The following is a 57,671-nucleotide window of genomic DNA, read 5'->3' on the forward strand; positions in this document are numbered from 1 at the left end:
TACCGTAAAATAACCTTTTTGAAAAAGGTTATTTTTTTCTACAGAGATTGGCCTTTTAAGCTTAATACAATTCTTAATTTCATTTTGGATTTCATAATCAATATTGTTTTTAGTAAAGTAGTCTAGAACTTTATTGTTATTAGAGGAACAATTTAAACGAATAAACATATCTGCTTTAGAGTTACTAGCTTCTATAATATCTTTATAATTATCGGGATACTGTTGCTTTAGAATATTGCTAAGCCATTCAGGCATATCAAATTTTTTATAGTTATTATATTCCTTAGTTAAACTTTCGATATTTCTAAGAATTTTTCTAAGTACACCATTAACTAGTTTTTTTGCCCAAATTATTTTTAAGTTTTTACAAGCAGAGACAGTTTCATTTATACTTGCATAATGAGGTTGGTTAATTTCAAAAATTTGTAAAACTCCTAACATTATTAATATTTTAACTTTTTGTTTAGTCTTATCAGAAATGTATATATTAAGAATTTTTTCTAAAGAAAAATAATTTCTAAAAAACTCATAGCAAAGAAGTTTGATAAAAGATTTATCTTGATCAGAAATTTGCAAATTTGCTAGCTTGTGCTCAATAGTTAGAAGAGAGTATTTCTTATCTAGAATATCTAAAATAACTTTAGCTACTATAGCTCGAGTATTCATTATGACTTAATATGTTTTGCTAAGAGCTTAATAAGTTTTGGTTGAACTTTTTTATTACCTGCAATTATTAATCCAGAACTAATATTATTTGTACCATAAATATCTGTAACGATGGCACCAGCTTCTTTCATAATAATATATCCAGCCGCTAAGTCCCAGATTTTTACATTGCCACAAGCCCATAAGCCATCGATATATCCCGCTGCTAGATATGCCATATCCATGGCAATACTGCCGGAGTATCTATATCCTGAAATTACTTGTTGTAATTTTATTATTTCAGCGACATAGCTATCATTAAATATTCTACGGGAGTATTTAAGTGATGCTGAAATAAGAGTGTCTTTTAAATCTTGATTTTGTGCTACGCGAATTTTTTTATCATTTAAAAGAGCACCTTGTCCTTTATAAGCACAAAACATTAAATCTAAGAAAGGATTATAGATAACACCAAGGACTATATCATCATCTTTTTTTACACCAATTGATATACAACAATGTGGTAAACCATGAACAAAATTATTAGTACCATCAATTGGATCTATAATCCAAGTGAAACGACTATCTTTATTACCAAACTTACCATTTTCCTCAGTTATAAAGTAATCATTAAAGCCAGCTTTTTTGATATTATCAATGATAAAATTTTCTACTGCTAGATCAACATTTGATACTATAGAGTTATCAGGTTTTTTTGATACTTTTATAGTACTAGGATCATTTTGCGCTTGTAGGATTATTTTTCCAGCTTTTCTTGCAATGGTGGTTACAACATTTAGAATAGGTTTCATGGTAGGAATTTTTTATATAATAATTATTTTTTTATATGATACATTATTTAGTATCAAAATAGGATAGCTTTAGTTAAATAAGATGTTAGATTATGCTAGTTATTCCATAAGTGATAGCTATACCACCAAAGAATAGCCATGCAAATAGTATTAGAGCTAATACTAGAGGCTTTATCCCTGCTTGGATAAACTTAGATACATGAGTTTCTAACCCTAGAGCTGTCATTGCCATAGCTAATAGAAACTGGTCAGCTACTCTAATACTGCTTACAGTAGCTACAGGTAGAAGATCTAAAGAGTTAAATCCAGCCACAATAATAAATCCTATAGCAAACCATGGGATTATTTTTTTGATAGATCCTTTTTCTGGTTTAGTTCCAATTTTTCCAGTAGCAGTAGCTGCAGATTTGGCTAACCATATTCCTATGATAATTAGCATTGGAGCTAACATCATTACGCGAATCATTTTTACAGTTACAGCAACCTCTTCAGCATGAGCACTAACACCACTACCAGCAGCTACAACTTGAGCAACTTCATGAATAGAACCGCCAGCAAATATGCCATATTGTGAATCACTCATATGACCTAACAGCCCAGCTTTCATAAGAATAGGGTATAGAAACATTGCAGCGGTACCAAATAATACAACTGTACCTACGGCCATAGCTGCTTTATATGGTTCAGACTTTAAAGTACCTTCGGTAGCTAGTACAGCTGCTGCTCCACATACAGCACTACCAGCAGCTACTAAGATAGAACTATCTCTATCTAAGCCAAAAACCCTAGTACCTAAAATTATGCCAATAATTAATGTAGAAACTAGCATTATTATAGAGACAGATAGTCCTGCTAAGCCAACTGATGCTATAAGTTGGAAGGTTAAGTTAAATCCATAAAAAATAATTGCAAAACGAAGTATTTTTTTGGCACTAAAGACAATACCTTCTTTCCATTGATGAATTATTTTAGCCACTGGAGTATGTGTTAAAGCCATACCTAAAATAATACCTATAATAAGAGGGCTGATTCCAAGGTTTGCTACAGTAGGAATTTTAGCAATAAAATATGCTATACCAGCAAGGACTGCTACTAAAAGCACACCAAATATCATATTTTGTGTAAGGTAATTTTTCATAATGTTTATTTATAATTGTTGATAATTTTGTCTAACTATACATTATATTTATAGAGTTTTATAACTAAAATAATTTATATATCTTATTGAAAAAACTAATAATTGATTAGATGGCTTTTTGTTGTTCTTTAGAGAATATAACTGCTAATATTACTAATATAAAAGATAATATATAGAAAGCTACTACAGCGTGCATTACACTTGTTAGACCAAAGTATTTATTGATAAATGCGCCTGTAGTTGTTGAAAGAGCTGTTCCTGTTGTACCAAAAAGTAGTATAGTTGTAATTAAAGTTGGTGGAGCATTTTCTATTTGGAAAGTTCCATAAGCTAACAATCCAGCATAAATATAACAGTTGAATAATCCAAATACTATTGCAGATTTTAATACTATATCCATGTTAGGTATATAAAGAATGCATGATAAAGCAATTAATCCAACAAGCATAAATGTTGGTAGAATATATTTTAAAGGAACGACTCTTGTTATAAGAGGACTTATAAATAAACCAATACATTGTGCCATCCAAAAGTATGATAAAGGTTTATTAGCATCTATAGTTCCCCAGCCTAGCATTTCTTGGAAGTAAGTTTGAGCATAACTAGTCATAGTTAGTTGAGCTAATAAGAATAAAAATGCCGCAAAAGCTATACAATATAGGCTAAAATTCCATGTGGAGAAGCTGAGGTTTGATTTGGCTTCTTGGTTTGATTTATGTCTATTTAATATAGAGAAATCAGCAAATACTGAAAGTATAAGTATAATAATAGCAGTAAATTGTAGGATCAAATATATGGTGTACCATTGGAAGCTTTGTGTAATTAGATATGCTGCAAAAATAGGTGTTAAAGCTCCACCAAAGCTAAAGAAAAAGTCAGTGAATATTACATTCATAGCTCTTACTTTATGATCATTATATATACGAACTATCATATAGCTACCAATAGCCATAAATAGTCCACCAGTAATGCCTACACTAGTTAAAAGTATTTTTAGCGTAAACATTGATGGGATTATACTTGTGATTAATGATGATATAACGCCAATAGCAACAGCGGCTATTAATAATAGCTTTATAGAAAATTTAGTCATCAAAAAACCAATTATTAATATTGCAAACCACATTGCTACATTAATAAATGTAAATGCGAAGCCTATATTATTATTGTGAAAATATTCTGATAGTGGCTGCATTACTGAGCCTGTTACTAATACAACGTTAGCAGTATAAAAGTAACAAAGATAGCAGATTATGGTTATTAATAGCTTATTTTTAAAAGTTGTTGTATTATTTTCTGTGTTTTCCATTACGATTTTAAATGCGGATGATATCAAAACATTATTTTTGCATATGCAATTATTTTTAGCAAGATACTTATCTGCTATTTTATTATAGAAAAGTTTTTACTATTTTAAATAAGGTCATATTTCATGGATTTTGCAAAAGTAGTTTGGGAAGAAAATACACCTAAATCATATTTTTTTGGAGATTTTTATTTTTCTAGTGAATCAGGAGTAGAAGAGAGTAGATATAATTTTTTAGATCACAATCTTTTGGAATCTAAATTTAGTTCTTTAAATCCTAATCAAAAATTTTGTATTTGTGAGACTGGTTTTGGAAGTGGTCTTAATTTTATTTTGACAATGAATCTTTGGCAGAAAGTTGCACCAGTAAATACATATCTAGAATTTGTTTCATTTGAAAAATATCCTATGACATTAAACGATATTTCAAGAGTATTGAAAAGCTTTAATAATTTAGAAGGTTGTCAAGAGTTATTAAATCAATATACTCTTGAAGAAGGTCTTAATATTTTTAATTTCAAGGGAATAACTTTAAAACTTATAATAGATGATATTAATAATATTGATAAATATACTTTCTCTAAAGTAGACTCTTGGTTTCTTGACGGTTTTGCACCTGCCAAAAATATTTCAATGTGGACAGATAGTTTTTTTGAAAAAATGCATTTATACTCTAATTTCAAATCATCATTTGCAACTTTTACAGCTAGTTCTTATGTAAGAAAGCAACTGCAGAAAAATGGGTTTGAAATTAAAAAAGATAAGGGATTTGGTAAAAAGAGAGAAATGATGTATGGATATCTTAAATCTTAATCTCTGGAATATGTTTTACTGCATCAAAGCTACTAAAACTATATTTGGCAATATTGTTTATATAAAATGGATCATTTTTAATAAATTCTTTAATCTCATCTATATTTCCTAAAGCTAATATGACTCCTCCAGTTTTAGGTATCTTTGGTCCTGAGGCTAGAAATATGCCTTTATTGTAACCAATATCTAAAAAATCTCTATGAGATGGTCTAATTTTTGCTACTTCACTTTCTTCTACTAAATATTGTAAATCAATAATATGGATATGCATGTTGTTCTCCTGGGTATAAAAAAAGCCACATAGGTGGCTTTTTATAAATAATAGCTGTAATTAATGAATATTTAGATTTTTTTGAAAATTACAGAACCATTTGTACCACCAAATCCAAATGAATTATTTAGTACATAATCAATTTTCATTTTCTTAGCAGCATTAGCTGCATAATCTAAATTACAACCATCATCTAAGTTTTGTAGGTTGATAGTAGGAGGAGCTACTTGATCCTTTATCGCTAGTACACTAAATATAGACTCAATTGCACCAGCAGCACCAAGTAAATGTCCAGTCATAGACTTTGTAGAGCTCATTACAAGATCTTTTCTATATTGACCTATCATTTTCTCTACTACTTGGCTTTCTTGAACATCTCCTAAAGGAGTTGAAGTACCATGAGCATTAACATAGTCAATAGCATCAGGATTATTTTCAAGTCCAGCATCAGCAAGAGCATTCTGTATACATCTTTCTTGTCCAGCAGCATATGGCATAGTCATATGATAACCATCAGCGGACATACCAAAACCTACAACTTCAGCATATATTTTAGCGCCACGAGCTTTAGCTTTTTCATATTCTTCTAGTACTACAACACCAGCACCATCACCTAAAACGAATCCATCTCTATCTCTATCCCAAGGACGAGATGCGCCTTGAGGATCGTCGTTTCTAGTAGATAATGCTCTAGCAGCTGCGAAACCACCCATTCCAATAGCATTACTAGCTTTTTCAGAACCACCAGCAAGCATAGCATCAGCATCACCACTAGCAATTAATCTAGCTGCCATACCGATATTATGTGTGCCTGTAGTACAAGCTGTAACGATTGGTACATTAGGGCCTCTTAAACCATGGTTTATAGAGATAATTCCAGAAAGCATATTTATAATAGACGAAGGTATACAAAAAGGAGAGATCTTAGATGGTCCTTTTTTATCTATAGTTGCTTTAGTAGCTTCTAAAGTTTCTATACCGCCTATTCCAGAACTAACACAAACTCCAAACTTATAAGAGTCTTCTTCAGATACTTTGTCTATGCCAGCATCTTTTAGAGCTTCATTAGCCGCTGCGATACCATAATAGCAGAAAGGATCTACTCTTTTAGCATCTTTTTTTCCTACAAATGTATCTACATCAAAACCTTTAATTCTTGCTGCAAACCTAACTTTGAACTCGCTAATATCTGGAGCTGGAGTATCAAAACCAGTAATAGTTTCTACACCACTTTTACCAGCTAGAATATTCGCCCAAGTTGTAGAAACATCATTTCCTAAAGGTGTCACCATCCCAAGTCCAGTAACAACTACTCTACGATTAGATTTCATAATTTAAATTAACCTGTTTATACTTTTAGAAAAAAGCACGGAATTTTACATTAAAACTCGTACTGACTTTGAGATTAATTTTGATTAGTTTACTTTTGAATCGATATAGTCGTAAACATCTTTAACAGTTCTGATTTTCTCTGCGTCTTCATCAGGGATCTCAGTATCAAATTCTTCTTCTAGAGCCATAACTAATTCAACTGTATCTAGAGAGTCTGCACCTAAATCATCAATGAAAGACGCTTCTGGTTTAAGATCTTCTTCTTTTACACCTAGTTGCTCAACAATGATAGAGTTTACTTTAGCATATACTTCATTTGCGCTCATGTTTTTTTCCTTCTTATTTTTGTTTTAAAAATTAAAATCTTACATTTATTTCTTATAATATTATTTTTTATTCATTTTTGCAATAATTTTCCAAAAATTAAGCCATATACATGCCACCATTGACATGAAGTGTTTGTCCTGTAATATATCTTGCATCTTCCGAAGCTAAGAAAGCGACAGTAGCAGCTATATCTTTAGGAGCTCCCATTTGACCCGATGGTATTTTTGTTGCAATAAATGATTTCTGCTCATCTGTCAGCTTATCAGTCATATCTGTTGCTATAAATCCAGGAGCCACAACGTTAACAGTTATATTTCTACTAGCAACTTCATAAGCTAGTGATTTTGAAAAACCAATTACTCCAGCTTTAGCTGCACAATAGTTTGTTTGGCCTGGGTTACCTGCAGAGGCGACAACAGACCCTATAGAGATAATTCTTCCCCATCTTTTTTTCATCATTCCGCGTATACATTCTTTTGTCATACGAAAGATAGAGCTAAGATTGGTATTTATAACAGCATTCCACTCATCTTCAGACATTCTCATCATTAAATTATCACGAGTAATGCCAGCATTATTTACTAATATATCTATAGCTAGATTTTCTTCTTTTATTTGAGCAAAAAAATCTTTAATACTATCTGCGTCAGAAATATTTAAAACCATGCCCTTAGCATTGTAACCTTGATCAGACATGGATTTTTCAAATTTTTCAGCGGACGCTTGAGTTGTAGCTGTTCCTATAACTGTAGCACCTTTACTTGCTAGAGTGTTTGCAACTTCAAAACCAATTCCTCGACTAGCGCCTGTTACTAATACAATTTTTTCATTTAAAGACATTTATATCTCCTATTTAAATGTTTTCTAAACTTTCTACTGTGTTTGTATCTTTAATAGTTAATGACTTATCTATTCTCTTTATAAGCCCACATAGTACCTTATTAGGTCCACATTCAATAACTTCATTAACTCCAAGTTTAACAAGCTCTTCTATAGACTGTGTCCATAATACTGGTTTATACAATTGTTTAATTACAGCTGCCTTTATTTCTGATGGATTATTATGAGATTTTGCATCAAAATTTTGTACAACTGCAGTTGATGGTTCTTTGAACTCAACCTTATTTAATTCTGCTTCAAACTTATCAGCAGCATCTTTCATTAAAGAGCAATGAGATGGGACGCTGACAGCTAAAATTTGAGCGCGTTTAGCACCTTTTTCTTTAGCTATTGTATTTGCTTTTTCTACTGCTACTTTTTCTCCTGAGATAACTACTTGACCAGTTGAATTAAAGTTAGCAGCCTCTACTATTCCAGCATCAGAAGCTTCTTGACATGCTTGAACTACATCTTCATTTGAAAGACCTAATATAGCACTCATAGCACAATCTTTATCAGTTACAGCACTTTGCATTAATTTGCCTCGTGTAGATACAAGCTGTAGAGCATCTTTATATGAAATGCATCCAGCTGCGAGAAGGGCTGTATACTCACCCAAACTATGACCTGCAAAGTATTCTATGTTAAGATCAGGTTTAGATTCTTTTAAAACTCTAAAGATAGCATAACTTGTAGCTAGTAGAGCAGGTTGTGTAAATTCAGTTTTATTTAAAGTGCTTTCATCATTTTGGATGATATTCCAAAGATCGTAGCCAAGATGTTCTTTTGCTTCATCAATAGTCTTTTTGAAGGTTTCAAAATTTTCATAGTAGTCCTGAAGCATTCCTAACTTCTGTGAACCTTGACCTGGAAAAACTATAGCTATTTTTGACATAGTAAAATCTCCTTGTTAAATAAAAATAATTGTATGCTAGATTATATTTTTGCGATAAACCCACCCCAGACAAATCCAGCACCGAATGCTTCGGAAATTATCGTATCTCCGGGTTTAATTTGATTATTTTTTATGGCGTAATCTAACGCTAAAGGAATAGATGCCGCTGAAGTATTGCCTTGGTCTTGTAAGGTTGTAATAACTTTAGACATAGGCATATCTATTTTTTTAGCTGTTGAATTTAATATTCTATAATTGGCTTGATGTGGAACTAGCCAGTCAATATCGCTAGCTTTTATGCCTGCTTCTTTTATTAGTTCATCAGCTAGAGACGAAAGTCTTGAAACAGCAAATTTGAAAACTTTGTTACCTTCCATAATTATATATGGATCAATGTCAATAGCCCTACCTATACCACTCGGAAGATTATTTGGCACATTAAGCATTTCTAGGCAAGAGCCATCTGTAAATAATAATGATGATAAAATTTTCTTTTCTTGGCTTGCAGAAACTACTACAGCACCAGCACCATCACCAAAAAGCACGCAAGTAGAGCGGTCGCTCCAGTCTAAAACACGTGTCATTTTCTCTGCACCAATTACTAATATATTTTTTGAATTAGAGCTTTCTATGTATTGTTTTGCGATATCAAGAGCATAAACAAATCCGCTACAAGCAGCTGAAATATCAAAGCAGCGAACTTTGAAATCTTTTATTTCTAAATTATGGTGAACAGTAGATGCTGTAGAAGGCATTATGAAATCAGCGGTACTTGTTGCAACTATAATAGTGTCAATATCATCAGCACTTAAGTTGGCAGCTTTGAGAGCTCTTTTTGCTGCTTCAGTAGCCATATAACTAGTTGTTTCTATTTCGCTAGCGCAATGTCGTCTTTCTATTCCGACTCTTTGTCTTATCCATTCATCTGAAGTATCTACAAATTTACTGATATCTTCGTTAGTTAAGATTTTTTCAGGCAAATAACTTCCTGTACCTAGTATTTGTGCAAACATTATATAGTTATACCCATTTTAGTTAGATTAATAACAAAAAAACACCTTAAGCCAACAGTTGAAAGCTTATGATTCAAAAATTATTGTATCATGAATAAATGGATTAAAGAACTTTTTCTAAAGATTCTTGAATTGTTTTAGGAATATTATATTTGATTTCCTTGATTGCTTCGTAGATAGCTGTCTCGAAAGCATTTGCACTTGCGCTTCCATGACTTTTTACAACAATTCCTGTTAGACCTAGTAATGAAGCACCATTGAAGCTATCTAAATTCATACCAGTTTTCATTTTTTTGAAAAATGGTAGAGCCATCATTAAAGGAAGTTTCATAAGCCAAGATGTTTCTCTCATTGATTTTTTTATTAATGATTCAATAAGTCTCAAGCTACCTTCCATAGTTTTTAAAGACACGTTACCAACAAATCCATCACAAACAATAACGTCTGTAGTGTCATCAAATATGTACTTTCCTTCAATATAGCCCTGGTAGTTGATGAAGTCACAACCTTGAAGTAATTTAGAGGCGTTTTTGATATTATCTAAACCTTTCATCTCTTCTTCACCAATATTAAGTAGAGAAACTCTAGGTTCAGCAGTACCTTTTGAGCTAGCTGCTAATATTGATCCCATTATTGCAAACTGAAAAAGTTGCTCTGAAGAGCAGACAACGTTTGCACCAAGATCAAGCATATAAGTTTTGCTTAACTGTCTAGTTTCTCTATTGTAAGCAGGTAGGGCATATACAATAGCAGGGCGATCAACACCATTTATAGTTTTAAGTACAAATTTTGATGTAGCCATTAGGGCGCCTGTATTTCCAGCACTAACGCAAGCATCAACTGTGCCATCTTTAACAAGGTTGATAGCAACACGCATTGAAGAGTCTTTTTTCTTTCTGACAGCAATTGAAGGAGATTCATCCATGGCAACAGTCTCGCTGGCATGATGGATAGCTACTCTTTGTAGAACTGGTAATTTTATTTTCTTTACCTTTGAGTATCTGTCTAAAGCTCTTTTAACTTTGTGATGATCACCAACAAGTACGATCTGTAAATTAGAATCTTTCTTTACTGCCTCAAGAGCTGCAGGGATTGTGGTATTTAAACCATTATCACCACCCATAGCATCTATAGATATTTTATAACTCATGATAAATAAAATTTCCTATATAGATAATTAGTCGTGCTTATTAAAATATACTCTCTAATAAACGGGTTACGAAGTAATTTGCGAAATATTAGTCTTCAGATTTTGTATTTACAACTTTTTTGCCTTTGTAAAAGCCATTGGGAGATACATGATGCCTTAAATGTAGTTCGCCTGTTGACTTATCAGTAGATAAAGTAGGAGTTGTTAAAGAATCGTGAGATCTTCTCATGTCTCTTCTTGATCTGCTCTTTTTAACCTGTTGTACAGCCATTTTAGATAACCTCTTTTATATTTATTTATTATTGAAATTTAATGTTGTTTTAAAATTTTTAGAATCTCAAAAGGATTCTCTTTTTCTTTTGTAACATTTTCTTGTTCGCTATAGTATGAATGTTTTTTTACTTTTTTACAAGTGTTAGAATCTTTTTTTGGTACTAAAGGCAGATCTAATATGATTTCTTCTTTAAGAATGTCACGCAAGTCGATAACAGAATCTTTACATATAAAAGGTTCATTTAAGCTATCGGTTGCGAGTCTATCATCATCAACGATTATTATGCTATTTGAAACATCAAATTTATAATCAAATGGTTCAAGAGTGTTTTGACAAATTAGTTTAATTATTCCTTTTATACTATATTTAATACAAGGATAGTTTTTTTCTTCAAAAAAAGAGAAATTGCATATAAAAGTATGAGGTTCATCGTATATAAGTGTAGAGATCTCCTTCAGCTTGGCTAAGGTTATTTTATAGTCTAAGAGCTCTCTTTTTTGTTTAGCATATATGGAGTAGTTTATTTGATAATGGCTATCTTTCATATTTTTAATGATAAGCTTTAATTGCAATATTCTACCGTGATTTCTTGTTTTATTAAAGTCTCTACTGTATTATCGTAATAATTATGTTTTTGTAGTTTAACAATCACTAATAAAGGGTCAAACACTAATGTCTTTATCTATTTCTCAAGAAGTTTCAAATGCGATAAGATTCTTATCTATCGATGCAACGTTAAAAGCCAATTCAGGTCACCCTGGAATGCCTATGGGTATGGCAGATATTGCAACAGTTTTATGGACAAAGTTTCTTAAACATAATCCAAATAATCCAAGTTGGATAAATCGTGATAGATTCGTACTATCAAATGGCCATGGATCTATGTTGTTATATTCATTATTACATTTGTCTGGCTATGATTTATCAATAGAAGATATCAAAAACTTTAGACAACTTCATTCAAAGACACCAGGTCATCCAGAGTATGGCTATACTGCAGGTGTTGAGACTACTACAGGACCTTTAGGTCAAGGTATTGCAAATGCTGTTGGTATGGCTTTAGGAGAGAAGTTATTATCAGATAGATATAATGTGGCTGGAACGAAATTAATAGATCATCATACTTATGTATTTTTAGGAGATGGTTGTTTAATGGAAGGAATTTCTCATGAAGCATGCTCTTTAGCAGGAACTTTAGGGTTAAATAAATTAATAGCTTTTTGGGATGATAATAGTATTTCTATAGATGGAGATACGAAAGGCTGGTTTACAGATAATACTGTTGAAAGATTTAAAGCTTATGGTTGGAATGTAATAAAAGATGTTGGTGGTCATGATTTTGCAGCTATAGAACAGGCTATTGTTGATGCTAAAGCTGAGCAAAATAAACCAACTTTAATATGTTGTAAAACAGTTATTGGTTTTGGCTCACCTGAAAAAGCAGGTACTGCATCTGTTCATGGCTCACCTTTAAGTGATCAAGAGAGAGCTTCAGCTGCTAAAGAACTAGGTTGGAAATATGAAGCATTTGAAATACCTCAAGATGTTTATAAGTATTGGGATGCCAAAGAAAAAGGTCAAATTCTAGAACAGAATTGGCAAAAAGTATGGGATTCTTACAAAAATACTCCTAAATTTGAAGAATTAAAGAGAGTATTAAATAAAGAACTACCTTCTGAGTTAAATACTGCTGTGAGTGAGTATATTAACGCTCAGTTAGCAAATCCTGTAAAAGTAGCTACACGTAAAGCTTCTCAAATGGCATTAGAAGTGTTATGTAGTAAAATGCCGGAAATGTTTGGTGGATCGGCAGATTTAACAGGCTCTAATAATACTAACTGGAGTGGCTCTGTTTGGTTGAATAACACTGATGATGGAGCTAACTATCTTTCTTATGGTGTAAGAGAGTTTGGTATGGCCGCTATTATGAATGGTCTAAGCTTATATGGTGGATTAAAACCATACGGTGGAACATTCTTGGTGTTTAGTGATTACTCTAGAAATGCTATCAGAATGTCAGCATTAATGAAGCAACCAGTAGTTCATGTTATGTCACATGATTCTATTGGCTTAGGTGAAGATGGTCCGACACATCAACCAATTGAGCATGTGCCAAGTTTAAGGTTGATACCAAATTTAAATGTTTGGAGACCAGCAGATACTATTGAAACTATGGTTGCGTGGCAAGAAGCTGTTAAATCAAAAGACACTCCGAGTGTTATGGTTTTAACTCGCCAAGGATTACAGCCAGTGGTTGAAAACAAAAACCAGGTAGTAGAAGTTTCAAAAGGTGGTTATTTAGTTAAGGAATATTCTGATGCAAAAGCAACAATTGTAGCTACAGGTTCAGAAGTTGAGCTAGCTATAAACACTGCTAAAGAGTTTGAAAATAAAGGTATAAAAATAAATGTAGTTTCTATACCGTGTGTAGAAGTTTTTGATGCTCAAGATTTAGAGTATAAAAAAACAGTAATCAAAGATGATATCCCAGCTATTTTTGTAGAAATGGCACAGCCTGATATGTGGTATAAATATATGCCAAAAGCTGGAGGTGAAGTAAAAGGAATCTATAGTTTTGGTGAATCAGCACCAGCTTCAGATTTGTTTAAGTACTTTGGTTTTACTGTAGAAAATATCAGCAACATAGTTGCTAAATATGTGTAATAACTTTCGCAAGATAATATCTTAAGGAGATTAATAATGAGAGTTGCAATTAATGGTTTCGGTAGAATTGGTCGTTTAGCTTTTCGTCAAATGTTTGAAAAAGATGGAATTGAAATTGTTGCGATTAATGACTTAACAAATCCAAAAATGTTAGCACATTTATTAAAGTATGATTCTGCTCAAGGTAGATTCTCAAAAGCAGCTGTAACATCAGCAAAAGAAGATTCTATAGTTGTAGATGGTAAAGAAATTAAAATATATGCAGAAAAAGATGCTGCTAACTTACCATGGGGTGAGTTAAATGTAGATGTTGTACTAGAGTGTACAGGTTTTTATGTATCAAAAGCAAAATCACAAGCTCATATAGATGCTGGTGCTAAAAAAGTGGTTATTTCTGCTCCTGCTGGTAATGATTTACCAACAGTAGTATTTGGCGTTAACCATCATATATTAAATGCAGATGAGAAGATCATATCCGCAGCTTCTTGTACAACTAACTGCTTAGCTCCTATGGCTAAAGGTTTACATGATTTAGCAACAATTGAAAGTGGCTTTATGACTACTATTCATGCTTATACTGGAGATCAAAATACATTAGATGCTCCTCATGCAAAAAATGATTTCCGTCGTGCAAGAGCTGCAGCTGTAAATATTGTGCCTAACTCAACTGGTGCAGCTAAAGCTATTGGTCTTGTGATACCTGAGTTAGCTGGTAAATTAGATGGAGCTGCTCAACGTGTTCCTGTACCTACTGGATCTTTAACTGAGCTTGTTGCTGTGGTATCTAAGAGCGTTACAGCCGAAGAAGTTAATGCTGCAATGAAAGCTGCTGCAAATGATTCTTTTGGTTATACAGAAGAAGAGTTAGTATCTAGTGATATTATTGGCATTTCAGAAGGATCATTATTTGATGCTACTCAAACTAAAGTAACTTCACTTGGAGATAAGTCATTAGTTAAAGTTGTATCTTGGTATGATAACGAAATGTCTTATACAAACCAAATGGTTCGAGTAGTAGAATATTTTGGAGCTTTATAAATCTGGAGTAAGTTATGAATTTTCTAACTTTAAGAGATGTTGATTTAAAGGATAAAAGAGTTCTTGTTCGTGTAGATTTTAATGTACCTGTTAAAGATGGTAAGGTTACAAGTAAAGTCAGAATTGAGGCTGCTATCCCAACTATTCAATATATTTTAGATAAAGGTGGGGCTGTTATCTTGATGTCTCATCTAGGACGACCTGTTGAAGGTGAGTATGATCCTCAGTTTTCACTAGAGCCTGTAGCAGAAGCACTATCTCAAATCATTAATAAGCCAGTAAAATTTGCTAAAGATTGGTTAAATGGTATTGATGCTAAAGTTGGTGAAATCGTTATGTGTGATAACGTAAGGTTCAATAAAGGTGAAAAGAGCTCTAATGATGATTTATCGCAAAAAATAGCAAGTCTTGGTGATGTATTTGTTATGGATGCTTTTGCGACCGCGCATAGAGCTCAGGCATCAACATATGGTGTTGCTAAGTTTATACCCGTAGCGTGTGCTGGATTACTTTTAGCTAAGGAAGTTAATGCCTTAGAAAAAGTTTTGAAATCTCCTAAAAAACCAATGGCAGCTATAGTTGGCGGATCTAAAGTATCTACTAAACTGATGGTTTTGCATAATTTACTAAAAAAAGTAGAGATCTTAGTAGTTGGCGGTGGTATTGCAAATACTTTTTTAAAAGCTCAAGGATATAATATTGGTGCTTCATTATATGAGGAAGATCTTGTTATAGAAGCTAAAGAAATTATTACAGAAGCTAATTATAAAGGTATTATCATTCCAATACCTAGAGATGTCAGAGTTGCTAAAAAATTTGATGAAAATGCAGAAGCAATAGTTAAAGACGTACATGATATTGCTAATGACGATATTATTCTAGATATAGGACCTAAATCAGAAGAATATATTACAGAGTGTCTAAAAGAAGCAAATACTATACTTTGGAATGGTCCTGTGGGGGTGTTTGAGTTTGATAACTTCGCATCAGGTACAAAAGCCTTGTCTTTAGCTATAGCAGAATCAAATGCTTTTTCAGTTGCTGGTGGTGGCGATACAATCGCAGCTATCGAGAAATTTGATATAAAAGATAAAGTTTCTTATATATCAACAGCTGGTGGGGCATTTTTAGAGCTTTTAGAAGGTAAAAAACTGCCCGCTATAGAAATGCTGATAGAAAAAGCAAGTAAGTAATTTTAAAGGTTAATTTATATGAGAAGAACAAAAATCTTAGCTACTCTTGGTCCAGCAAGTGAATCTAGAGAAGCTTTAACAGAGATGATTAAGGCTGGGGTTAATGCAGTAAGATGTAATTTCTCGCATGGTTCTGCTGAAGATCATCGTAAAAGAGTAGATTTAATTCGTCAAATTGCAAAAGAGCAAGATACATATGTTGGTATTTTAGCAGATTTACAGGGTCCAAAAATTAGATTGTCAAAATTTAAGAATGGTTCTGTAATTATTAAAAAAGGACAGAAGTTTACTCTTGATGCGGATTTGGGTCTTGAAGATGGTGATGAGAACGCTGTAAGTATTGACTATAAAGAGTTAATACAAGATGTAAAAAAAGGCGATATCTTATTAGTTGATGATGGCAAAATTGTCTTGGAAGTTGATTCTGTAAAAGGAAATAAAGCAGTTACTAAAGTTGTAGTTGGCGGTAAAGTTTCTAATAACAAAGGGATCAATAAAAAGGGTGGTGGGCTTACAGCTCCTGCTCTTACAGATAAGGATAAAGAAGATATCAGAGTGGCTGCAATGCTTCAAGTAGATTTCTTAGCTGTTTCATTTGTTAGAGATGGTAAAGATATGGAGTATGCACGTCAGCTTGTAAATGAAGCTGGTTGGAAGCCTGCAATGGTTGCTAAAATTGAAAGAGCAGAAGCAGTACGAGAAGATAACCTAAAAGCGATTGTAGATGCATCTGACCTTGTGATGGTAGCTCGTGGAGATTTAGCAGTAGAAATTGGCGATGAGAATGTCCCAACTGTGCAAAAGTTTATTATAAGTACAGCTAGAAGAAATGAAAAAGGATCTATCACAGCTACTCAAATGATGGAATCTATGATAGAAAACTCTTCTCCAACTCGTGCGGAAGCTTCAGATGTTGCAAATGCTGTGTTTGATGGTACTGATGCGGTAATGCTTTCAGCTGAAACAGCAGTAGGTAAATATCCTGCTGAAACAGTTTCAGCAATGTCAAGAATTTGTCAATCTGCTGAAAGAAGTAAATATACACATATATCAAAAAAACAAAAGATATCAGATTGCGATAGAATAGATCATGCTGTATCAGTAGCAGCTGTTAAGATTGCAAATGATATTGGCGCAAAAGGTCTAATTGTATTGACTGAAGGTGGGAATACTTCACGCTGGATGTCGCGTATAAACTCAGATCTACCTATTTATGCTTTATCACGTAATGCAACAACACTAGGGGCGATGACTTTATTTAGAGGAGTTGTACCAATATATTTTGATTCAACTAGAATGTCTAAGCTATATGTTAATAGATCAGCTTCTATGGAACTTGAAGTTAGAAAATTAGTTAAGGATGGAGATATTCTTGTCCTTACTAGTGGTGATAGCATGGGAGTGCATGGAAGTACTAACAAAATTAAAGTAATAATTGCAGGTCAAGTAAGATAAGGAGATAATCATGGCTTTAGTTTCATTACGTCAACTATTAGATCATGCTGCAGAGCATGGTTATGGGTTACCAGCTTTTAACGTTAATAACCTTGAGCAGGTAAGAGCTGTTATGGAAGCTGCAGATAAAGTTAACTCACCAGTTATCTTACAAGGTTCTGCAGGTGCTAGAAAATATGCAGGTGCTCCGTTTATTAGACATTTAGTTTTAGCTGCGATAGAAGAATATCCACATATTCCTGTATGTATGCATCAAGATCATGGTACGTCACCATCAGTTTGTCAAAGATCTATACAGTTAGGCTTCTCATCTGTAATGATGGATGGTTCTTTAAAGTCAGATGGTAAGACTCCTTCTGATTATGAGTACAATGTGAATGTTACAAAAACTGTTTCTGATATGGCTCATGCTTGTGGCGTATCTGTTGAAGGTGAGTTAGGATGCCTTGGATCACTAGAAACTGGACAAGCTGGTGAAGAGGATGGTGTTGGTGCCGAAGGTACTCTATCAATGGATCAAATGCTTACAGATCCAGAAGAAGCAGCTGATTTCGTTAAGAAAACAAAAGTAGATGCTTTAGCAATAGCTATAGGTACTTCTCATGGTGCTTATAAGTTTACTAAACCACCTACAGGCGATGTTTTATCTATTAAAAGAGTAAAAGAAATTCATGCAAGAATTCCTGATACTCATTTGGTAATGCATGGATCATCTTCTGTACCACAAGATTGGCTAGAAGTTATCAATACTTATGGTGGAGCTATGGGTGAGACTTATGGTGTACCAGTAGAAGAAATAGTTGAAGCTATTAAATATGGTGTTCGCAAAGTTAATATTGATACTGATTTGCGTATGGCTGCGACTGGAGCTATTAGAAAATTCATGGCTGAAAACCCAGCTGAATTTGATCCACGTAAGTACAATGCTGTAGCAAAAATAGCTATGTCGGGAATTTGCCAAGCTAGATATGAGGCATTTGGTAGTGCTGGGATGGCTAGTAAAATTAAGCCTCTTTCTCTTGAGACGATGTTTCAGCGTTATGAAAGCGGTGAATTAGATCCTATCATTAAATAAATTTTTCTAAACTTAGTGCTCTTTTTATAAAGGGCGCTAACTATTATGTAAATTTTATTTTATTCTAAAGTAATACTTATTCACATGATTAATAAAAACATTGAAATTATGCTACTTTATTAGTTTTATAATGTATGTCTGAGTTACTAAATTTGTAAGCGTCATAAAATTGGTTCATGTATCGTACTTATTACTTAAAGCGGTAGAAATAGCAACTTTTATGCCCTTAATAGAAGTTTCAAGGCTCATTACTGGGAGTGCTAATATTCTCAGCGGCGCAGCAGCACAATATAAATATGGTAAGTGAATCCAAGCCTACATGGATGGGTAGCTGGCGTATGCTAATATAGAGTAATATTTTTTGAATACAATCTTTAAATTAAATATAGTTATATTCTACGATTATAATAGAGCTTTACTAGAAATGTATTAAAAAATCACAAATTTAATCTTTTCAAATAAGAGTATACTTTTTGTTTGTTTAAGGATAGTTCGTATTTTTATATATTTATTTTGATCTATAAGTAATATGCATGAAATATTAATTGTAAAAGATCTAATATCCTTGCAACGCTAATATAAATAATTATACTTTTTGTATATTTCTTTATTTAATTAGAATCTAATATTTTATACCAAATTTAAGGATTGATATGATTTATAACAATATTTTAGAAACTATTGGTAAAACACCTGTTGTACGCTTAAATAATATTGGTGAAGATTTACCTTGTGAATTATATGCTAAATGCGAATTTTTTAACCCAGGTGGTTCAATTAAGGATCGTATTGCATATCGAATGATTGAAGAAGCTGAAAAAGAAGGTCGCATTAGGCCTGGAGATATTCTCATCGAGCCAACTTCTGGCAATACAGGTATTGGTTTGGCTCTAGCAGGTTCAGTGAAAGGCTATAAGGTTATCATTGTAATGCCTGAAAAAATGAGTCAAGAAAAGCAGCTAGTATTAGAGCGTTTGGGAGCACAAATTATTCGCACACCAACTGAAGCTGCTTTTGATGCACCTGATAGTCATATTTCAGTAGCTAGGCGTTTAGCAGAACGATTACCAAATGCTCATGTACTTGATCAATATGCTAATCAAGACAATCCTAAAGCTCACTATTATGGTACTGCAGAAGAAATTATTATTGATTTTCCTGAGGGTTTAGATATGGTAGTAATGGGTGTTGGTACAGGTGGTACTTTAACAGGTATAGCAAAACGTTTAAAAGAAGAGTGGCCGAATATAAAAATTATTGGTGTCGATCCTGAAGGTTCTATTTTAGGTGGTGGTGATCAAGTTAGTGATTTTCAAGTAGAGGGTATTGGTTATGATTTCTTTCCTAAGGTCTTTGATTCAAGCATAGTAGATAAGTTTTATAAATCAAATGATCATGATTCTTTTAAAATGGCTCGTAAATTAATGCAGAAAGAAGGCTTTTTATGTGGTGGCTCATGTGGAGCAGCAGTTTGTGGTTTAATCGAGGCAGCTAAAGATTTAAAAGCTGGTCAAAAAGCTTTAGTGTTGCTACCAGATTCAATTCGTAATTACTTAGGTAAATATGCCAATAATGATTGGTTAAAGTCCGAAGGTTTCGCTGATATTATTGAACAAACACCGTTGTATGCGACACAAGCTGATATTAAAAAATAAAGGAAATAAAAAAATGCATAATCAAAATTTAAAAAAAGCAACGCTTGGGATTCATGGCCGTCAAAAAGTAGATCCATTTACTGGTGCGGTGATTACACCTGTTTATCTAAGTAGCACTTTCAAGCAATCTGCACCTAATGAGCATCAAGGCTATGATTACTCTCGTGCAGGTAACCCAACTCGTGATGCTTATGAAGATTGTATTGCTAGTTTAGAAAATGGAGATCAAGGTTTTGCTTTTTCTTCAGGTTTAGCTGCTACAGCTACCATTGTTGATTTGTTACCTGCTGGATCTCACATTATTTCATCAGATGATTTGTATGGTGGCAGCTTTCGTTTGTTTGATAAAGTACGCTCCAAAAGTGCTGGTTTAGAATTAGATTTTGTCAATTTGACCAAAGGAGATCTAGTAAGAACCCTAAATAAATTTAAAAAGACTAATACTAAAATGTTATGGTTAGAATCTCCAAGTAATCCATTACTAAAATTGGCTGATTTAGAAGTCTGTGCTAAATGGGCTAAAGAAAATAATATTATTGCTGTATGTGATAACACCTTTGCTTCACCAATTTTACAAAACCCTCTTGATTTGGGTTATGATTTAGTGGTTCATTCTGCTACTAAATATATTGGTGGACATTCTGATGTTGTTGGTGGTATGGTAGTTACTGCAAAAGGTTCTCCATTAAGTGAGCAAATGCGTTTTTTACAGATGTCCGTTGGGGCTATTGCAAGTCCATTTGATAGCATGTTAGCTCATCGTGGTGCTAAAACTCTAGCACTACGCATGGAGAAACACTGTGATAATGCGATGAAAATAGCTAATTGGTTAGAACAGCATCCTAAGGTTGCAAAAATTTATTATCCAGGATTAGAGTCTCATCCTCAACATGAGTTAGCCAAAAGGCAAATGCGTAATTTCGGTGGTATGATTTCTTTTGAGATTACAGGTTCTTCAAAAGATGCTAAGCAATTTGTTACTAATACTAAGTTATTCACTTTAGCAGAAAGCTTAGGTGGTGTAGAAAGCTTGTTAGAACAGCCAAGCACTATGACACATGCTAGTATTCCAGAGAGTATACGAGCGGAACTTGGTATCACTGATCAATTAATTCGTCTTTCAGTAGGGATAGAGGATGCGAGTGACTTAATTAATGATCTAGATCAAGCTTTGCAACAAGTAGGTCAAAAGTAGATAAATTATATATGATTATTTTAGATTTGTTGGCACAGATATGAAATAGTCTAAATCCTTTAAACTTCTAAATTATATTTTTTTGTAAAAATTGCAGTTACTCCATTTGTCCAACCAAAACCATCCTGGACAATATATTCGCCACCACCAGCATTTGTTTTAGGATTTATTACATCATATTTTTCACGAATCTTTCCAGTTTCATTAAACTTCTCATTAACAGTATTTACAAATCTCTTAGCTATCGTTTCAGCAAGTTTATCAAAGCCATAATTTTCTAGACCTATAACAGCTTCAAAATGCAAAGGGGCCCAGCCATTTGGAGAATCCCATTGTTGAGAGGTATCTTCAGTTGTTGTAATAAGTCCATGGTCTGTTAAAAATTGATCTTCTATAGTTTTAGCTATTTTTTGAGCTTGCTCTTTAGTAGCTATATTTAAAAATAGTGGCGTTATTCCTGCTAAGCTTGTAATGCTAGTAATCTTATTTGTCTTACTATTTAGATCATAAAAAAATTCTTTTTCAGTATTCCAAAAGTTTTTTTGGATAAGCTGCTTTCTTTTTTTAGCCAGCTTTATATATTGAGATGCTTTTTCTTGTTTTAAAACTTCAGCAAACCATTTACCTAATAAACTCTCTAATCCATATAGATAGCTATTTAAATCAATAGGTAGAATATCTGTTGTTTGAATAGTACTAAAATCATTTGTAATAGCAAACCAACGACTAGAAAAATCCCATCCAGATTCACAAGCTGCACGGATGTTACGGTAGAAGTCTGGTTTGTTTGCTATATTTTGCGCGTGCTCAATATCTTCGCGATATGATTCTGGTCTAGGGGTAGCAGACTCATCCCAATATCTATTTAAACCATTTACATTTCTTTGTGTATTCATCCAAAATAAATATTCTTTTTCTAAAGTTAGTAAATATTTTTCAATAGCGGAAATACCTAGTTCTTGATATAAGATATCAACAATTAAGTAAAGTAAAGGTGGTTGAGAGCGAGTTAGATAGTATTTTCTATTTGCATTTGGTACAAAGCCAACAGTATCTATTAAATATGCAAAGTTATCTGCAATATCTTTAATCATCTGTATTTCGCCATCAACTCGTAAACCTTCACAAGTAAAATAGCAGTCCCAATAATAAACTTCTCTAAACCTACCGCCTGGAATTATATAAGACTTTGGTAATGGTATAAGAGAACTTAGAGAATTCTGTTTGTCAGATGATTGATGTAAAAAATGCCACATTTGCTTAATATACGATGATAGGGATAATTCTTTACTATTATCAAAAGTTTTTTCTGATACTGGAGGGTAAAAGTTATTCTCGACAAAAGCTTTAAGATCAAAATCATCAGAGTCTTTGAGCTTTTTGTAATCATTTAAGATATTTTGAGAAGATCTTTTAGGAGTCATATCAACAAAGTATTTTGAGTCATTAAAGCATGGTTTTAATTGAACTGCTTCAAAAAGTTCACCTGATAATTGAATTAGTTGTTCTTGTTGTTTATTAGACATAATTATTTATTCCTATGGAGTTTAGCATAAGGAGGTATTAATAGTACTAAAAGTGCTATAGGTATAAGTACACAGTAAAACGCAGTTACACCACCAAAGTGTGCAAATATTTCACTAATTATTCTAGAACCAATAGTACCACCTAGAGCAGAGAATATGATTATCAAACCAGCCATAGCACTTTGTAAGTTTTCAGGTTGGCTACTAAGAATACTTGAACATAATGTTGGATATATTGGAGCCATGAAAAAACCAATCATAGGGAAAATTAAAGATACTACTATTGCAATAACAGTGTCAGTCTCCTTGGGATTAACTAGTTTTGATAATTGAAGTGTAAATACTATAAGCACTGCACAACATATAAGACCTATAAGTATGATTTTTTTCCAGTCTACTTTCTTCATTATAAATCCAAAAGTGATTCGGCCAGCAGCAATGCTTAAAGCAAAAACACTAGCCATAAATACACTAGTTGAAGCTGATAGATGAAGTACTCTAGTATTAAATGTTGGTAACCATGATTGAACACCTTGCTCAATAAACACATAGAAAAAGACACTAATTATAAATAGCAGAACAATAGGAAGTTTTATAAGTTTTAGCATACTTAAGGTATCTACTAAGAAATTAGAGTCTTTTGATTTTTGTACGGCTGATTCATCAAGCTTAGTAAATAAAAGTAATAAAAAGGCTATAATACATAAGCCAATTATTAACCAGTAAGTACCAAGCCAGTTACCAAAATGTATAAATATACTAAATATAAAAAAGCATAGTACAACACCTATTTGAAAGACACCTTCTAGTAAACTCATAAGACTAGCGTGTGCTTTTGAGTCATTTGTAATTAGTCCAACAGTTGAATATACAGAAACTTTGATCAATGCAAAAGCTACACCTACTAAAACAAACAATATTTTAGTAACTAAAAAATTATTCAAAGTAGTCATTGCAATACAACCTACGGTAATTATTGCTAACCCTATAAGCATGGCATTTTTATAACCAAGTCTTGGAATAAAAGAGCATATGCAAAAAGAAACTATAGCAATAGTTAAGTCTTTACATGCTTCTAGAATACTTGCTTGTACTTCTGTGACTTGATAGTGAGTAACAGATTGTAATATAACTATACCAACGCTATTAAGTAAAATAGCACTAATGAAAAATATAAGAAAAAGAGAAAGCTTTAATTGTAAATATTTCATAATCACATAGAAAAATAATTGCTTATTATTTAAGAATAAACAAACTTATATAGCTAAACAAGTTTTAAGCATTGAGTTTAGAGCTTTTTTAGGATGTAATTTATTTTATAAGATGTTTTAAATTTAGGGTATTTAAAATGAGCGATTATAAATACTGTATAGGAATTATGTCTGGAACTTCACTAGATGGAATTGATGTGGCTTTATGTAAGATTCGAGGACATGGATTAGATACTGATATTAAATTAGTTAGTTTTGAAACATATTCATATTCAGAAGATTTATTAAATGATATTAAGCAGTCTTTAGATTTATCAAGAAGTAATGCTCAGCTATTATGTAGTCTTAATTTTAAGCTTGGAGTTGAATATGCCTGTGCTGTAAAAAAGCTAGTAGAAACTTCTAAATTAAGTTTAAAAGATATAGAGTTTATAGCTAATCACGGTCAGACAATTTATCACCAATCAATATGTGAAGGTAACTTTGTTAAGTCTTCATTACAATTAGGAGATGCTGCAACTATTGCCTATGAATGTCAAACAACAGTTGTGTCAAATTTTCGAGCTGGAGATATCGCAGCAGGAGGTGATGGAGCACCATTAGTTCCTTATGTGGATTATATTTTGTATAGAGATAAAAATAAATCACGTGCCTTACATAATATAGGGGGGATTGCTAATACAACAATTATTCCTAAAAATGCAAATGCTGAAGATGTTTATGCTTTTGATACTGGTCCTGGTAATATGATGATAAATAGAGCTGTAGAGGTTTTATTTGATAAACACTATGATGAAGATGGCTTAATTGCTAAGCAAGGTAGAGTTATTCTAGAGATGTTAGAGGAACTTTTATCAAACAAATACTTAGAGCAAAAGCCTCCTAAATCTACAGGTAGAGAACTTTTTGGGATAGAATATACAGATTATATTATTGGGAAATACAAGGAAAACTCTCCTCAAGATATAGTACATACACTAACTATATTTACAGCTGAGAGCATAGTTAATGCATATAAAGATTTTGTATTTGATAAACATAACTTGGATCAAATAATCTTTACTGGTGGTGGAGCTTATAATAAGTTCTTGATACAAACTATAAAAGATTTGCTAGATATTGATGTATTAACATTTGAAGATATTGGTGAAAATAGTGATGCTAAAGAAGCAGTGGCATTTGCTGTATTAGGAAATGAAACTCTTAATAGAAGCTATAATAATATACCAACAGCAACAGGAGCAAAAAGTAAAGTCATACTTGGACAAATAAATTATTTTAACTAAATATAAAAGGAAAAATCAATGAAAGTAGTAGAAGTCAGACACCCTATGGTACAGCATAAACTTGGTCTTATGAGAGCTGCAGGCATTAGTACTCAAGAGTTTAGAAGGTTAACAAAAGAGATCACTAGTCTTTTAGCTTATGAAGTTACAGCGAATTTTGAACTAGAAAAAACTCAAATCTTAGGCTGGCAAGATACTAATATTGAAATAGAGCAAATTAAAGGGAAAAAGCTAACAGTAGTGCCTATTCTTCGAGCAGGTCTTGGCATGATGGATGGTGTCTTTGAACATGTTCCAGCTGCAAAAGTTAGTATGGTTGGTATGTATCGAGATGAAGAGACAGCAAAACCTGTTCCATACTTTGCGAAGCTTTGTGATAAGCTTGATGAGAGAATGGCTCTTATAGTAGATCCTATGTTAGCGACAGGCGGTTCAATGATAGAGACTGTATCATTACTGAAAAAAGCAGGTTCAAAAGATATTAAAATTATTACAATAGTATCTGCTCCAGAAGGCGTAAAAGCTCTTGAAGAAGCACATCCCGATGTAGAATTATATACAGCTTCAATAGATAGTCATTTAAATGAGAAAAAATATATAATTCCAGGTCTTGGAGATGCTGGTGATAAAATATTTGGAACTAAATAAACTTTAAATAGTAGTTTTAAAAATAGTAATTGGTTTTGGTAGAAATTATTATTTATATAATTAAATAAGAAGAAATTGATAGAATAAAAATTTATTAGTTGTAGGCTACTCCTTTGACACCATCAACCCAAGTCCAACCTTGATAAGAGTCAGAGTTAAGTATCCATGTCATTAGACCACCATATTGACTATGTTGTTTAAGATCACCACTGTTAATATCAGTAGTAATGTCTGTAGGTTTGTATAAACCAGCACCAGAACATTTAGCTGTAGCTAGACATGAACCAGTTAGATATTCCGAGTCTGATACAGAAGGATCTTTAAAATCAGGAACTCCAAGAACTATTTTTGTACCTTCTGGTACATAGAATGATCCGGAAGTGACGCCTGTCATATTATCACGAGTTTGCTCACTTAAGAGATCAAAAGTCATAGTTAAGAAGCCAACATCAAATCCTTTTAAGCCGCCAAAGTTAGCTCCACCGTATTGGTTATATGTTTGAACAAACACAGCATCAAAATGAGCATCATCCATGAATTGTTGTGTATACATAGATTCTGCAAATTTTGCACTACCACTTGCCCATTGTCCAGTGCCGTACCAACCATTAATTTGAGGAGCAGCAGCTAGGTACATATCTCTACCTGTAATAGATTTAAACTCTGCTCTTGCTGAATCAATATATTTTAGGAAGTTTGCTGCTACTGAAGATGATGCGTTAGGATGCTCTACATCTATATCTAAACCATCATAACCATTTTCAGCTAAGAATTTACCCATAGCTTTCCCTGTAGGAACTGCTTTGTCTCCACTCATATCAGGATCAAAATAGTTCTCAGCTCCGCCTATTGATAAAAGAGCTATACCACCATTGTTATGGATTATGTTAATTTGACTTGGTACTCTAGATTTCATTGCTTCAGGCCATAGAGGTAAAGTTACTGTGCCATTAGGCTCTTGTCCAGCAAAAGCATAAACAATAACATTATATCCGTGATCCATAGCAGCTTGAATCATTTCGTTAGTTGTTTCAGGTTGGCTATACCAAGGTGCGTCATAACCTCTAACGTATCCTACTACAACTCTATCAGGCCAGTTTGTATCTGCAGAAGAATTTTTCTCTATTATAATGGATATGTTTTGAGAATTCTGATCGGCAGAGAAAGATGAAGGGGAAGCTGATAGTTTATATCCAGCAATAGCAGCAATAGTTATAGTCCAAGAAGCTCCATCTTTAGGTATTTCAGTAGATATAGGAGAATTACTATTTATATCAAAAGTTTTAGTATCGCCTTTGTTATTTGCTAAAGTTAAAGTAGTTGATTTACCATCTGGTAAACCATCAATTGATATTGCGACATTTTCAGTGGGAACTTGCTCTTGTTTAAATGTAACATCAACTTCGGAAGTATTGAAGTTGCTTACAGTTACTGAATACACTTTATCAGGAGTATAGTTATATCCATTTGAAGTAAAGCTACCTAAAGTAAGTGTGTAAACAATACCACCTTCTGATGAAGGTATGTGGTTTAATGTGATAGATTTATTTATTTCAACATTACCGCTGCTAATTATATTTCCATCATTATCTTTAAGTGTATAGGTAGTAGAAGGATTTCCTGTAATGCCATCTATTTTTGGAGAAATTTTAATAGAACCTTCTTCAGCAGGTTTAGGGGCTGTATATTCCACAGAAACAGTCTGAGTTCCATCTTTTGCAAGAGTAAATGATGCTGGGCTAGCAGAACCAGTAGCACCATCAATAGCAGGCACACTAACTGTAAGGTCAGAGCTATCACCGACACTTACTTCAATGTTAGTAGTAGCCCCCCATTGAGCATCTTTAATTTCAGCTACTTTAACACCGTTTTTAAGGATTTGTACATCAGCTAATTTACCATCAGCTATAAAGCTTGGCTTAGCTGGAAGCACGACAGATATTGTACCTTTACCTTGTTCAGCTACAGGACCTTCATTTTTCCAAACTCCCCACTGACCAGATTGACTAGGATTTTCACCTTTAGTCCACCATTTAGCTGTATAAAGATTACCATTATAAATAGCTTGATAAGGTTTATTGTCTTTATCACTAGGATCATAAATTGTACTAGCATTCCATTCCTGTACAGAGTCGCCTGGAGTTGGAGTTGGAGTTGGAGTTGGAGTTGGAGTTGGAGTTGGAGTTGGAGTTGGAGTTGGAGTTGGAGTTGGAGTTGGCTCATCACCAACAACATCCCATGCATCACTACCATATGTCCCACTAGGTTTATAAGCACCTATTTTACACCAACCAGAAGCAGGCCAACCTTTACATTTATATGTTTTACCATTATCAGTTACAATAGTACCTGCAACATATGATGATAATTCATTAGTTGACCATGCTTCAGTAGCATTAGCTATTGAGAAAGAGCTAATACCTATTAAAGCACAAATCATAGTAGGTGTTAATTTCAAATTGTTTTTCATAGTTATATCTCCTTACAAACTACCAAAAAAGTAATTTATTTTGTTTTACATATTAATTATATGACCATAAAAAAATAACTAGCAAGCAAAAACTTTTGAAACTATATTTTATTATGGCTTTACTAAATGAAACTTTTACTAATGCTTGTAAAAGGTTTATTTTATCTTTAGCGGCGTTAATAATAACTTAAAGTTGTAAGTATGAATATATCAGTAATTTGATAAGACTTATTAGATTTTGATAAATGAATATAGAGTTGTTTTTTAGATGTTATAATTTTTATCTATATTATATTTTGAGCTTTTTAGATGCATAGAAAAATCTTTTTATTATCATTACCTTTGATATTTTCCAATTTGGTTTTATCAATGGTAGGAATAGTTAATACTGCTATTATTGGACATCTTAATAATAGTAGTTACTTAGCCGCTATAGGGCTAGGAGTTTCTATATTAAATGTTATATGTTTGTTATTTGCTTTTTTTAGAATGAGCCTAACTGGTTTGATAGCTCAAAATATCGACGATATAGAAAAAATGTTCCGTATAGTTTTAAGGGCAATAATAGTTGCAAGCATTATATCTATAATTATTTTTATATTAAAACCTTTTATCTTAAACTTAGTTTTAAGCATAATTCATATTGATAGTATCGTAAAAACTTTATTTATTAGATTCTATAATATTGCAATATATGTATTTTGGTTTGCGTTGTTAAACTTTATTTTTTTAGGTTTTTTTATAGGCATTGGTAAGACAAAAGTAGTTTTATATAGCTCTTTGATTTTAATGATCTTCGCAACTAGTTCCAGCGTGTTTTGGGTTATATTTATGCAGTGTAATGTTACAGGTGTTGCAATTTCTTTGGTATCAGCATATTGCGTTACAACCATTTTTCTATTTATAAAAACTTATAGGTTTTTTGTGGGAAGAGGAGTATTAGTAAAACAGATTTTAAAAGAATTTGATTATTTTACAATTAGTGAATATATACCTTTCCTAAAGCTTAATACTAATATTTTTATACGTTCATTATGCTTATTATTATCAATGAACTCTTTTTATATATTTTCAGCACAATATGGAAAAGATATTTTAGCAGCTAATACAATATTGATTGAAGTAAGTATATTTATGGCAATGTTTCTTGATGCTCTAGCAAATACTACAGAATCATTAGTTGCTCAAGCTTACGTAGACAATGACCAAAAGATATTTAAAGAAGTAGTTAGTAAAACACTATTACAGAGTTTAGTAATAACTTTTATTTTGGTTTTTATTTATGCTTGTTTTAAAGATCACATAGTTACTATATTTACATCTTTAGTTGATGTGAAATATCAAGTGAATAAATATATCTTATTTTCAATATTAATTCCTATAGTTGCTAGTTTTAGCTTTTGGATAGATGGAGTCTTTGTTGGATTGTTGAAAACTGTAGCTATGAGAAATGCGATGATTTTGGCAGCTTTAGTTTATATTGTTTCAGTATTTCTATTGCAAGGCTTTGAAAATTATGGTTTGTGGATAGCTTTGATATTATTCTATATAGCAAGGACAGTATTTTTAATTCCACCATTAAGATTTTATTTAAGTGGAGAGGTTTAATAATTTTTTGAAAATATTGAAGGGAGATATTATGTTGAAAATCGTGGTATTAGAAACAATTCCTTATAAAAAGGAAAAATTTTCTTTTTTAGAAGAATTCGGAAGCGTGGAATTATTTGATAAAACTGACGCAAGTGATCTTATTATGAGGATAAAAGATGCTAATATTGTATTATCAAATAAAACAGCTATATTAGAAGAGCATCTTAAAGCAGCTCCAAAATTAAAATACATAGGTGTTATGGCAACAGGATTTAACTCTATAGATATTAATGCTGCAAAGAAATATAATATTACTGTGACTAATGTGCCTGCTTATGGTACAGATGCTGTAGCTCAACATACATTTGCACTAATACTACATATAATAAATAATATTTCTTTAAATACTGACTCTGTTAAGAATGATTCTTGGGCAATTAGTAAACAATGGTGTTTAATAAATAATAACTGGAATCAATTATCAAATATGTCAATTGGGATAGTTGGCTTTGGTAATATTGGGAGAAAAGTTAGTTCTATCGCAAAAGCGTTTGGTATGAAAGTTCTAGTATATAGTAGATCTAACTATAATGATGAATCAGTTAGTTTTGTAAGCTTGGGTGAGCTGCTTAAAAATAGTGATATTATAAGTTTACATTGCCCATTAACTAAAGACACAAGAAATATAATAGGTTATGAAGAACTATCTTTGATGAAAAAAAGCGCTATTTTGATAAATGTTAGTAGGGGTAATCTAGTTGATGAGAAAGCACTATATAAAAAATTAAGTACCAATCAAATAAAAGCAGCTGGCTTGGATGTATTAGCACAAGAGCCACCAGCTATTAAATATAATCTTAATAAGTTAGAGAATTGTTATATAACTCCACATATCGCTTGGACAAGCATAGAAGCTATGAATAAAATATTAGAGATAACAAAAGATAATATTGAATCATTTCTAAATGCAAATCCAAAAAATGTAGTTTCTTAGAATAATTGATTTTAGGTAAAGAAATATTTCTACTATAGCTGCTCTAAAATAATAGATTATAAGTTAAGATATGTTGTAAGCTAATTTTAATTGCATTATTAAAAAAAAGATTTTAAAAGGAGTGTTTAATAAATGCCACATATAATTTTAGAAGTGCCAAAAAAGTTTGATATTGAGTTAGCTAAGCAAATAATAAATATTTCACAGCACTATTTAGTTGATGGCTTGCCTGCAAAATTAGAAGGGTTTAAATGTCGTATTTATAATTATGAATATTGTTGTGTTGCAGGTAATCAGGATAAAGAGCTTGTTCATATGCAGATAAAAGTCTTAGCAGGACGTAAGCAAGAACACTTAGACACTCTATCAACTAATTTGAGAAATAAAATTTTAGAGATATTAAATAAATGCGTTAATATGGATAAATATACCGTTACTCTTGAAATATCAGAGCTTTCTTCAGCTTATGCTCGTTAGGTATTTGAATATTTGTAGCATTTACTGATGTCAGAAGTATAATCTAGCCATTCAAATTTTTCTCTGTAGATTCTTAAAAAACTTCTAAGTTGATTTTAGTTGAAATATAATATGAAGCTTATGTTTAAACTCTTTCAAAACGAATTTGATTTAATGCTTTAAATCTCTCTGTACACGATGAAAAAAATTAAAAAAGCTGACTAAAGCCTTATATATTCATTATTTACGAGAGATTAAAAAGCACTTTAATCATCTAAAAGAAAGTTTATATAAAGTATTTACTTGGCACAAGTCAAGAATAGACTGTTTAAGTAACCTATTAATAGGTTTAATATCATCACAAACAGTTAATTTGTCAAAGATATCAAGATGTTTTAAGAACAATAATAAAATGTCCTCAAATTATAGAAGGTCTCAAGTTTTTTCAAAGATGTAGAATTTGATTTTGATGCTATAGCAGAGTTTAGTATTAATCATTTATTATCAAGAAAAGATAAATTATACCTAGTAATGGATAGGACAAACTGGAAACTTGGTAAAACAAATATAAATATTTTAATGTTATCAGCAGTATACGAAGGTATAGCAATACCTTTATACTATGATCTATTAGATCATAGAGGCAATTCTGATTCCCAGTTTAGAATAAGCTTAGTTAAACGATTCATCTCAAAGTTTGGTAAAGAACGTATAGCATGTATCTTGGGTGACAGAGAATTTATGCGAGAGAATTGGTTAGGCTGGCTAGATTCACAAAACATTGATTACATTGTTAGAATTAGAAATAACCTTACTACAACTAACTCTAGAAACTTTAGTGCTAAAGTCTCAATATTATTTGATGATTTAGCTGTACACCAATATAAAAGTATTGATGGCAAAAGAAAAATCTATAATCAAAGTGTCTATTTATCTGGTACTCGAACACAAAAAGGAGAGCTTCTTATTGTAGCTAGTAACTCCAATAGTATAGAAAGTCTTATACCTGTGTATGCTATGAGGTGGGAGATTGAAAACTTATTTCAGGCATTTAAAGGTAGAGGTTTTAATCTTGAAGATACCCATTTGACTGATAAAAACAAGATAGCAAAGCTAATTGGTTTACTATGTATAGCCTTTGTATGGATTCATAAAGTAGGTGAATATAAAGATGCCAAAATAAAACCTATTCCTAGGAAAATGCATGGAAGATTACAAAATACTTACTTTAGGTATGGATTAGATATGTTAATTAACTCTATTCAAGAGTTAGACTTCTCAATAAGAGGTTTTTCTCTATGCTTAAAAATCCTAAATAAAACAACTAAACAGCTTAGGTTATGAAAAAATCATCGTGTACAGAGTTTAAATCTTAAGTAAATATAAATATAATTTTTATTTAATACTTTTTATGTTACAATGTGGCGTTCAGTTAATTTAGAATTAAATATAAAATTTACTTGGGATATATTTTATGAATAAAAAAAAGTTAATAATAGCAACTTTTATAGCTATTATATCAATAGGGTTAACAAGTTGTATCAATAAACAGGAAACCAAAGAATTAAAAATAGTCAGTGAATGCGCTGAAAATATATGTCATATAGAGTTAGCTCAAGTAGACGTATTAAAAACGACTGACATGTTAGGTAAGACTTCGGAGAAGATCTTAAGTAAAACTTCTTTAAATAATAAAAATGACTCTTTAGAATGGTCTATTTCAGGTGGCAATTATGCAACTGCACAACAAATGTCAGATAATAATCTGCCGAGTTGTGAAAATGATACGTGTTCTTCTACAAGTAATCCAACTGGGTATGTATTTCCTGTAGGAGCTGGTAGCCATTATATCAGTGTTTCAGGGACTGTTACTTTACCAGATGGAGCAACAAGAACAGTAAGCCAAAGTAGTGATGTTATTGTTGAAGCTCCTAATATAAAAACACAAATAACTTTAACAGGAGGAGATTACTCTCAGATACCTGCTAGTGGAACAGGTTCTGTATCTGGTATATCATGGATAGCAAATCCAGGAGCTATAACTTTTACGTGTCCTTCTGGTTACGGCATCCCAACTAATGCTATGCCACCTGAATTTGGAACAAATAATATATTAAAGTATGAGGATGCAACATCTACAGGAGTTTATATAAGTATTAGTCCTAAAAATGGGAGAAGTTTTGAAAGTCTTAATTATCGTGCTGGATACTATTATGTAAATAATAATGCCTGGAGTACAGCAATAACATGTGTACCTGCTTCTGATGTAGATGATTATTTATAAAACTTTTGGTAATAGCGAAAATCAATATACTTAAGTTTAGTATTTAGATTATGCTAATATATATAAAAATTTCTAAAAAAATAATTAAATGAAAGAGTATAAGAGACTTCTCTTCTCTACTTTAGGCGCTGCTTTTGAGTATTATGATACTGCGATATACTTTGTTTTTGCTATGACTATTGAAAATAAGTTTTTTGATAAAGGCAGTTCTATTAGTGGTATTTTATTAGTTTTTCTCGTGTATATCGGTGGTTATATTATTAGACCTCTGGGTGCTTGGGCATTTGGCTATATTGCAGATATAAAAGGAAGAGCATTTATACTTCGGTTAAATATGGCTTTATTATTTTTTTCAACGATAATCTTAGCATTTTTGCCAACGATTGAAAGTATCGGAGTATTAGCAACAATATTATTTGTTTTTTTACGTTGTATACAAGCATTAGCTATTGGTGCGGAGATACCTGTTTCAGTAGTTTATATAGTTGAGAATTATCCTAAAAGGCAGGGCTTTGTAACAAGTATGGTTTTTTGTTGTCTAAGCCTTGGTATTATGATGACATCTTTGGTTTTATTCCTATTAGATCATTTTACTAGTCAAAGTTTTGTACATGAGTATGGCTGGAGAATAGGATATTTCTTAGGAGCATGCTTTACTCTTGCTTTATTCTTTTTGAGAAAAAATATTATTGATCTACCTCAAGTTAAAGAAGCTATAGCTAATAATCAAGGTAGTACTTCTTCAAGAGGAGTATTTGTTGTTAAAACGATAGTTGGTATATCGCTTGTTGCAGCTATTGCAATGCTATTTACACAGTTATATTTGTTTTTACCGACATTTCAGAAGATGTATATAGTATCTAAGTTTGATCTATCGGATTTGCTTTTAACAGGATCTATAATAATGGCAATAAGTTGTTTAGTAGGAGGTTTTATTAGTGATTATGTATCTAAAGCTAAGATGTTAGCTTTTTTGATTATTATATCAATGGTTGTAAGCCCTATTTTCTATAAAAACTTGATTGAAGGTAGAGATGTGTTTGCTTGTTTTATTATATTATCGATAGTGATGGGATTTTTTGCTTCAACATATAATGTCATGATAACTAATTTCTTTAAGCTAGAATATAGATGTAGGGGCTATGGAGTATCCTACAATCTAGGATATCTAGTATTTTCAGCTGGTGCGCCAGCACTTACAATATCTTTAATCTCAGTGACTAATAGTTTGTTGGTTCCTATATATCTAATAATTGCAGCTGGAGTAGTTTCACTAGTTGGGATTGTAGGTGCTAGCTATTTTATGAAAAAGGTTTAAATATCATAGAGGAAGGATCTGATTTAAACTGATTATAAAGCTCAATTATATATCTATCAGTCATTGAAGATATATAATCACAGATAATACGAGCTTTACCTTGAGCGTTATGAGTATTATAGAATATTGCACCAATATCATCTGGTAGAAGACTTTCATTAACATCAGAGTTAATCAAAATATCAAAAATCTCAGAAATAATTTCTCGGCCTCTATATCTTAGAACGTTAAGCTTTGGAGATTTTATTATTTTAAATAAAATATATTTTTTTAGAACTTCAACTTGTTTTCTAATTTGATCATTTAGATAAACTTTAGAAATAATAGGTATATTTTGATTTATATCAATTTCAATATTTTGGATACAGCTATTAACTAATCTTGAAGTTAATTTGGTACGTAAAAGACTATTATTAGCAATATTTTTAGAGACTTTATAAATATCTGTAGCATCTGAACTAAAGTCTATATAATCTGAAAAAATATTTTTTAAAATTTCTTTGATTTCATCTTTAGTGATTTCAAGATCTTTAGGCATAGCATTAAATATTTTTTCAAGAAGTCTATCATCAATGCTAGCCATAGATAGAGGATCTATAAATCCTCCTTTGAGTGCATCTTCAACATCGTAGGTGGAATAAGCAATATCATCAGCCACATCCATAATATAACATTCGATGGTTTTAAAACTACCTTCTATAGATTTTACTCCGTAAGGTTCTAGTAGTTTTTGCTTAATATCTTCAACAAGTCTAGATTCCTCATTATAGTAGCCTTTAGAAAGATGGCCTAGATCACTAATAGGAGGTATTAAATTATCATATTTTATAGTTGACGCTATAGTTCTATAAGTAAGATTTAGACCAAAACTTTGCTTCTGATCAACATCTTTTTTTGCTGTATGGGAGATTAAACGTAATGTTTGAGCATTGCTTTCAAAGCCTCCAAAATTACGCATCTTTTTATTTAATGCGACTTCGCCATTATGTCCAAAAGGAGGATGCCCAATATCATGGCAAAGAGCAGCTGTTTCGATGAGGTCATAGTCAAGGTTAAGATCATATTCAGCATTTAGTTTAACCGCAATAGATTTAGCTATCTGTGCGACCTCTAAAGAGTGAGTAAGTCTGTTTCTAAAAAAGTCATTTTCAAAGCTTGGGAAAATCTGTGTCTTTGCTTGAAGCCTTCTAAATGATGAAGAGTGTACAACACGGGCATAATCTCTTCTAAAGGGTGAAAAATTTTCTTTTATAGAAATATTATTATTTTGTCTTAGGTAGTCATTTTCATGATAAAGGTTTATAGGCATATAAAATCTAGTAAATTCGTGCTTATATAGTTACATATTAGATTAAATATATGTATTTTCAAGTCTGATATATTTAGCTATTTAGATTAAATCTCTAATGATATTAGCTGTTTTAAGAAGAACTTTATTGAATTATTTCTTATCTTTTTGACCAAGCTCTATAAAAGTCTTTAATATATCTGGTTTTTCTAATAGGCTTGGTAGTAAACTCATAATCATTTCATTTTGACTATTTTGATTAGGAGCATTTAATAAAACTTTAAAATTTTCATCCTGTTTATCGATCAGTTTTGAAATTTGTTCTTTAACATCTTTACGAGTTTCATCAGATATTGTTTCTACTTTTGCTACTTTTGTTTTTATTTCATCAAGTAATTTATTTGCCTCATCTTTAGTGCTTTTTGCTTGCTCTAGTTGAGCTTTTGAAAGAAAACCTTGCCAAAATGCAACTCCAACAGCAACTAAAGAAATAAATAAGCTAACAATATTCAAAGTATTCATTAATTAACCTTTATGGGTAGAAATATAGATATAAATATATATCTTTAAAGAAAATTAAGCAAATTCAGAAAGTAATAGATTATTTTTGAACATCAAATCTGCCAAGCATCATAACTTTATGCCAAGCTTTAGCAAAGTCATTGACAAACTTTTGCTCGTTACCATTTTCAGCATAAACTTGAGCTACAGCTTTAAGTTCTGAGTTTGAGCCAAAGATTAGATCTACAGGAGAAGCAGTCCATTTTTGCTTACCAGTTTTTCTATCTACACCGATATATTCACCAGCATTTGTATCAGATTTTTTCCACTCTGTAGACATATCTAGTAAGTTTACAAAGAAGTTATTATTAAGCTGACCTGGAGTTGCTGTAAATACACCTTCTTGAGAGTCATCATAATTTACATTTAGAGCACGCATACCGCCAACTAATACAGTCATTTCAGGTATATTTAATTTAAGCATACTTGCTTTTTCAACTAATGCTTGAGGTAGTTGATTAATAGCTACGCTACCATCAGTGTAGTTTATGAAGCCATCAGCTTTAGTTTTTAGGTAATTAAATGACTCTATATCAGTTTGAGCTTGAGTAGCATCTGTTCTACCTGGTACAAAAGGTATTTCTATAGTATAACCTGCTTGTTTAGCAGCTTGTTCAACACCTACATTACCACCTAATACTATTAGATCAGCTAAAGAAATTTTAGTGCCATCTTTCTTACTGTTATTAAAGTTAGTTTGTATTTCTTTAAGTTTAGCAAGAACAACTTCAAGCTTAGCAGGTTCATTCATTTGCCAATCTTTCTCTGGAGCTAAAGCAATTCTAGCACCATTAGATCCACCTCTGTAATCAGTTTTACGATATGTAGAAGCAGAGTCCCAAGCAGTTTTTATAAGCTGTTGATTAGTAAGTCCAGAATTTGCAATATCTTGTTTAAGCTGTGCTATATCTTGAGTAGATACTTGCTTATAGTCAGCTACAGGAACAGGATCTTGCCAAATGAAATCTTGTTTAGGAATCCAAGGACCCATATATCTTGATTTAGGACCCATATCTCTATGAGTTAGTTTAAACCATGCTTTAGCAAATTCTTCTTTGAATTCTTCAGGATTTTTGTAGAACTCTTGAGCATATTTATTGAATTTAGGATCTTCTTTTAACGCAAGGTCCGTAGTAAACATTATAGGTTTATGCTTAACACCTGGTTTATGAGCATCTGGTACCATGTTTTCAGGTTTAGCATTAGTAGCAACCCATTGATGGGCACCTGCAGGAGATAATGTTTTTTCATAATCTAAATTATATAAGTTATTTAAGAAGTCATGATTCCAGTATGTAGGAGTAGCAGTCCAAGAACCTTCAAGACCACTGCCCATAGTATCATCACCTTTGCCAGTACCATAACTATTATGCCAGCCAAATCCTTGTTGTTCGATTGGTGCTTTATCTGGAGCAGGTCCAATATCTTTTTTGACATCTTTAGCAGGCACTGCACCATGAGTTTTACCAAATGTATGACCACCAGCAATTAAAGCTACAGTTTCTTTATCTGTCATGCCCATACCACTAAATGCCTGACGAATTGCATCTCCAGCCTTCTTAACATCTGGTTTACCATCAGGACCTTCAGGGTTTACATAGATTAAGCCCATTTGAGTTGCAGAATATGGAGTTTCTAGTTTACCATTTTTTACATTACTAGATAGCTCTTCTGGAGATACGCCCCAATTAGTATCATCCCCTTGCCAGTCGTCTTCTCTGCCAAATGCAAAACCAATAGGTTTCATTCCCATAGATTCTAAGGAAACTGTACCAGCTAATACAATTAAATCTGACCAAGATACAGCATTGCCATATTTTTGCTTAATTGGCCATAAAAGCTGTCTTGCTTTATCAAGGTTTACATTATCTGGCCAACTATTTAAAGGAGAGAATCTTTGTTGACCACGATTAGCTCCGCCACGACCATCAAATATTCTATATGTACCGGCATCATGCCAAGATAATCTAATAAAGAAAGGACCATAGTTACCGAAGTCAGCCGGCCACCAGTCTTGTGATTGAGTTAAAAGATTTTGCATATCTTTTTTTAATTGTTCTGTATCGAGTTTTTTAAAGGCTTCACGATAACTATAATTTTTTCCCATTGGGCTATCTATAGTATTTAAGTTGCGTAGAGGAGATAGGTTTACACTTTGAGGAGATAAGCTATCTTTGTTTTCCGCGAAAGCACTATCACCAGATAGTAACATCCCAGACATCCCTATAGCAGTAACAATTTTTTTTACCATGGCTAGTTAGTTCCTTTTATTGGTTTTAATTTATAAGTAGTTAATTATCTAATTTAATAAAATTTAGAAATAATTCATACCTATCTCATTAAGGTTTAAAAATATTTAAAATAAATTTAAGCCTATGAATCGATTCTATTTAATCTTGTAAGTTGAGTCAAATAATAATTAATTATGAAAATAATAAATATTTCTTATATGAAAATTATCAAGTTTCAAAGAAAAAAATTTTATGTAATAATATGTGTTTATTAAATATTAAGTATTAATTTTATTAAATATTATGAAATATAACAATCTCTTAGCAATGCCAAAAGCTGAGCTTCATCTTCATATAGAGGGAACATTAGAACCCGAAATGATGTTTCAATTAGCACAAAGAAATAAAGTAAATCTTAAGTATAGCTCGATAGATAAAATCAAGAAAGCATATAGTTTTAATAATCTCCAAGATTTTTTAGACTTATATTATCAAGGCATGTCTGTGTTATTAACAGAGCATGATTTCTATGATTTAACTTATGCTTATTTAACTAGAGCTAGTCAAGATAATGTAACGCATGCTGAAATTTTTGTTGATCCTCAAGCACATTTAGATAGAGGGATATCTTTGTCGATAGTATTTAATGGGATTAGACAGGCTATTACACAGGCAGAAAAAGATTTTTCTATAAAAACTAGTATAATAGTGTGTTTTTTGCGTCATCTATCAGAGGATAATGCTTTACGCTCTTTTGAAAAAATTATGGATTTTCGTGATAACTTTATAGGTATAGGTTTAGATAGTAGTGAGTTAGGAAATCCGCCATCTAAATTTAAAAGAGTTTTCGAGCAAGCAAAAAAAGAAGGATTATATTTGGTTGCTCATGCTGGCGAAGAAGGGCCTGTTGAATATATTTCGGAAGCAATAGATATATTAGGAGTTGATAGGATAGATCATGGTAATGCTATTTTAGACGATGAAACACTTATACAAAGAATTATAAAAGATGATATAGCTTTAACAATGTGCCCTCTATCAAACAAATGCTTAAAGGTAATGACTAATTTGTCTGATCACCCAGCAGCTAAGCTTTTAGAAAAGGGTGTTAAAGTGACTATTAATTCAGATGACCCTGCATATTTTGGGGGGTATGTTAATGAAAACTATAAACAGTTAGCTCAAGCATTAAAATTATCTGATACACAAATTATTAAGCTAATAAATAATAGCTTAGATGCTAAATTTATTTAGGTTAAATATTATGCAATTAAAAATATCTGATACATTTAAAGAAGATGATTTTTCTTTTAAACGAGAAACTGTTGGTGGAATAACAACTTTTTTATCAATGATGTATATAATCATTGTTAATCCAGTAATATTATCTCAAGCAGGCATACCTTTTGCAGGTGCCTTAACAGCTACAATAGTAGTATCTTTTATTGGTTGTATTCTGATGGGAATATTTTCAAATAATCCTATAGCAATTGCTCCGGGTATGGGTATTAATGCGTTTTTTACTTATACAGTAGTTCAGCAAATGCATGTGAGCTGGCAAGTAGCTTTAGGGGTTGTCTTTTGGTCAGGGATTATTTTTACAATTCTATCAATAACCAATATTAGAACAAAAATTATAAAAGCTATTCCAAAACAGATTAGGTATGCAGTTGTCGCTGGTATAGGTCTATTAATAGCATTTTTGGCATTAAAGTCAGCAAATATCGTAGCTCCTGATACTGAGAATATGATAAAAATGGCAAATATAAATATATCATTTGTTTTATTTATGCTGGGGTTGTTATTTATTGGGATATTAACTTATTATAACTATTCTTCTTCACTGATTTTAGGCATAGTCGGCATTACAGTTATTTATCTATTATTAAATTTATTCTTTCCAAGTTTAGAACTATCTATTAAATTTAGTGGTATTGTATCAATGCCAGATTTTTCGGTATTTGGCCAGCTTGATTTAGTTAACTCATTATCAATAGCACTATGGCCAGCTATATTTGCTTTTATATTTACTGTGTTATTTGATAGTTTAGCTGGGGCAATAGGTATTTGTGAAGCTGGTAATCTTTTAGATGATAAAGGTGAACCAAGAAACTTTAAACAAATACTTACTGTGGAGGGTATTTGTGGGATATTATCTGGGATATTTGGTACTAGTTCAGCAATAGGTTATATCGAGTCGATAACGGGAATTAAAGCAGGAACTAAAACAGGGTTTGGAGTTATTGTAACTGGTTTATTATTTTTACCATTTTTATTTTTATCACCATTGTTATCTCTTGTTCTAGCAGTAGCAACAGCTCCAGTGTTATTCATCGTTGGAGTACATATGGTTAGGCTAGTAATAGATATTGACTGGGATAATATCCCGGAAGCGGTACCTGCGTTATTAACTATGTTTATAATTCCTCTGACAGGGTCAATAACTCATGGTGTGATATTAGGATTAATTTTGTGGACAGCTTATAAGATTTTTATATCGGGGTTTAAGCATATTAGCTACACTTTGATTATCTTGAATTTACTTTCTATAGTTTTACTGATTATAGAGATTTTTTATTAGTGAAAAGTTTATTAATCAATCGGATTTAATTACATTTTATCAAGTTATTCTTCTTTAATATTCCTTTTCAAGATATATAAAAATGAATATATTCTTAATTTCAATAAATTTTACGGCAAAGTTGGGAAAATATTTTGTATGTTATTTAAATTAAGATACTATTGATTTATAAGAGGTATATAGAGAATGATAAGGAAGTATTTAATGTTGGAATTAGTTTGTTCTAAAAAAGAAGATGGTATTTTAGTTATTGGTTTAAAAGGGGAGTTGAACTCAACTTCTTGCAATAGTTTTAATAATGATATTAGGAGAATTAATGATGGTGAGCCTTGTAATATAGTTCTTGATTTTTCTAATCTTACTTATTTAAGTAGTGCAGGGCTAAGATCTTTAATATTAATATTTAAAAGTTTATCAACAAGTAACAAGAAACTAATAATATTAAATCCTTCAAGCTTAGTTAATGAAGTTTTAAGAGTTTCTGGATTTGTTAAGTTAATTCCTATTTGTAAAACCTTTGAAGAAGTAAAAGATTTGATTAAATAATGTTAAGTATACATAGGAAATGCCTTAGTTTAGAAGATATTAATAAACTTCTTTTTGATCTTAGTAAATCTTTAGAGCAAGAGAATATATCTGAGTCTAATTTGTTTAAAATCAAGTTGATTTATGAAGAGTTATTACTTAACTGTTGGTATCACGGGTATGATCAGGATAATGATAACACTTTGAGTTTTGAAATAAAGGTTCAAAATAAAGATTCTCACATAGAGCTTTCACTAATAGATAATACATCAAAGTTTGATTATGATAAAGCCTTCAAGAAAACTGAAGCAGATAGTATAGGTGGGCATGGTATAAATTTAGTAGAGAACTTTTGTGATAAATGGACGTATACTAGATCTGGGAAATATAATATTAACTATTTAGAAATAACATTATGAAAGTTAATAAAAATATTGATAAGAGTATATCATGGTATTTTCATAGGCCAGCATATTGGTTAGTTAATATATTAGTGACTACATTATTTTTACTATTAAGTATTTTTGTATTCTCATTTTTAACTTATGAAGAAACGGTTAAATCTAATGAAATCTATTCATCTATTGAAAGTGCGTCAGATAATATTGAAAAGGAGCTAAGTTCAGCACAAGAGGCATATAAAATTGTTTTGGATATTGACCCTAAAGTAAATGCTATGAAATTCGCTAAAGAAGCCTTATCAGGCTATGAATATATATTTGCAGTAGCATATGCCTCAAATCCTAAAGTTAAGGAAGAAGGCTTTTATATATATAGGAGTGGTAATCAGGTAAAACGACAGAAGTTATCAGAAATATATAATACTATAGGAACTAAGTACTATTATAGGAAATGGTTTAGTATACCTTTGTCTACAAGAAAGCCTCATATGGATTCTATTAAGTTAAATTGGTTTGGAGGGAGCAAACACAACTTTACTGCTACCTACTCGTTTCCTTTTATTAATAACTGCGGTGAAGTTACTGCTGTTGGAGCTTTTGATGTTGATGTGGATAGTATAATTAGCGAAATAAGAGAGAAAATGACTGCGAATGATATTCACGTCTATATAAGCATCGATGATAATGTCCATAAATCTTCATATGTGAGATTTACTGTTTCATCAACTAAAATAGTATCTAAAGACCTTTCTTTTAATAAAGGCAGTGGGTGGCATATTCAAGGCCTTTCAATGTATCATAGAGAGAGTTTAGTTTATGATGGTATTGTTGTAGTAATAAAGATAGGTTTACAAAAACCTATGCTTATAGCTTTAGCAACTTTTATAATACTCTTATTTAGCTTATTCTTTATTAATATTTTCTTATCAAGAATATTACGTAAAAAGATTGATAAATTAACTATGCCTATTGTTCAATTATCTAACTATATGGATCATATAGTAGAAAATAAAAACTTAGACAAACAAATAATTGGATCAAATCTTAGAAGTCTAGAAGTCAAAAAGTTATATAGATCAGTTGAGAAAATGAGACTTGATATTTTAAGATACATTGAAATCCAAAAAGAGCTTAATACTAAGAAGTCAGAGTTATACCTAGCTAAACAGATTCAAGAAATGTTTATGTCTGATGTTATAGATATATCTACAATAAAACACATAGACATTGCTACTCATTATAGTTCAGCTGAAGATTTAAGTGGTGATATATATGATCTAAGGTTAGATGAATCAGATAATCTTTGGATTCTTATCGGCGACTCAATGGGTAAAAACTCAGCAGCAAGTATATTTAGTTTGTTTCTACTAGCTAAATTTAGATTTGTTATAAATTTGAATAAAAACCCTAAAGAAGTTATAGATATGCTTAATAAATATATGTGTAGCTATAATAAGAATAATATGTTTATAAGCTGTATATGTATAAAGATTGATTTTAAATCTAAAAAAATACATATATCAAACGCAGGTCATGATAAACCAATAATTTTTTCTAATGATTCTCAAAGTTTAGATTTAAAAGATGGTTACATTGTTTTAGGAATTGATTCTGAAGCTGAGTATAGCGAAGATATTATTAATATGAACGTATGTAAAAGTTTGTTTTTATATACAGATGGTTTATCAGAAGTTAAGTCATCAAAAGGACTTTATGGAGCTCAAAGAATTAAAAAGGTATTAGAACAAAATATACACCTTTCCGCATCTGATCAAATGAGTAAATTATTTAGTGATATAAATTCTTTTAAAGAAGCCTCTTTTGCTGAAGATGATAAAACAGCTATATTAATTAAGTTTTTAGGAGATAAGAACAATGAAAAATAGTAAGTGTTACTCTTTATTATCTGATCAAGATAAAGATCTTATATTAAATAAATTCAATGATACATATATAGACTATCCTAAAGATAAAACCATTGTTGACTTGTTTGATGAAACAGTAAGGAAGTATGCTGATAGGGTAGCATTAATCTATAAAGAGAAGTCGATTACATATAAAGAATTAAATGAACAAGCAAATTTAATAGCAAACTATTTATTAAAAAAAGATAGTGAAAAAGTTGTTGGTATATTAAGTGATAATGATCACTATAATATGGCTACTGCTATATTAGGAGTACTAAAAAGTGGAAAAGCTTACATTCCAATTTCTCCAGAGTTTCCTCTTGAAAGAAAGATAAAGATTTTAGAGAGTAGTTCCTCAAGAACTTTACTATCAAACAAAGACTATATTTCTTTAGAATTAAAGCAACAGTATACAGGGAATATTTTTTGTTTAGATGATTTAGATGATGGTATTTCAGAAAATCCAGAAGTTAAAATTTCTCCAGAACAGTCTGCATATGTTATTTATACATCTGGTTCAACAGGAGAACCTAAAGGTGTAGAAGTTCAACATAAGGCTTTAACTAATTTCTGCTATTGGTATATTGATGAATATGAGTTGCAGAGTGAAAGCCAAATTTTAAAATATGCAGGTGTTGCCTTTGATGTCTCTATATCAGAGATATTTCCTACATTAATTTCTGGAGCAAAACTACACTTTTCTGATAAATTTTTACGATTATCTCCAGATGAAATAGCAAATTATGTTAATAAGAATAATATTTCTCATATATTTATGCCTCCTGCAATTTATGAGCAGTTTGCTTCTAAGAATGCTCCATGTTTAAAATATTTGATAACAGCTGGAGATAAGCTCAAGCATTATCAGCCATCATCGTACCAATTAGTGAATGCATATGGCCCAACAGAAGCAACTGTTTATGCAAGTTCAATTAAGTTAGATAAAAGCTACTTAAATATTCCTATAGGAAAACCAATTAAAAATTATAAAATTTTTATTCTTAATAAAGATTTAAATCTTTGTCCTATAGGTATTGCGGGAGAACTTTGCATAGCAGGTGAAGGATTAGCAAAAGGTTACTTAAACCGTCCAGATTTAACAGAAATGTCTTTTATATATCATGATGGCTTAGAAGAGCGAATATACCGTACAGGTGACTTAGCTAAATGGAAGATTGATGGCAATATTGAGTTTCTTGGACGTACTGATTTTCAAGTTAAAGTTAGAGGATATCGAATAGAGCTAGGAGAGATTGAAACTAGGTTAGCAAATATAATAGATATCAAAGATGCTGTTGTTTTAGCTTTAGATGATAAAAATAGTAATAAATATTTATGTGGTTATTATATATCTGATAAGGATTTAGATAGTAGATTAATTCAAGAAAAATTAAAAAAGTATTTACCAGATTATATGGTTCCAGATGTTTATATTAAAATAGACAAGTTCCCATTGACGCCGAATGGTAAAGTTGATAGAAAAAATCTGCCTAAGCCAGATTTATCATCTTTACAGTCTGAATATGTTGCACCAAGAAATAAAATAGAAGAGATTATTGTTCATGCTGTAGAAGATATTTTGAAACTTGAAAATATAGGAGTGTTAGATAATTTCTTTAAACTTGGAGGAAGCTCAATATCAGCAATATCTTTAGTATCTATGATATCAAAACAAGGCTATGAAATTAGTATAGCAGATATATTATCTAGTCCTATATTAGAAGATATTGCTAGTAATATACAAGAGATTGGTCTTGAACAAAAAATATTACCAGCGCCAGAGAGAGAGTTGTATCCAGTTACAAGCTCGCAAAAGGGTATGTTTTTGACTAATATTTTAGGAAATCAAGGAACCACGTATAATATTCCTTTATGCTTAAATATAAATGGAGATATAGATAAAGAAAGAGTTGGTTTAGCTATTGATAAGCTGATTGAAAGACATGAATCTTTACGAACTAGTTTTGAATACGTAGATGGTGAAGTATTACAGAAGATACATAATAAAGTAAATATTTCTAAACATTATAAGAAAATATCAGCAGAAGAACTTGATATGACACTTAAAGAGTTTGTCAAACCTTTTGATTTATCAAAAGTACCATTATTTAGAGTTTGTTTATTAGAGATAGATAGAACACGCTATGTATTATTATTTGATTTTCATCATATTATATTTGATGGTACTTCAGTAGAGCCTTTTGTAAAAGAATTATGTTACTTATACGAGAACAAAAGTTTAAATAGTCTTGAAATACAATATAAGGATTATGCTTATTGGTACAATCATCATTACATTAAATCTGACTTTTATAAAGAAATTAGAAATTATTGGGTTAAACACATTGAGGGTGCGAATGAGATAGAATTTCCATTTGATTATTTAAAATCAGCTAATAAATCAAACGAGGCTGGCTACGTTAACCAAGTTATATATCCAGAGTTGAAACAGTCTATTTTAAGTTTTTGTCAGAAGTTAGATATTACACCATATATGTTAATGATAGGTGTGTATACTTTACTTTTATCGAGATACTCTAGGCAAAATGATATAACAATAGGTACAGCTACAGCAGGACGATCACATAGCAGTATCTCTGAGCATATAGGTATGTTTGTACATACATTGCCTTTTAGGATTAATATTGAGGATAACCAAACTATTTCTAAATATTTTAGTAATATAAAAAGCACCACTCTCAGTTTGCTTAAGAATCAGAGTTATAACTTTGAGCAGTTAATTCAAGATGCAGGTATTGAGAACTCTTCAGGTAGCTTACCTTTTATAAATTTCTTTTTTAACTATCTAGAAAAGAACTTAAATTATAATAATCAAGATTTTACAATTGACGTTAGCTTACCAAATGTTAAGGAGTCAATGTTTGATCTAACTCTTACGTTACAAACTATTAATAATGAGTCTCTTGAAGCTACGATACAATATAAAAAAGGGCTTTTTGAACCTAATAGTGTAAAGAGATTTTTAAATAATTATATTAACCTTCTTGATTCAGTAGTTTCTTGTGAATTAGACAAACAATTAAAACAATTAGATTTACTTAAAAAAGAAGAGAAAACGTTAATATTAGATAAATTTAATGATACATACTATGATTATCCTAGAGATAAAACTATTATAGATATTTTTGAAGCTACAATAGATAAGTATCCTTCTAGTAAAGCTATAATTGTTGATGGTGAAGAAATAACATATAGCGAACTTAATAGATTAGTTAATAAGATTGCAAATTCCTTACCAAAGAGAAAGCAAAACTCCTCAAATATAATTGCTATTTATATGACTCGCCGTATAGAAATATTGGCAAGTATGCTAGCTGTGTGGAAGGCTGGCTATGCATATGTATGTATAGATGAAAAGTATCCGTTAGAGCGTGTTCAATATATGCTAGATGACTCTCAAGCTGCTATGCTAATTTCTGAGAGAAGATTAATAGATAATATTAGTTTCACTGGTAATTTTAATGATATAGATCAAATACATAGTTTTAGCTGTGAATACAGTCCACAGATTGACATTAATTCAAAAGATATTGCTTTGTTAATATATACTTCTGGTTCGACAGGAAACCCAAAAGGAGTAATGTTATCTCATCAAAATTTGATGAATTTTTCATTTTGGTATAAAGATAAGCGTAAACTAAAAGCAGGAGATCAAATTGCTGAATATGCTAGCTTTAGTTTTGATGCTTGTATAATGGGAACATATCCGGTTTTAATAACTGGAGGAACAGTTCACATATTACCAGAGTATGTAAGGATGTCTCTTGAAGAATTAGATAAATATTTCTATAAAAATAAGATTAAAGGATGTTTCCTAACAACTCAGCTAGGAGAGCAATATCTAAAGACTTATAATAATGAACAACTTGATTTTATAGAAGTTGGAGGTGAAAAGCTTAAAGAATGGACAGAAAGGTCTTATAAGTTTGTAAATGGCTATGGTCCTACAGAATCAACAGTTTATGTGACAGATTTTCAGGTTGATAAAAATTATGGAAATATACCAGTTGGTAAGCCACTTTCTAATGTCCAAATTTATATTGTTGATAATGAGCTAAAGTTATGTCCTATAGGGGTTCCTGGTGAATTATGTATTGCTGGAGAAAGTTTAGCATTAGGGTATTTTAATCAAAGAGAACAGACTAGAGAAAAGTTTATTCATAATCCATTTAAGTGTGATGGAGATCAACGTATTACTAAAGATACTTTGTATAAAACAGGAGATTTAGCTGTCTGGAGAGATGATGGAAATATTGAAGTTCAAGGAAGAATAGATTTTCAAGTTAAGGTTAGAGGATATCGTATAGAACTAGGAGAGATTGAAACTAGATTAGCAAATATAATAGATATCAAAGATGCTGTTGTTCTAGCTTTAGATGATACAAACAATAATAAATATTTGTGTGGATATTATGTGTCTGACAATGATTTAGATCATGCATTTATTCAAGATGAGCTAAAGAATCACTTACCGGATTATATGGTGCCAGATATTTATATTAAAATGGAGGCGTTTCCATTAACACCTAATGGTAAAGTTGATAGAAAAAACCTGCCTAAGCCAGACTTATCATCCTTACAATCTGAATATGTTGCTCCAAGAAATGATGTGGAAGAAAAAATATCAGCAATATGGTCAAATATTCTCGGAGTTAATGAAATAGGAATTGATGATTCATTTTTTTCTATTGGAGGTAACTCAATTAAGGCTATAGCAGTTATTTCAAAATTACAGACAGAAGGGCTCAAGCTATCTATAGCTGATATTTTTGACTATAAAACGATTAGGAATATTACTGAAAATATAAATATTAATAAGTTTGATATAAATTTGAAATTTGATCAGATTATATCTGCATATGAGCAAGCATCTATTGATAATAATCAACAATTACTTGATTTAGAGGCACTGGCAAATAAAAGAATTAGCTCTTTATACAATGAGTTAGAATCTATCGATATATCTAATATTGAAAATATTGATACTGTGCTTGTGACAGGGGCAACTGGATTTTTAGGAAGTCATATAGTAAGTGAGCTTATTAAGCTAAATAAGAAAGTTATAGCTATCGTAAGAGGTAAAGATGATAGTGAAGCATTAATGCGTACTAAAGAAAAGCTTCATTATTATTTTGATACGACTTTAGATAGAAACTTTGAAAATGGTGACATAAAAATATTTGCTGGGGATTTATCTAAAGGTAAATTAGGCTTAACTGATGATAAATATTCGTCTGTATTAGATAATGTTCAATCTATTATACATACAGCGGCAAATGTGAGTCATTACGGTGAGTATGAAAAATTTTATAATGATAATGTTTTGCCAGTTAAAAATCTAATCAATTTATCAAAAGCAAACAAACAAATATCATTTCATTATGTATCAACTCGTTCTGTGTGTGAGCTTGGGACATATGATGAGAAAAGAGTTATTTTTAATGAAGTGGATGTTCCTAAAGTAGAAGGTATAGACAATGTTTATATTAAAACAAAACTAGAAGGTGAGTATGAAGCCATAAAAGCAAGAAAAGAAGGGATTAGTACAAATGTATATCGCGTTGGTAATCTAGTATATAATTCAGAAACGCTAAAGCACCAGCAAAATTTTAAAGATAATGGCTTCTTTCAGACAGTAACATCAATTTTAAATATTGGTGAAGTTTTTGATGGTTATTCTGCTGAGATGTCATGTATTAATGATACGGCTAGAGCTATCTGTAGTATTTTTGATAAGAAAGATTTATATAATGGAATTTACCATACATATAATAATAAGCTAACTAAACTTGATGATATTTTGAAAGATAATAATTTAGGCTTATCGTTAGAAAAAACTTCTTTTGTCAATTTTGTAAATAGTATTCGTGATAAATATAATATGGCAGCTTTTTCTAATTATATACAAGATTTTATGCTACATTATGGATGGTTAGGTGAAAGTGAACATACAGCATTTATTGTTCAACAAAATTATACTAGCAAAGTGCTGGAAAAATTAAATTTTAAATGGACTGAAATTAACTCAACAAATATAACTAATATGGTGAGAGATGCTTATAATTCAAGAGTGTTAGACTTTAAAGGTTTTGAAATTTTTCAAAACTGTTCACAAGAAACAGTTATATCATTAGCAAAAAAAGCTAAATTATATGGTTTTAGTACAGGTTGTAATATTATAGAAACAGGTAATGAAGCAGATCACGTGTATTTATTGCAAACAGGCTTTGCTTCGCTAAATGTTACCTCTCCTGGAGGTTGGCAGAGTAACGTTGGTATAATAGCTGATAATGACCATATTGGTATAGATAGTATATGTAGTTCTAAATATTTCTTAACTGTAGAGGCAATAGTTGATGACTGTTGTGTTTATAAGATTTCAAAACATGACTTATTAAATATTAATAAAGATGAGCTTTGTAAAGTGTTGTATAATCTTTTTAAAATTGAAACAGAAAATGCTAATTCAATGACCAATCTACTTACGTTAATGGGATAAATAGAATAGTTTTTAGTGTAAATGTTCTATAAGAAGATAAGTTAAAGTTTGTATAGACTTTCTAATAACTCTCTTTCTAAATTATGTGCTTGAGATTTTTGAGACTCTTTTAGTGAGTTTATAAGTATAGAAAAAGCATATTGATTATCACCTTTTATAAGATATCCAGATAAAGCTATAGCAGTAGTTTGAGTACCTGTTTTTGCAAAAATATTACCTTTAAGTTTATCTCCTTTAAAGTTCTTTAGGGTGCCTGTTTTACCGTATATTGGCAGCATACTTTTAAAAACTTTATAATTTTTGTTTAAAGACATTTTATGTAATACACTTACTAAGAAATTAGGACTTAATAAATTATTTTCCGAACCACCAGCACCATCTTCTAACTGTATACTTTCTGTGTTTAATTTAAGTTTGTTTTGTAGTATTTCAAATACAGCATTTTTCCCAGATATAATGCTACCGACACCATTATAATAGTAGCCGATAGTTCTTAGTATTGTTTGGGCATATAGGTTGTCAGATATCGTAAGCATGTGTTTTAACAATACATCTAATTTATTGGAATTATGTTCAGCTAATAAAGTAGTATTGCTAGGAAGGTTTGTAATAATTTTTATAGTATTTGTCATATTAATATTTAGCTTTGATAGCTCTCTTAATACGGCTTCTTTCATTGTAAGTTTTGGATTTTGAACTGCAAAACTAAAAGTATAGGTATTCTTAGGTAAGCATCCTGAAAGAATTAATGTCTTATCATAGTTATAACCATTGAACTGACATATTTTAAGCTGTTTTTTATTTGCAATAAAAAGTTGGTTTTTGAAAGGCAATGGCTCACCAGATACTTGTTTAATATTAAAAGTTTGCTTTTCAGGCGTTAACTCTAGTGCTACAGAATTTTCATTAAGATTATAGATTGAACTTGGTGCTCCATAAGCAAATATTGTACTAGACTGACTTTCATTTATAGAGGTGTTACGACCTGTGAAAAATTTATTAACAAAATAGATATGATTAATTTTAGTTATCTTCAAAGTTTTTAAGGAGTTTAGAAGCTTTTGTAAGTCTTTAGTGGTAAAACTAGGGTCTCCTGAAAAAACTATATATAGATTATTTATCGTGTGATTTTGAATTTTATCGTAATAAAGTTTTGTTTGGTATCTAAAGTCTTTACCTAAAAATAATAAAGTAGCGGCACCTGTTACAAGTTTGGTATTACTTGCTGGAATAAAGTTTTTATTGGCATTTTTAGAGTATATAGTTTTGCCATTACTTAAATTTATAATTTTTATACCAATTAGACCAGAGTCAAGCTGATTAGTTTTTATAGCTCTATCAAAAGCACTATTAATCTCTGAAGAATTTACGGAATAAGATACTGAAATAAGTATTATAAAAGTTATTAGAATCTTTAATAGCTTACTGAAAGTCATCTAGGAATATAAATCTAGTTTGTAGAAACTTTATTATAGCCAAGATTCCAACATATTCCTAAAAGGGCTATAGCGATAACACAAGCACTTAATAAAAATACAAATACGGCATTCCAACCTAAGAATGTGGCAATAAAGCCAATTACTGCTTGAGCACCAACAGTACCTAAGAAGTAGCCAAATAGTCCTGTAAATCCAGCAGCTGTTCCACCTGCTTTTTTAGGTACAAGATCTAACGCTAGTATTCCAATCAATGCAACAGGACCATATATTAATATCCCCATTGCAGATAATGATGCCCAAAGAATTACAGGTGTACTACTATACCAATATACAAGTAATGCACAAATAAATAAGACCATACAGATTACACTCATTGGAGCTCTACGGCTACCGAAGAATCTATCTGTTAACCAACCAATTATTATAGTTCCTGGAATTGCAGGTAGTTCAAACATTGCATAAGCAATAAGACCATCTGAAGTTGATAAATGCTTTACGTGAACTAAATAGTAAGGCGCCCAACTTCCAAGACCATATCTTGCACAATATACAAAAGCATTTGCAACAGCTATTAACCAAACCCACTTATTATTTAATACATACTTAAAGAATATTTCTTTAGCTGAAAACTCTTTTTCATGATGAGCTTCTGCTGTAGTATAACCTTTGTATACTTCAATAGCTGGTAGACCTAGAGATTGAGGAGTATCAGCACCAAATATTAATATTAAAATACCTACACCTATACACAATGCACCTGCAACATAAAAAAGACCATGCCAGTCGCCACTAAATAAATATAACCCAATTGGAACTACAATAATTGCTAAACATCCAGCACCTACGTTATGAGCAGTATTCCAAATTCCCATTTTTGTACCACGTTCATTAGCACAAAACCAGTGAGTCATAATACGCGCACAAGCAGGCCAACCCATACCTTGGGCCCATCCGTTTAGGAACATTGCTATAAACATTACAAGCACACCTAATGAAAGAAGACTTGGTAATAAAAGGTTAATAAAACCTGTAATAAAAAGTCCTATAGCTAAGAATACCTTTGCATTACTTCTATCAGATATATTACCCATAAGGAATTTACTAATGCCATAGGCAATACCTAAACCAGCACCTATTAGTCCTAGTTCATCAGGAGATAGTGTTGTGATATATTGTTTAGATACATCAAAACTGCTTCTACCGAAGTAATAAGTAAAGTAGCCAATGTAAGCTACTAAAAACATTCTTAGTCGCCAATGTGGATATAGTTTTTGTATTTGCTCTTTAGCTAGTAAAGGCAAGTTTTTTGCAGGTTTTAAAAAATTCATAAAGTTATCTATATTTTTGGTTTATTTTACTCTACATAGCAATTAGTTTAGTTTAAGAATTTTTATTCCTCAATAAAAACTTATTCTATGGTAATAGAAATACTAAACTAATTATCTTTTAGATTGTTTTTGGAAAAGGTATATCGGGGTACGCTGGAGGTAAGTCAAGACCTTTGGCAGCCTCAAGACCTCTTAAAATATCTGGTCTATCAGTTATAATACCATCAACTCGCCAGTCAATAAGCTTACTTGCTACATTGTAATTAAAATCAGTTCCTTCTCTTTCAGTCCAACCCCATGTTACAACTTTAAGACCTAGTCTGTGAGCTTCATCAAGATCTTTTTTAGTTAAGTCTTTTTCATAAGGCTCCCAGAAAGTACCACCTAGTTTTTTAACCATTTTTGGATAGTCGTAATTAAAGTCTTTAGGATCAAGAGGGGCAGTTAATTTTTTACGACCAGCCATTTCTTTTTCCTGTTGAGTGTTCATAGGATCGCTGTAATGGTTAGTTAAATAAGCTGTTTGAACTTTTGGATTCAGTTTTTGAAGATCAATTAATGCTTGCCATTCAAAAGCTTGAACTTCAACGCTACTAGATATATGGTTTTTCACTAGTATTTTATTTAAAGCTACAGCCATTTCTTGGGCTGTCCAACTTTGATCAGGTTGATTAGGATTTGTCTTTATTTCTATTTGTAAGCGAACTCTACTCCCCACATTTGATTTAACATAATCTATTACTTGTTGTAATGTAGGTATATGAACACCCGGCATTCCAACATGATTAGGATACATTTTTGCAGTTGGAGAGTTTGGTTTTATATAACCAACAGTATATTGCTTAAGCTGATCTAAAGTTAAGTCTTTTATAGGAGTTGCGTTGGTTATCCAATTTCCATTTTTGTCTTTAGTTAAGTCAGGGTTTAGGGTTAGGTTATGAGTTACTACAAGAACTTTATCTTTAGTCATATTGATATCCATATCAATTACATCAATACCAACACGCATGGCTTCGGTATATGCTGGAAGCGTATTTTCTGGAGCTAATGGGCGTAATCCTCTGTGAGCATAAATGTTAACAACATCTGCAAAAGATAAATTTATACAGCAAACTAATGCTGTTGTAGTTATTATTTTTTTAAGCATGGCTTCATAACTATTTATTTTTTAATTTCAAAATAATTACTTAATTTGCTATAAATAGCAACCGCTGTATGATTTTAAATTCATTTTTAAATGTAATTAACTTATAATTTAAAAATACTCTGTTAATTGATATTTAAATGTCTAAGAAGCGAAAAGCTATAATTATAGTTTTTATAATAACCATATGTTTTCTAATAATTGCATATCATTTTTTAAGATCTAAAAATCAAATAATACCTGGTTATGTAAGCACAGATATTAGATATATATCATCAGAGGAGAATGGTAAGCTTCTGGATTTAAAAGTTAAAGAAGGTGAGTATGTTAAAAGAGGACAACAACTATTTATATTAGATTCTTCAAAAAATAAGACATTATTAAAATCGAATGAGTTTTTACATCAAGCATCAGAAGCTATTTCAGATAATTTATCAAAAGGTAAAAGACAACCATACTTAGATAAGACAAATCTTGACATCCAAACTGCAAAAGCAAATTTAGAAGTTGCAAAAGAAGAATATGTTCGCCAGAAAGAGTTGTTGAAAGATGACAGCACATCAAAAAAACAATTTGAGCAAGCAAAAGGAAATCTTGTTCAAGCGGGGAATCAAGTGGCGACTCTTCAAGTTATGCAGATGATAAATGAAATGCCTGCCAGGGAAGATCTAATAGCAGCATCTGATTTTATGTCTATGTTTGTCAATAGTAACTCAAAATATCTACAGCAAAAAATTGATTCAGCAGCTGTAAGGGCTTCTGAAAATGGTTATGTATATCAAATTTTTTATAGACCAGGTGAAGAAGTTCGAGCATATAACCCTGTTATAACTGTTATAAATCCTCGGGATGTATATGTAGTTTTCTATGTATCAAAACAAGATTTAGAAAAAGTGCATTTAAATCAAGGAATTAATATTCAAAATACCAATGGGCAAAATATTCAAGCAAATATAAGTTTTATATCAAGTAAGGCTGAGTATACACCACCATTATTGTATGGTATAAATTCTGACTCGGAAATCTCTTTTGAAGTTAAAGCAAGGGTACAGTATTCACCTAAAGATTCATTAATTCATATTGGTGAACCTGTAAAGGTAGAATTATAATGAGTCAGAGTATAGATGATAACTTTATTATAGATGTAAAGAATCTTACGAAAGTATATGGTGAAAAAACAGTTGTTGATAATATTTCTTTGCAAGTAAGAGAAGGCGATATTTATGGTTTTTTAGGGCCTAATGGTTCTGGGAAAACTACATCGATAAGGATGGTTTGTGGTTTATTGCCTATAACAAAAGGTGAAGGAACTTGCCTTGGGTATGATATTGGCACGCATGCTAATATCATTAAACAGCAAGTTGGCTATATGACACAAAAATTTACCTTATATCCTGATCTTACTGTGAAAGAGAATCTTAAAATTTTTGCTAGATTACATAGCTTAAAAAATATAAAAGAAGCTGTAGAAAAGACTATAGATAATTTACAAATAGGTAAAGCTAGAGCAAATCAAAAAGCTTATGAGCTTTCTGGAGGTTGGAAACAAAGATTAGCACTTGGAGTAGCAACAATTCATGATCCGAAACTTTTATTATTGGATGAACCAACTGCTGGTGTGGATCCTAAGGCAAGAAGAGAATTTTGGGATTATATTTCAACATTATCTAGTAAAGGTATAACGACTTTGGTTTCTACTCACTATATGGATGAAGCTGAAAGATGTAATAAACTATCATATATTGCATATGGCAAATTACTCTCTAGTGGCACACAAAAAGATATAATAGATAGTTGTGATATAAAAACATACAATATATCAGGTAAAGATGTTTATAGAGTTGTTTTAGAACTACAAAGTAATAAAGTAATTGAGCAAGTTTCTATGTTCGGTAGTAGTGTGCACTTAAGTGTTAAAAATAATGTAGATGTAACAGATATACAAAAAGAATATAGTGAGTTTGAATGGCAAGAGATAAATACATCTTTAGAAGACGCATTTATATTTTTAATGAAAAGCCAACAGGATAATTTTGCATGAAGTATTTTGATATTAATAGGTACTATGCAATATTCCTTAAAGAAGTTATTCATATGATTAGAGATAAGGTAACTATTGGACTTGTCATAGGTATACCTTTGATTCAGGTAATACTTTTTGGCTTTGCTATTAATATGAATCCTAAACATTTAAATACAGCATTGGTTAATAGTGATAGAACATTACAAACAAACTATCTTATAGAGAAAATTAATAATACAAATTATTTTAATATCAAATATCAAAACCTTTCGAGAGATGAAGCTATAACTTTAATGCAAAAAGGCAAAGTTCAATTCATAATTGATATTCCACCAAATTTTACAAAAGAAGTTTATCGAGGAGAGTCTCCTGATATTTTGATTATAGCTGATGGTGCTAACTCTGGAACTGGTGCAGCACTAGATGCTGCAAATAAAGTGAAAGCTATATATAGTCAATATTTTTCTAATAGATCACAAGTTGAACAGAAACAACCTTTTAATTTTGTAATTCATAATAAATATAATCCAGAGAATAAAACTCAAAATAATATTGTGCCAGCTTTGGCAGGGGTCATCTTAACAATGACGATGGTCATGGTTACATCTTTGACTATTACCAGAGAAAAAGAGTATGGCACAATGGAGTCATTGCTTGCGACACCTGTAACATCTCTAGAAATCATCTTTGGTAAGATAACACCATATATAGTTGTGGGTTACATCCAACTGTTATTAATTATATTTTTTGCTAAAGTGATATTTAGTATAACTATTGTTGGTAGTATTTTGTTATTACTCGTAGCGACAT

General features: G+C 31.4%; 47 protein-coding genes (2 of these 47 cut by a window edge). 25 read left to right on the forward strand and 22 right to left on the reverse strand.

What is annotated here, in order from left to right:
* The 4 genes from rsmB to tsgA form a co-directional block, all read right to left on the reverse strand.
* Positions 1-666, reverse strand: partial view of a 16S rRNA (cytosine(967)-C(5))-methyltransferase RsmB gene (gene rsmB, locus R8535_RS00255; RefSeq protein WP_329495423.1) — the 5' portion only. It extends 615 nt beyond the left edge of the window; the window shows 666 of its 1,281 coding nt (coding positions 1-666); its start codon is at positions 664-666; the stop codon falls past the left edge of the window.
* Positions 666-1,457: an inositol monophosphatase family protein gene (locus R8535_RS00260; RefSeq protein ID WP_329495424.1), complete on the reverse strand. Its 792-nt coding sequence runs from the start codon at positions 1,455-1,457 to the stop codon at positions 666-668. The genes rsmB and R8535_RS00260 overlap by 1 nt, the downstream gene beginning before the upstream one ends.
* An 85-nt stretch (positions 1,458-1,542) precedes the next feature.
* Entirely contained in the window at positions 1,543-2,595 is a 1,053-nt protein-coding gene (locus R8535_RS00265) for a YeiH family protein (protein ID WP_329495425.1), read from the reverse strand.
* A 106-nt stretch (positions 2,596-2,701) separates the two neighbouring features.
* A complete protein-coding gene (gene tsgA, locus R8535_RS00270; RefSeq protein WP_329495427.1) occupies positions 2,702-3,904 on the reverse strand; it encodes an MFS transporter TsgA in 1,203 nt (400 codons plus the stop codon).
* 123 nt (positions 3,905-4,027) lie between these two features.
* On the opposite strand from tsgA, the gene mnmD reads away from it, so the two are divergent.
* Entirely contained in the window at positions 4,028-4,714 is a 687-nt protein-coding gene (gene mnmD / locus R8535_RS00275; RefSeq protein ID WP_329495429.1) for a tRNA (5-methylaminomethyl-2-thiouridine)(34)-methyltransferase MnmD, read from the forward strand.
* On the opposite strand, the gene R8535_RS00280 is transcribed toward mnmD, so the two are convergent.
* From R8535_RS00280 to R8535_RS00320, 9 genes are all read right to left on the reverse strand, one after another.
* Positions 4,704-4,985: a YciI family protein gene (locus R8535_RS00280; RefSeq protein ID WP_329495431.1), complete on the reverse strand. Its 282-nt coding sequence runs from the start codon at positions 4,983-4,985 to the stop codon at positions 4,704-4,706. The two genes, mnmD and R8535_RS00280, sit on opposite strands and share 11 nt — an antisense overlap.
* Before the next feature lie 71 nt (positions 4,986-5,056).
* A complete protein-coding gene (gene fabF, locus R8535_RS00285; RefSeq protein WP_329495433.1) occupies positions 5,057-6,316 on the reverse strand; it encodes a beta-ketoacyl-ACP synthase II in 1,260 nt (419 codons plus the stop codon).
* Between the two features lie 84 nt (positions 6,317-6,400).
* A complete protein-coding gene (gene acpP / locus R8535_RS00290) occupies positions 6,401-6,643 on the reverse strand; it encodes an acyl carrier protein (RefSeq protein WP_004287370.1) in 243 nt (80 codons plus the stop codon).
* 97 nt (positions 6,644-6,740) lie between these two features.
* Positions 6,741-7,484: a 3-oxoacyl-ACP reductase FabG gene (gene fabG, locus R8535_RS00295; RefSeq protein ID WP_329495435.1), complete on the reverse strand. Its 744-nt coding sequence runs from the start codon at positions 7,482-7,484 to the stop codon at positions 6,741-6,743.
* Positions 7,485-7,497: 13 nt separating this feature from the next.
* Positions 7,498-8,418, reverse strand: a complete 921-nt coding sequence (gene fabD, locus R8535_RS00300) for an ACP S-malonyltransferase (protein ID WP_329495437.1) — start codon at positions 8,416-8,418, stop codon at positions 7,498-7,500.
* Positions 8,419-8,459: 41 nt separating this feature from the next.
* Positions 8,460-9,431, reverse strand: a complete 972-nt coding sequence (locus R8535_RS00305) for a beta-ketoacyl-ACP synthase III (RefSeq protein WP_329495439.1) — start codon at positions 9,429-9,431, stop codon at positions 8,460-8,462.
* Positions 9,432-9,534: 103 nt separating this feature from the next.
* Complete coding sequence (plsX, locus tag R8535_RS00310) at positions 9,535-10,581, reverse strand: phosphate acyltransferase PlsX (RefSeq protein ID WP_329495441.1); 1,047 nt, start codon at positions 10,579-10,581, stop codon at positions 9,535-9,537.
* Positions 10,582-10,669: 88 nt separating this feature from the next.
* Entirely contained in the window at positions 10,670-10,852 is a 183-nt protein-coding gene (gene rpmF / locus R8535_RS00315) for a 50S ribosomal protein L32 (protein WP_329495443.1), read from the reverse strand.
* Positions 10,853-10,890: 38 nt separating this feature from the next.
* Positions 10,891-11,400, reverse strand: a complete 510-nt coding sequence (locus R8535_RS00320; RefSeq protein WP_329495445.1) for a YceD family protein — start codon at positions 11,398-11,400, stop codon at positions 10,891-10,893.
* A 127-nt stretch (positions 11,401-11,527) separates the two neighbouring features.
* Between R8535_RS00320 and tkt the strand changes: the two genes are divergently transcribed.
* From tkt to R8535_RS00355, 7 genes are all read left to right on the forward strand, one after another.
* A complete protein-coding gene (gene tkt, locus R8535_RS00325) occupies positions 11,528-13,519 on the forward strand; it encodes a transketolase (protein WP_329495447.1) in 1,992 nt (663 codons plus the stop codon).
* A gap of 36 nt (positions 13,520-13,555) precedes the next feature.
* Positions 13,556-14,557, forward strand: a complete 1,002-nt coding sequence (gene gap / locus R8535_RS00330) for a type I glyceraldehyde-3-phosphate dehydrogenase (RefSeq protein ID WP_329495448.1) — start codon at positions 13,556-13,558, stop codon at positions 14,555-14,557.
* Between the two features lie 14 nt (positions 14,558-14,571).
* Positions 14,572-15,750 carry a phosphoglycerate kinase gene (locus R8535_RS00335; RefSeq protein ID WP_329495451.1) on the forward strand — a complete coding sequence of 393 codons (1,179 nt, stop codon included), beginning with the start codon at positions 14,572-14,574 and terminating at the stop codon, positions 15,748-15,750.
* Between the two features lie 18 nt (positions 15,751-15,768).
* Positions 15,769-17,205, forward strand: coding sequence for a pyruvate kinase (gene pyk / locus R8535_RS00340; protein ID WP_329495452.1), 1,437 nt, complete (start codon positions 15,769-15,771; stop codon positions 17,203-17,205).
* 10 nt (positions 17,206-17,215) lie between these two features.
* Positions 17,216-18,280, forward strand: coding sequence for a class II fructose-bisphosphate aldolase (gene fba / locus R8535_RS00345; protein WP_329495453.1), 1,065 nt, complete (start codon positions 17,216-17,218; stop codon positions 18,278-18,280).
* A 653-nt stretch (positions 18,281-18,933) separates the two neighbouring features.
* On the forward strand, positions 18,934-19,935 hold the full coding sequence (locus tag R8535_RS00350; protein ID WP_329495455.1) for a pyridoxal-phosphate dependent enzyme: 1,002 nt from the start codon (positions 18,934-18,936) through the stop codon (positions 19,933-19,935).
* Between the two features lie 13 nt (positions 19,936-19,948).
* Positions 19,949-21,130, forward strand: coding sequence for a trans-sulfuration enzyme family protein (locus R8535_RS00355; RefSeq protein ID WP_329495457.1), 1,182 nt, complete (start codon positions 19,949-19,951; stop codon positions 21,128-21,130).
* 59 nt (positions 21,131-21,189) lie between these two features.
* Here R8535_RS00355 and R8535_RS00360 read toward each other — a convergent pair whose 3' ends face one another.
* On the reverse strand, positions 21,190-22,656 hold the full coding sequence (locus R8535_RS00360) for a trehalase family glycosidase (protein WP_329495458.1): 1,467 nt from the start codon (positions 22,654-22,656) through the stop codon (positions 21,190-21,192).
* A 2-nt stretch (positions 22,657-22,658) separates the two neighbouring features.
* The gene (locus R8535_RS00365; RefSeq protein ID WP_329495460.1) at positions 22,659-23,867 is read right to left on the reverse strand and encodes an MFS transporter; all 1,209 of its coding nucleotides are present in this window, start codon (positions 23,865-23,867) and stop codon (positions 22,659-22,661) included.
* Positions 23,868-24,004: 137 nt separating this feature from the next.
* Between R8535_RS00365 and anmK the strand changes: the two genes are divergently transcribed.
* Together anmK and upp are read left to right on the forward strand one after the other, a co-directional pair.
* A complete protein-coding gene (gene anmK, locus R8535_RS00370) occupies positions 24,005-25,153 on the forward strand; it encodes an anhydro-N-acetylmuramic acid kinase AnmK (RefSeq protein ID WP_329495462.1) in 1,149 nt (382 codons plus the stop codon).
* A gap of 18 nt (positions 25,154-25,171) precedes the next feature.
* Entirely contained in the window at positions 25,172-25,801 is a 630-nt protein-coding gene (upp, locus tag R8535_RS00375) for a uracil phosphoribosyltransferase (RefSeq protein WP_329495464.1), read from the forward strand.
* A gap of 94 nt (positions 25,802-25,895) precedes the next feature.
* Here upp and R8535_RS00380 read toward each other — a convergent pair whose 3' ends face one another.
* Positions 25,896-28,271 (reverse strand): glycosyl hydrolase family 18 protein, encoded by a 2,376-nt coding sequence (locus R8535_RS00380; protein ID WP_329495467.1) that lies wholly within the window; start codon positions 28,269-28,271, stop codon positions 25,896-25,898.
* A gap of 309 nt (positions 28,272-28,580) precedes the next feature.
* On the opposite strand from R8535_RS00380, the gene R8535_RS00385 reads away from it, so the two are divergent.
* The 6 genes from R8535_RS00385 (at position 28,581) to R8535_RS00410 (ending at position 34,913) form a co-directional block, all read left to right on the forward strand.
* Positions 28,581-29,879 carry an MATE family efflux transporter gene (locus R8535_RS00385; protein ID WP_329495469.1) on the forward strand — a complete coding sequence of 433 codons (1,299 nt, stop codon included), beginning with the start codon at positions 28,581-28,583 and terminating at the stop codon, positions 29,877-29,879.
* Positions 29,880-29,910: 31 nt separating this feature from the next.
* Entirely contained in the window at positions 29,911-30,855 is a 945-nt protein-coding gene (locus R8535_RS00390; protein WP_329495472.1) for a D-2-hydroxyacid dehydrogenase, read from the forward strand.
* Positions 30,856-30,987: 132 nt separating this feature from the next.
* Positions 30,988-31,332 carry a hypothetical protein gene (locus R8535_RS00395; RefSeq protein WP_329495474.1) on the forward strand — a complete coding sequence of 115 codons (345 nt, stop codon included), beginning with the start codon at positions 30,988-30,990 and terminating at the stop codon, positions 31,330-31,332.
* Positions 31,333-31,800: 468 nt separating this feature from the next.
* Entirely contained in the window at positions 31,801-32,655 is an 855-nt protein-coding gene (locus R8535_RS00400) for an IS4 family transposase (protein WP_329495515.1), read from the forward strand.
* 130 nt (positions 32,656-32,785) lie between these two features.
* Entirely contained in the window at positions 32,786-33,595 is an 810-nt protein-coding gene (locus R8535_RS00405) for a DUF3281 family protein (protein ID WP_329495476.1), read from the forward strand.
* Positions 33,596-33,683: 88 nt separating this feature from the next.
* Positions 33,684-34,913: an MFS transporter gene (locus R8535_RS00410; RefSeq protein ID WP_329495478.1), complete on the forward strand. Its 1,230-nt coding sequence runs from the start codon at positions 33,684-33,686 to the stop codon at positions 34,911-34,913.
* On the opposite strand, the gene dgt is transcribed toward R8535_RS00410, so the two are convergent.
* From dgt to katG, 3 genes are all read right to left on the reverse strand, one after another.
* Positions 34,897-36,222 carry a dGTP triphosphohydrolase gene (dgt, locus tag R8535_RS00415; protein WP_329495479.1) on the reverse strand — a complete coding sequence of 442 codons (1,326 nt, stop codon included), beginning with the start codon at positions 36,220-36,222 and terminating at the stop codon, positions 34,897-34,899. The genes R8535_RS00410 and dgt overlap by 17 nt on opposite strands.
* A gap of 132 nt (positions 36,223-36,354) precedes the next feature.
* Entirely contained in the window at positions 36,355-36,723 is a 369-nt protein-coding gene (locus tag R8535_RS00420) for a hypothetical protein (protein WP_192578278.1), read from the reverse strand.
* Positions 36,724-36,802: 79 nt separating this feature from the next.
* Complete coding sequence (gene katG, locus R8535_RS00425; protein WP_329495482.1) at positions 36,803-39,013, reverse strand: catalase/peroxidase HPI; 2,211 nt, start codon at positions 39,011-39,013, stop codon at positions 36,803-36,805.
* 283 nt (positions 39,014-39,296) lie between these two features.
* Between katG and R8535_RS00430 the strand changes: the two genes are divergently transcribed.
* The 6 genes from R8535_RS00430 to R8535_RS00455 all read left to right on the forward strand — a co-directional run bounded on the left by R8535_RS00430 (position 39,297) and on the right by R8535_RS00455 (position 50,927).
* Positions 39,297-40,247 (forward strand): adenosine deaminase, encoded by a 951-nt coding sequence (locus R8535_RS00430; RefSeq protein ID WP_329495483.1) that lies wholly within the window; start codon positions 39,297-39,299, stop codon positions 40,245-40,247.
* Positions 40,248-40,257: 10 nt separating this feature from the next.
* Complete coding sequence (locus R8535_RS00435; protein WP_329495485.1) at positions 40,258-41,574, forward strand: NCS2 family permease; 1,317 nt, start codon at positions 40,258-40,260, stop codon at positions 41,572-41,574.
* A 204-nt stretch (positions 41,575-41,778) separates the two neighbouring features.
* The gene (locus tag R8535_RS00440; RefSeq protein WP_329495486.1) at positions 41,779-42,120 is read left to right on the forward strand and encodes an STAS domain-containing protein; all 342 of its coding nucleotides are present in this window, start codon (positions 41,779-41,781) and stop codon (positions 42,118-42,120) included.
* A complete protein-coding gene (locus R8535_RS00445) occupies positions 42,120-42,518 on the forward strand; it encodes an ATP-binding protein (protein ID WP_329495487.1) in 399 nt (132 codons plus the stop codon). Before R8535_RS00440 ends, R8535_RS00445 begins: the two co-directional genes overlap by 1 nt.
* Positions 42,515-44,386, forward strand: a complete 1,872-nt coding sequence (locus tag R8535_RS00450; protein ID WP_329495489.1) for a SpoIIE family protein phosphatase — start codon at positions 42,515-42,517, stop codon at positions 44,384-44,386. The genes R8535_RS00445 and R8535_RS00450 overlap by 4 nt, the downstream gene beginning before the upstream one ends.
* Positions 44,376-50,927, forward strand: a complete 6,552-nt coding sequence (locus tag R8535_RS00455) for a non-ribosomal peptide synthetase (RefSeq protein WP_329495492.1) — start codon at positions 44,376-44,378, stop codon at positions 50,925-50,927. Before R8535_RS00450 ends, R8535_RS00455 begins: the two co-directional genes overlap by 11 nt.
* 41 nt (positions 50,928-50,968) lie before the next feature.
* Here R8535_RS00455 and dacB read toward each other — a convergent pair whose 3' ends face one another.
* The 3 genes from dacB to R8535_RS00470 all read right to left on the reverse strand — a co-directional run bounded on the left by dacB (position 50,969) and on the right by R8535_RS00470 (position 54,841).
* Positions 50,969-52,363 (reverse strand): D-alanyl-D-alanine carboxypeptidase/D-alanyl-D-alanine endopeptidase, encoded by a 1,395-nt coding sequence (dacB, locus tag R8535_RS00460; protein WP_329495494.1) that lies wholly within the window; start codon positions 52,361-52,363, stop codon positions 50,969-50,971.
* 14 nt (positions 52,364-52,377) lie between these two features.
* Positions 52,378-53,694 carry an MFS transporter gene (locus tag R8535_RS00465; protein ID WP_329495495.1) on the reverse strand — a complete coding sequence of 439 codons (1,317 nt, stop codon included), beginning with the start codon at positions 53,692-53,694 and terminating at the stop codon, positions 52,378-52,380.
* Positions 53,695-53,812: 118 nt separating this feature from the next.
* A complete protein-coding gene (locus R8535_RS00470) occupies positions 53,813-54,841 on the reverse strand; it encodes a glycerophosphodiester phosphodiesterase (RefSeq protein WP_329495496.1) in 1,029 nt (342 codons plus the stop codon).
* A 137-nt stretch (positions 54,842-54,978) separates the two neighbouring features.
* Between R8535_RS00470 and R8535_RS00475 the strand changes: the two genes are divergently transcribed.
* The 3 genes in view from R8535_RS00475 to R8535_RS00485 are tightly spaced (each overlapping or abutting the next) and all read left to right on the forward strand, a layout consistent with a single transcriptional unit that may run on beyond the window.
* Positions 54,979-55,947: an HlyD family secretion protein gene (locus R8535_RS00475; protein ID WP_329495498.1), complete on the forward strand. Its 969-nt coding sequence runs from the start codon at positions 54,979-54,981 to the stop codon at positions 55,945-55,947.
* Positions 55,947-56,879 carry an ABC transporter ATP-binding protein gene (locus R8535_RS00480; protein ID WP_329495500.1) on the forward strand — a complete coding sequence of 311 codons (933 nt, stop codon included), beginning with the start codon at positions 55,947-55,949 and terminating at the stop codon, positions 56,877-56,879. The genes R8535_RS00475 and R8535_RS00480 overlap by 1 nt, the downstream gene beginning before the upstream one ends.
* A protein-coding gene (locus tag R8535_RS00485) for an ABC transporter permease (RefSeq protein WP_329495502.1) crosses the window boundary here: on the forward strand, positions 56,876-57,671 show its 5' portion. Its footprint extends 323 nt past the window's final position; the window shows 796 of its 1,119 coding nt (coding positions 1-796); it begins with the start codon at positions 56,876-56,878; its stop codon lies beyond the right edge, outside the window. The genes R8535_RS00480 and R8535_RS00485 overlap by 4 nt, the downstream gene beginning before the upstream one ends.

This window comes from Francisella sp. 19S2-4 (assembly GCF_036281795.1).
GTDB lineage: Bacteria > Pseudomonadota > Gammaproteobacteria > Francisellales > Francisellaceae > Francisella.

Coding starts and splice junctions, on each gene's coding strand:
- R8535_RS00260 (WP_329495424.1), bottom strand. CDS start 1,457: ATGAAACCTATTCTAAATGTTGTAACCACCATTGCAAGAAAAGCTGGA.
- R8535_RS00265 (WP_329495425.1), bottom strand. CDS start 2,595: ATGAAAAATTACCTTACACAAAATATGATATTTGGTGTGCTTTTAGTA.
- tsgA (WP_329495427.1), bottom strand. CDS start 3,904: ATGGAAAACACAGAAAATAATACAACAACTTTTAAAAATAAGCTATTA.
- mnmD (WP_329495429.1), top strand. CDS start 4,028: ATGGATTTTGCAAAAGTAGTTTGGGAAGAAAATACACCTAAATCATAT.
- R8535_RS00280 (WP_329495431.1), bottom strand. CDS start 4,985: ATGCATATCCATATTATTGATTTACAATATTTAGTAGAAGAAAGTGAA.
- fabF (WP_329495433.1), bottom strand. CDS start 6,316: ATGAAATCTAATCGTAGAGTAGTTGTTACTGGACTTGGGATGGTGACA.
- acpP (WP_004287370.1), bottom strand. CDS start 6,643: ATGAGCGCAAATGAAGTATATGCTAAAGTAAACTCTATCATTGTTGAG.
- fabG (WP_329495435.1), bottom strand. CDS start 7,484: ATGTCTTTAAATGAAAAAATTGTATTAGTAACAGGCGCTAGTCGAGGA.
- fabD (WP_329495437.1), bottom strand. CDS start 8,418: ATGTCAAAAATAGCTATAGTTTTTCCAGGTCAAGGTTCACAGAAGTTA.
- R8535_RS00305 (WP_329495439.1), bottom strand. CDS start 9,431: ATGTTTGCACAAATACTAGGTACAGGAAGTTATTTGCCTGAAAAAATC.
- plsX (WP_329495441.1), bottom strand. CDS start 10,581: ATGAGTTATAAAATATCTATAGATGCTATGGGTGGTGATAATGGTTTA.
- rpmF (WP_329495443.1), bottom strand. CDS start 10,852: ATGGCTGTACAACAGGTTAAAAAGAGCAGATCAAGAAGAGACATGAGA.
- R8535_RS00320 (WP_329495445.1), bottom strand. CDS start 11,400: ATGAAAGATAGCCATTATCAAATAAACTACTCCATATATGCTAAACAA.
- tkt (WP_329495447.1), top strand. CDS start 11,528: ATGTCTTTATCTATTTCTCAAGAAGTTTCAAATGCGATAAGATTCTTA.
- gap (WP_329495448.1), top strand. CDS start 13,556: ATGAGAGTTGCAATTAATGGTTTCGGTAGAATTGGTCGTTTAGCTTTT.
- R8535_RS00335 (WP_329495451.1), top strand. CDS start 14,572: ATGAATTTTCTAACTTTAAGAGATGTTGATTTAAAGGATAAAAGAGTT.
- pyk (WP_329495452.1), top strand. CDS start 15,769: ATGAGAAGAACAAAAATCTTAGCTACTCTTGGTCCAGCAAGTGAATCT.
- fba (WP_329495453.1), top strand. CDS start 17,216: ATGGCTTTAGTTTCATTACGTCAACTATTAGATCATGCTGCAGAGCAT.
- R8535_RS00350 (WP_329495455.1), top strand. CDS start 18,934: ATGATTTATAACAATATTTTAGAAACTATTGGTAAAACACCTGTTGTA.
- R8535_RS00355 (WP_329495457.1), top strand. CDS start 19,949: ATGCATAATCAAAATTTAAAAAAAGCAACGCTTGGGATTCATGGCCGT.
- R8535_RS00360 (WP_329495458.1), bottom strand. CDS start 22,656: ATGTCTAATAAACAACAAGAACAACTAATTCAATTATCAGGTGAACTT.
- R8535_RS00365 (WP_329495460.1), bottom strand. CDS start 23,867: ATGAAATATTTACAATTAAAGCTTTCTCTTTTTCTTATATTTTTCATT.
- anmK (WP_329495462.1), top strand. CDS start 24,005: ATGAGCGATTATAAATACTGTATAGGAATTATGTCTGGAACTTCACTA.
- upp (WP_329495464.1), top strand. CDS start 25,172: ATGAAAGTAGTAGAAGTCAGACACCCTATGGTACAGCATAAACTTGGT.
- R8535_RS00380 (WP_329495467.1), bottom strand. CDS start 28,271: ATGAAAAACAATTTGAAATTAACACCTACTATGATTTGTGCTTTAATA.
- R8535_RS00385 (WP_329495469.1), top strand. CDS start 28,581: ATGCATAGAAAAATCTTTTTATTATCATTACCTTTGATATTTTCCAAT.
- R8535_RS00390 (WP_329495472.1), top strand. CDS start 29,911: ATGTTGAAAATCGTGGTATTAGAAACAATTCCTTATAAAAAGGAAAAA.
- R8535_RS00395 (WP_329495474.1), top strand. CDS start 30,988: ATGCCACATATAATTTTAGAAGTGCCAAAAAAGTTTGATATTGAGTTA.
- R8535_RS00405 (WP_329495476.1), top strand. CDS start 32,786: ATGAATAAAAAAAAGTTAATAATAGCAACTTTTATAGCTATTATATCA.
- R8535_RS00410 (WP_329495478.1), top strand. CDS start 33,684: ATGAAAGAGTATAAGAGACTTCTCTTCTCTACTTTAGGCGCTGCTTTT.
- dgt (WP_329495479.1), bottom strand. CDS start 36,222: ATGCCTATAAACCTTTATCATGAAAATGACTACCTAAGACAAAATAAT.
- R8535_RS00420 (WP_192578278.1), bottom strand. CDS start 36,723: ATGAATACTTTGAATATTGTTAGCTTATTTATTTCTTTAGTTGCTGTT.
- katG (WP_329495482.1), bottom strand. CDS start 39,013: ATGGTAAAAAAAATTGTTACTGCTATAGGGATGTCTGGGATGTTACTA.
- R8535_RS00430 (WP_329495483.1), top strand. CDS start 39,297: ATGAAATATAACAATCTCTTAGCAATGCCAAAAGCTGAGCTTCATCTT.
- R8535_RS00435 (WP_329495485.1), top strand. CDS start 40,258: ATGCAATTAAAAATATCTGATACATTTAAAGAAGATGATTTTTCTTTT.
- R8535_RS00440 (WP_329495486.1), top strand. CDS start 41,779: ATGTTGGAATTAGTTTGTTCTAAAAAAGAAGATGGTATTTTAGTTATT.
- R8535_RS00445 (WP_329495487.1), top strand. CDS start 42,120: ATGTTAAGTATACATAGGAAATGCCTTAGTTTAGAAGATATTAATAAA.
- R8535_RS00450 (WP_329495489.1), top strand. CDS start 42,515: ATGAAAGTTAATAAAAATATTGATAAGAGTATATCATGGTATTTTCAT.
- R8535_RS00455 (WP_329495492.1), top strand. CDS start 44,376: ATGAAAAATAGTAAGTGTTACTCTTTATTATCTGATCAAGATAAAGAT.
- dacB (WP_329495494.1), bottom strand. CDS start 52,363: ATGACTTTCAGTAAGCTATTAAAGATTCTAATAACTTTTATAATACTT.
- R8535_RS00465 (WP_329495495.1), bottom strand. CDS start 53,694: ATGAATTTTTTAAAACCTGCAAAAAACTTGCCTTTACTAGCTAAAGAG.
- R8535_RS00470 (WP_329495496.1), bottom strand. CDS start 54,841: ATGCTTAAAAAAATAATAACTACAACAGCATTAGTTTGCTGTATAAAT.
- R8535_RS00475 (WP_329495498.1), top strand. CDS start 54,979: ATGTCTAAGAAGCGAAAAGCTATAATTATAGTTTTTATAATAACCATA.
- R8535_RS00480 (WP_329495500.1), top strand. CDS start 55,947: ATGAGTCAGAGTATAGATGATAACTTTATTATAGATGTAAAGAATCTT.